This window comes from Actinokineospora iranica (assembly GCF_900101685.1).
Classification (GTDB): Bacteria; Actinomycetota; Actinomycetes; order Mycobacteriales; family Pseudonocardiaceae; genus Actinokineospora; species Actinokineospora iranica.
Window position 1 is genome coordinate 1 of record NZ_FMZZ01000004.1, and the last position, 55,884, is coordinate 55,884.

The 55,884-nt window shown below is 68.6% G+C and carries 59 protein-coding genes, 2 tRNA genes and 1 pseudogene (1 of these 62 only partly in view); 25 read left to right on the forward strand and 37 right to left on the reverse strand.

Annotated elements, in window-relative coordinates; translation table 11 throughout:
* The 3 genes from BLS56_RS32195 to BLS56_RS30535 form a co-directional block, all read right to left on the reverse strand.
* Positions 1–475, reverse strand: a 475-nt coding sequence (locus BLS56_RS32195) for a radical SAM protein (protein ID WP_228771522.1), incomplete at its 3' end; no start/stop codon positions are given.
* Positions 476–817: 342 nt separating this feature from the next.
* Positions 818–1,168, reverse strand: a complete 351-nt coding sequence (locus tag BLS56_RS09905) for a hypothetical protein (RefSeq protein WP_091449705.1) — start codon at positions 1,166–1,168, stop codon at positions 818–820.
* A 383-nt stretch (positions 1,169–1,551) separates the two neighbouring features.
* On the reverse strand, positions 1,552–1,902 hold the full coding sequence (locus BLS56_RS30535; protein ID WP_139190587.1) for a hypothetical protein: 351 nt from the start codon (positions 1,900–1,902) through the stop codon (positions 1,552–1,554).
* A 507-nt stretch (positions 1,903–2,409) separates the two neighbouring features.
* Here BLS56_RS30535 and BLS56_RS09910 point away from each other — a divergent pair.
* The 5 genes from BLS56_RS09910 (at position 2,410) to BLS56_RS32200 (ending at position 4,477) form a co-directional block, all read left to right on the forward strand.
* Entirely contained in the window at positions 2,410–3,249 is an 840-nt protein-coding gene (locus BLS56_RS09910) for a helix-turn-helix domain-containing protein (RefSeq protein WP_091449706.1), read from the forward strand.
* A 15-nt stretch (positions 3,250–3,264) separates the two neighbouring features.
* Positions 3,265–3,474, forward strand: a complete 210-nt coding sequence (locus tag BLS56_RS09915) for a DUF397 domain-containing protein (protein ID WP_091449707.1) — start codon at positions 3,265–3,267, stop codon at positions 3,472–3,474.
* Positions 3,475–3,518: 44 nt separating this feature from the next.
* A complete protein-coding gene (locus tag BLS56_RS33000) occupies positions 3,519–3,740 on the forward strand; it encodes a Scr1 family TA system antitoxin-like transcriptional regulator (RefSeq protein ID WP_407640505.1) in 222 nt (73 codons plus the stop codon).
* A 113-nt stretch (positions 3,741–3,853) separates the two neighbouring features.
* The gene (locus BLS56_RS09925; RefSeq protein ID WP_091449709.1) at positions 3,854–4,045 is read left to right on the forward strand and encodes a DUF397 domain-containing protein; all 192 of its coding nucleotides are present in this window, start codon (positions 3,854–3,856) and stop codon (positions 4,043–4,045) included.
* Between the two features lie 33 nt (positions 4,046–4,078).
* A complete protein-coding gene (locus BLS56_RS32200) occupies positions 4,079–4,477 on the forward strand; it encodes a DUF397 domain-containing protein (protein ID WP_228771523.1) in 399 nt (132 codons plus the stop codon).
* Between the two features lie 89 nt (positions 4,478–4,566).
* Here BLS56_RS32200 and BLS56_RS09940 read toward each other — a convergent pair whose 3' ends face one another.
* The gene (locus tag BLS56_RS09940; RefSeq protein WP_091449711.1) at positions 4,567–5,496 is read right to left on the reverse strand and encodes a tyrosine-type recombinase/integrase; all 930 of its coding nucleotides are present in this window, start codon (positions 5,494–5,496) and stop codon (positions 4,567–4,569) included.
* A 119-nt stretch (positions 5,497–5,615) separates the two neighbouring features.
* On the opposite strand from BLS56_RS09940, the gene BLS56_RS09945 reads away from it, so the two are divergent.
* Positions 5,616–5,702, forward strand: a tRNA-Ser gene (locus BLS56_RS09945).
* A 140-nt stretch (positions 5,703–5,842) separates the two neighbouring features.
* Here the strand turns inward: BLS56_RS09945 and BLS56_RS09950 are convergent.
* The 9 genes from BLS56_RS09950 to BLS56_RS09990 all read right to left on the reverse strand — a co-directional run bounded on the left by BLS56_RS09950 (position 5,843) and on the right by BLS56_RS09990 (position 15,234).
* Entirely contained in the window at positions 5,843–6,763 is a 921-nt protein-coding gene (locus tag BLS56_RS09950) for a peptidoglycan-binding domain-containing protein (protein ID WP_091449712.1), read from the reverse strand.
* Between the two features lie 1,384 nt (positions 6,764–8,147).
* Positions 8,148–9,290, reverse strand: a complete 1,143-nt coding sequence (locus tag BLS56_RS09955) for a DUF2786 domain-containing protein (protein WP_091449713.1) — start codon at positions 9,288–9,290, stop codon at positions 8,148–8,150.
* Between the two features lie 76 nt (positions 9,291–9,366).
* Entirely contained in the window at positions 9,367–9,507 is a 141-nt protein-coding gene (locus tag BLS56_RS31345) for a hypothetical protein (RefSeq protein WP_091449714.1), read from the reverse strand.
* A 38-nt stretch (positions 9,508–9,545) separates the two neighbouring features.
* Positions 9,546–10,961 (reverse strand): aminopeptidase P family protein, encoded by a 1,416-nt coding sequence (locus BLS56_RS09965; RefSeq protein ID WP_091449715.1) that lies wholly within the window; start codon positions 10,959–10,961, stop codon positions 9,546–9,548.
* A gap of 101 nt (positions 10,962–11,062) precedes the next feature.
* Entirely contained in the window at positions 11,063–13,483 is a 2,421-nt protein-coding gene (locus BLS56_RS09970) for a lamin tail domain-containing protein (protein ID WP_407640503.1), read from the reverse strand.
* A 176-nt stretch (positions 13,484–13,659) separates the two neighbouring features.
* A tRNA-Ser gene (locus BLS56_RS09975) sits at positions 13,660–13,749 on the reverse strand.
* A gap of 208 nt (positions 13,750–13,957) precedes the next feature.
* Positions 13,958–14,170, reverse strand: a complete 213-nt coding sequence (locus BLS56_RS09980; protein ID WP_091449717.1) for a CsbD family protein — start codon at positions 14,168–14,170, stop codon at positions 13,958–13,960.
* A gap of 85 nt (positions 14,171–14,255) precedes the next feature.
* Complete coding sequence (locus BLS56_RS09985) at positions 14,256–14,747, reverse strand: nucleoside deaminase (protein ID WP_228771524.1); 492 nt, start codon at positions 14,745–14,747, stop codon at positions 14,256–14,258.
* Position 14,748: 1 nt separating this feature from the next.
* Positions 14,749–15,234, reverse strand: coding sequence for a tRNA adenosine deaminase-associated protein (locus BLS56_RS09990; RefSeq protein WP_091450033.1), 486 nt, complete (start codon positions 15,232–15,234; stop codon positions 14,749–14,751).
* Positions 15,235–15,311: 77 nt separating this feature from the next.
* Here BLS56_RS09990 and BLS56_RS09995 point away from each other — a divergent pair, with 77 nt between their 5' ends.
* The 3 genes from BLS56_RS09995 (at position 15,312) to BLS56_RS10005 (ending at position 19,584) form a co-directional block, all read left to right on the forward strand.
* Positions 15,312–16,547 (forward strand): M20 metallopeptidase family protein, encoded by a 1,236-nt coding sequence (locus BLS56_RS09995; RefSeq protein WP_091449718.1) that lies wholly within the window; start codon positions 15,312–15,314, stop codon positions 16,545–16,547.
* A 31-nt stretch (positions 16,548–16,578) separates the two neighbouring features.
* Positions 16,579–17,550, forward strand: coding sequence for a prephenate dehydrogenase (locus tag BLS56_RS10000; protein ID WP_091449719.1), 972 nt, complete (start codon positions 16,579–16,581; stop codon positions 17,548–17,550).
* A 117-nt stretch (positions 17,551–17,667) separates the two neighbouring features.
* Positions 17,668–19,584, forward strand: a complete 1,917-nt coding sequence (locus BLS56_RS10005) for a fibronectin type III domain-containing protein (RefSeq protein WP_091449720.1) — start codon at positions 17,668–17,670, stop codon at positions 19,582–19,584.
* Positions 19,585–19,597: 13 nt separating this feature from the next.
* Here BLS56_RS10005 and BLS56_RS10010 read toward each other — a convergent pair whose 3' ends face one another.
* The 5 genes from BLS56_RS10010 to BLS56_RS10030 all read right to left on the reverse strand — a co-directional run bounded on the left by BLS56_RS10010 (position 19,598) and on the right by BLS56_RS10030 (position 26,801).
* A complete protein-coding gene (locus BLS56_RS10010; protein ID WP_091449721.1) occupies positions 19,598–20,197 on the reverse strand; it encodes a putative glycolipid-binding domain-containing protein in 600 nt (199 codons plus the stop codon).
* Entirely contained in the window at positions 20,194–20,397 is a 204-nt protein-coding gene (locus BLS56_RS10015; protein ID WP_091449722.1) for an antitoxin, read from the reverse strand. Before BLS56_RS10015 ends, BLS56_RS10010 begins: the two co-directional genes overlap by 4 nt.
* A 105-nt stretch (positions 20,398–20,502) precedes the next feature.
* Positions 20,503–22,443, reverse strand: a complete 1,941-nt coding sequence (locus BLS56_RS10020) for an FUSC family protein (protein WP_091449723.1) — start codon at positions 22,441–22,443, stop codon at positions 20,503–20,505.
* Positions 22,444–22,540: 97 nt separating this feature from the next.
* Positions 22,541–23,755 (reverse strand): thioester domain-containing protein, encoded by a 1,215-nt coding sequence (locus BLS56_RS10025; protein WP_091449724.1) that lies wholly within the window; start codon positions 23,753–23,755, stop codon positions 22,541–22,543.
* Positions 23,756–25,136: 1,381 nt separating this feature from the next.
* Positions 25,137–26,801, reverse strand: coding sequence for a DUF885 domain-containing protein (locus BLS56_RS10030; RefSeq protein WP_091449725.1), 1,665 nt, complete (start codon positions 26,799–26,801; stop codon positions 25,137–25,139).
* A 111-nt stretch (positions 26,802–26,912) separates the two neighbouring features.
* Between BLS56_RS10030 and BLS56_RS10035 the strand changes: the two genes are divergently transcribed.
* Positions 26,913–27,365: an SRPBCC family protein gene (locus tag BLS56_RS10035; RefSeq protein ID WP_091449726.1), complete on the forward strand. Its 453-nt coding sequence runs from the start codon at positions 26,913–26,915 to the stop codon at positions 27,363–27,365.
* On the opposite strand, the gene BLS56_RS10040 is transcribed toward BLS56_RS10035, so the two are convergent.
* Both BLS56_RS10040 and BLS56_RS10045 read right to left on the reverse strand, forming a co-directional pair.
* Positions 27,319–27,996 carry an SGNH/GDSL hydrolase family protein gene (locus BLS56_RS10040; RefSeq protein ID WP_228771525.1) on the reverse strand — a complete coding sequence of 226 codons (678 nt, stop codon included), beginning with the start codon at positions 27,994–27,996 and terminating at the stop codon, positions 27,319–27,321. The genes BLS56_RS10035 and BLS56_RS10040 overlap by 47 nt on opposite strands.
* A gap of 55 nt (positions 27,997–28,051) precedes the next feature.
* On the reverse strand, positions 28,052–28,525 hold the full coding sequence (locus tag BLS56_RS10045; protein WP_228771526.1) for a GbsR/MarR family transcriptional regulator: 474 nt from the start codon (positions 28,523–28,525) through the stop codon (positions 28,052–28,054).
* Between the two features lie 82 nt (positions 28,526–28,607).
* Here BLS56_RS10045 and BLS56_RS10050 point away from each other — a divergent pair, with 82 nt between their 5' ends.
* Positions 28,608–29,507, forward strand: a complete 900-nt coding sequence (locus tag BLS56_RS10050; protein ID WP_091449728.1) for an ABC transporter ATP-binding protein — start codon at positions 28,608–28,610, stop codon at positions 29,505–29,507.
* Positions 29,504–31,102 carry an ABC transporter permease gene (locus BLS56_RS10055; RefSeq protein ID WP_091449729.1) on the forward strand — a complete coding sequence of 533 codons (1,599 nt, stop codon included), beginning with the start codon at positions 29,504–29,506 and terminating at the stop codon, positions 31,100–31,102. The genes BLS56_RS10050 and BLS56_RS10055 overlap by 4 nt, the downstream gene beginning before the upstream one ends.
* Before the next feature lie 50 nt (positions 31,103–31,152).
* Here BLS56_RS10055 and BLS56_RS10060 read toward each other — a convergent pair whose 3' ends face one another.
* On the reverse strand, positions 31,153–31,344 hold the full coding sequence (locus tag BLS56_RS10060; RefSeq protein WP_091449730.1) for a hypothetical protein: 192 nt from the start codon (positions 31,342–31,344) through the stop codon (positions 31,153–31,155).
* 128 nt (positions 31,345–31,472) lie between these two features.
* On the opposite strand from BLS56_RS10060, the gene BLS56_RS10065 reads away from it, so the two are divergent.
* The 4 genes from BLS56_RS10065 (at position 31,473) to BLS56_RS10075 (ending at position 35,139) form a co-directional block, all read left to right on the forward strand.
* Complete coding sequence (locus BLS56_RS10065) at positions 31,473–32,750, forward strand: MFS transporter (protein ID WP_091449731.1); 1,278 nt, start codon at positions 31,473–31,475, stop codon at positions 32,748–32,750.
* 155 nt (positions 32,751–32,905) lie between these two features.
* Positions 32,906–33,097 (forward strand): hypothetical protein, encoded by a 192-nt coding sequence (locus BLS56_RS30540; RefSeq protein ID WP_139190588.1) that lies wholly within the window; start codon positions 32,906–32,908, stop codon positions 33,095–33,097.
* 52 nt (positions 33,098–33,149) lie between these two features.
* On the forward strand, positions 33,150–33,629 hold the full coding sequence (locus BLS56_RS10070; protein ID WP_091449732.1) for a hypothetical protein: 480 nt from the start codon (positions 33,150–33,152) through the stop codon (positions 33,627–33,629).
* Positions 33,630–34,350: 721 nt separating this feature from the next.
* Entirely contained in the window at positions 34,351–35,139 is a 789-nt protein-coding gene (locus BLS56_RS10075; RefSeq protein WP_324187508.1) for a transglutaminase-like domain-containing protein, read from the forward strand.
* 96 nt (positions 35,140–35,235) lie between these two features.
* On the opposite strand, the pseudogene BLS56_RS10080 reads toward BLS56_RS10075, so the two are convergent.
* Positions 35,236–35,514 (reverse strand): annotated as a pseudogene (locus tag BLS56_RS10080) (ABC transporter ATP-binding protein); the annotation flags it as partial.
* On the opposite strand from BLS56_RS10080, the gene BLS56_RS31350 reads away from it, so the two are divergent.
* Together BLS56_RS31350 and BLS56_RS10085 are read left to right on the forward strand one after the other, a co-directional pair.
* Entirely contained in the window at positions 35,408–35,686 is a 279-nt protein-coding gene (locus tag BLS56_RS31350) for a Scr1 family TA system antitoxin-like transcriptional regulator (RefSeq protein WP_175482757.1), read from the forward strand. The pseudogene BLS56_RS10080 and the gene BLS56_RS31350 overlap by 107 nt on opposite strands.
* A 19-nt stretch (positions 35,687–35,705) precedes the next feature.
* Positions 35,706–35,939: a DUF397 domain-containing protein gene (locus tag BLS56_RS10085; protein WP_091449733.1), complete on the forward strand. Its 234-nt coding sequence runs from the start codon at positions 35,706–35,708 to the stop codon at positions 35,937–35,939.
* Positions 35,940–36,121: 182 nt separating this feature from the next.
* Here BLS56_RS10085 and BLS56_RS10090 read toward each other — a convergent pair whose 3' ends face one another.
* The 5 genes from BLS56_RS10090 to BLS56_RS10110 form a co-directional block, all read right to left on the reverse strand.
* Positions 36,122–36,739, reverse strand: a complete 618-nt coding sequence (locus tag BLS56_RS10090) for a hypothetical protein (RefSeq protein ID WP_091449734.1) — start codon at positions 36,737–36,739, stop codon at positions 36,122–36,124.
* A complete protein-coding gene (locus BLS56_RS10095) occupies positions 36,736–37,473 on the reverse strand; it encodes a hypothetical protein (RefSeq protein WP_139190589.1) in 738 nt (245 codons plus the stop codon). The genes BLS56_RS10090 and BLS56_RS10095 overlap by 4 nt, the downstream gene beginning before the upstream one ends.
* 6 nt (positions 37,474–37,479) lie before the next feature.
* The gene (locus tag BLS56_RS10100) at positions 37,480–38,952 is read right to left on the reverse strand and encodes a WXG100 family type VII secretion target (RefSeq protein ID WP_228771527.1); all 1,473 of its coding nucleotides are present in this window, start codon (positions 38,950–38,952) and stop codon (positions 37,480–37,482) included.
* 22 nt (positions 38,953–38,974) lie between these two features.
* The gene (locus BLS56_RS10105; RefSeq protein WP_091449737.1) at positions 38,975–39,409 is read right to left on the reverse strand and encodes a YbaB/EbfC family nucleoid-associated protein; all 435 of its coding nucleotides are present in this window, start codon (positions 39,407–39,409) and stop codon (positions 38,975–38,977) included.
* Between the two features lie 215 nt (positions 39,410–39,624).
* Positions 39,625–39,852, reverse strand: coding sequence for a helix-turn-helix transcriptional regulator (locus BLS56_RS10110; RefSeq protein ID WP_091449738.1), 228 nt, complete (start codon positions 39,850–39,852; stop codon positions 39,625–39,627).
* Between BLS56_RS10110 and BLS56_RS10115 the strand changes: the two genes are divergently transcribed.
* From BLS56_RS10115 to BLS56_RS31355, 5 genes are all read left to right on the forward strand, one after another.
* A complete protein-coding gene (locus BLS56_RS10115; RefSeq protein WP_175482758.1) occupies positions 39,782–40,366 on the forward strand; it encodes a hypothetical protein in 585 nt (194 codons plus the stop codon). The two genes, BLS56_RS10110 and BLS56_RS10115, sit on opposite strands and share 71 nt — an antisense overlap.
* Before the next feature lie 127 nt (positions 40,367–40,493).
* A complete protein-coding gene (locus tag BLS56_RS10120) occupies positions 40,494–41,996 on the forward strand; it encodes a site-specific integrase (RefSeq protein WP_091449740.1) in 1,503 nt (500 codons plus the stop codon).
* 285 nt (positions 41,997–42,281) lie between these two features.
* On the forward strand, positions 42,282–42,626 hold the full coding sequence (locus BLS56_RS10125) for a hypothetical protein (RefSeq protein ID WP_091449741.1): 345 nt from the start codon (positions 42,282–42,284) through the stop codon (positions 42,624–42,626).
* Positions 42,623–43,246 (forward strand): helix-turn-helix domain-containing protein, encoded by a 624-nt coding sequence (locus BLS56_RS32205; protein WP_228771528.1) that lies wholly within the window; start codon positions 42,623–42,625, stop codon positions 43,244–43,246. The genes BLS56_RS10125 and BLS56_RS32205 overlap by 4 nt, the downstream gene beginning before the upstream one ends.
* 275 nt (positions 43,247–43,521) lie before the next feature.
* Positions 43,522–43,890 (forward strand): DUF2637 domain-containing protein, encoded by a 369-nt coding sequence (locus tag BLS56_RS31355; protein ID WP_175482760.1) that lies wholly within the window; start codon positions 43,522–43,524, stop codon positions 43,888–43,890.
* Between the two features lie 103 nt (positions 43,891–43,993).
* Here BLS56_RS31355 and BLS56_RS10135 read toward each other — a convergent pair whose 3' ends face one another.
* The 3 genes from BLS56_RS10135 to BLS56_RS10145 form a co-directional block, all read right to left on the reverse strand.
* On the reverse strand, positions 43,994–45,595 hold the full coding sequence (locus BLS56_RS10135; protein WP_139190591.1) for a relaxase/mobilization nuclease domain-containing protein: 1,602 nt from the start codon (positions 45,593–45,595) through the stop codon (positions 43,994–43,996).
* Complete coding sequence (locus BLS56_RS10140; RefSeq protein ID WP_091449744.1) at positions 45,592–45,912, reverse strand: hypothetical protein; 321 nt, start codon at positions 45,910–45,912, stop codon at positions 45,592–45,594. The genes BLS56_RS10135 and BLS56_RS10140 overlap by 4 nt, the downstream gene beginning before the upstream one ends.
* A 453-nt stretch (positions 45,913–46,365) precedes the next feature.
* Positions 46,366–47,115 (reverse strand): hypothetical protein, encoded by a 750-nt coding sequence (locus BLS56_RS10145; protein ID WP_091449745.1) that lies wholly within the window; start codon positions 47,113–47,115, stop codon positions 46,366–46,368.
* 368 nt (positions 47,116–47,483) lie between these two features.
* Here BLS56_RS10145 and BLS56_RS10150 point away from each other — a divergent pair, with 368 nt between their 5' ends.
* Both BLS56_RS10150 and BLS56_RS10155 read left to right on the forward strand, forming a co-directional pair.
* Complete coding sequence (locus tag BLS56_RS10150; RefSeq protein ID WP_139190592.1) at positions 47,484–47,915, forward strand: DDE-type integrase/transposase/recombinase; 432 nt, start codon at positions 47,484–47,486, stop codon at positions 47,913–47,915.
* A gap of 401 nt (positions 47,916–48,316) precedes the next feature.
* On the forward strand, positions 48,317–49,333 hold the full coding sequence (locus BLS56_RS10155; RefSeq protein ID WP_091450036.1) for a ParA family protein: 1,017 nt from the start codon (positions 48,317–48,319) through the stop codon (positions 49,331–49,333).
* A 1,174-nt stretch (positions 49,334–50,507) separates the two neighbouring features.
* Here the strand turns inward: BLS56_RS10155 and BLS56_RS10160 are convergent.
* From BLS56_RS10160 to BLS56_RS10190, 7 genes are all read right to left on the reverse strand, one after another.
* Entirely contained in the window at positions 50,508–51,773 is a 1,266-nt protein-coding gene (locus tag BLS56_RS10160) for a DNA sulfur modification protein DndB (protein ID WP_091449747.1), read from the reverse strand.
* 177 nt (positions 51,774–51,950) lie between these two features.
* Positions 51,951–52,214 carry a hypothetical protein gene (locus tag BLS56_RS10165; RefSeq protein WP_139190593.1) on the reverse strand — a complete coding sequence of 88 codons (264 nt, stop codon included), beginning with the start codon at positions 52,212–52,214 and terminating at the stop codon, positions 51,951–51,953.
* Positions 52,215–52,232: 18 nt separating this feature from the next.
* Positions 52,233–52,526, reverse strand: a complete 294-nt coding sequence (locus tag BLS56_RS10170; RefSeq protein WP_091449749.1) for a hypothetical protein — start codon at positions 52,524–52,526, stop codon at positions 52,233–52,235.
* A gap of 138 nt (positions 52,527–52,664) precedes the next feature.
* Positions 52,665–53,447: a hypothetical protein gene (locus tag BLS56_RS10175; RefSeq protein WP_091449750.1), complete on the reverse strand. Its 783-nt coding sequence runs from the start codon at positions 53,445–53,447 to the stop codon at positions 52,665–52,667.
* Positions 53,444–53,794, reverse strand: a complete 351-nt coding sequence (locus BLS56_RS10180) for a hypothetical protein (protein WP_139190594.1) — start codon at positions 53,792–53,794, stop codon at positions 53,444–53,446. Before BLS56_RS10180 ends, BLS56_RS10175 begins: the two co-directional genes overlap by 4 nt.
* Before the next feature lie 764 nt (positions 53,795–54,558).
* On the reverse strand, positions 54,559–55,146 hold the full coding sequence (shbA, locus tag BLS56_RS10185) for an RNA polymerase sigma factor ShbA (RefSeq protein ID WP_091450037.1): 588 nt from the start codon (positions 55,144–55,146) through the stop codon (positions 54,559–54,561).
* Positions 55,147–55,423: 277 nt separating this feature from the next.
* On the reverse strand, positions 55,424–55,884 hold the 3' portion of the coding sequence (locus BLS56_RS10190) for a sigma-70 family RNA polymerase sigma factor (protein ID WP_091449752.1). Its footprint extends 91 nt past the window's final position; the window shows 461 of its 552 coding nt (coding positions 92–552); the start codon falls outside the window, past its right edge — the gene reads right to left on this strand; the stop codon is at positions 55,424–55,426.

A 55,884-nucleotide genomic window follows, 5' to 3' on the forward strand; every position in this document is an offset into this window, starting at 1 on the left:
CGTAGATCGTGGGCGAGATGTTCGTGTACACGGTGTACGGAACGCCGAGGTTCTCGGCGAACGCGCGCATGGCGTCGAGTTCGTGCTCGTTGTGACTCGTGATCACCAGATTGAGGTTCACCGGCAGCCCGACCTCGACGGCCGCGGCGAGCCCGAGAGTGAACGACTTGAACGAACCGCGCCGCCGAGTCAGCGAGTCGTACGACTCCGCGGTCGCCCCGTACACGCTGACCGTGACCCGATACGGCCGCCGAGTGGTCAACAGCTCGAACATCGGACGGGTGTGCAGGCGCGACCCGTTGGTCGAGATCGTGACCATCATCCCCAGATCCCACGCCGTCGTGTAGACGTGCGGGAACAACTTGTCGATGGTCGGCTCGCCGCCGGTCAGTTGCAGCCACAGCACCCCGGCGTCGCGCATGATGTGCAGCACCCGCTCGCGATCGCGCCACTTGAGCCCCTCGAACCGCTTCAATCCAAGGTAGCAGTGCTCACAGTCGTAATTGCATCCGAGATTCAGCTCGTACGACGCTCGACCGAAGCCGCGACTCGACGGCCGACGAACGATCACCACCTCGGCCAGAGAGCGCCCAACGATGTCCATGCCCCACCGCTGACGAGCGGCATCGGCCAACCACGGCGGGCACGGCGCAACCGGATCGGCCGACGCGGTCAGCAACTCGCCGAACCGGCGTGACCCGATCCTGACCGCCTGCCGACTGTCCGGCCGTAAGACCAGGTGCTCACCCAAAAACGGACTCGCGATCAACTCGTGCATCCCAGCTCCCCATCTACGGTTTCCGATGATCAAGCAGCATCAAGCGGCGAAACTGAGCGAGCGCGACCCCTCGCTCTCTTTGCGCGCGACCAAGGTCCTTACCGCCGCGCTGCGGTAGCCGGCGCGGTCCAAGTACGGGCGCACGAGCGCAAGCGACCCCGGCAACTCAGGATCGAAAATCACCAGCGTCGGCGCGTCGTCATGCGGACAACCCCGCGCCCTGGCCGTGACCACCGGCGCACACGCCGCGCGCGCCGTCGCCACAGTGACCGCAGCGCCGTGCGGATTCACGTGCTGCCCGCGCGACGGGAACAAGTAGTAGAAAACCGCGAGGCCCAAAACAACACAACAGACCACGACGACCGCAGACAAATACCCGAAAAATGACATAGAAAACCTCTCCACCAAAATAGCCAAAGGGAATCGACCAGCCGAGTTATCGACCGGGAAACCACTCTCGCCCGACATTCCCAGGTGAGCCGTGACTTTGGACCCGACGCGACGGTGCCCCGGGTTCTCCAGGGTTCGGCACCTCGAACAATTCTGTGACGACCTCGACCAAGCCGCGACCGCAAGCGCTCCATACCACGTTCTCAAGCGCGAAGAGGTTCGGATTGCCCCCGTCAGCCGCTGAGCGAACCGCCGTGACGTCGTCCTCGGCCCGCACGTGGACGACGTCAATGAAAGGCTCTTCCCACGCGAACGTGAAGACAAGGGAATCGTCGCTTCTCAGGCAGCGAAACCCACGCGCTACCAGGGCGTTCAGAGCGTCATCACTGCTGCGCATGACGCCCCCTGGTGAACCAATCAGTCGCCGCCCCGCTACCAGGCTCGACGGACACGTCAGGCTCGCCCTGCTCCGAACACAGCAGTTCGTCGACGATGACAGCGAACGAGGCCGCGCTCGATGGCTGTCCGGTCGGCTCAAACGGATTCGACCAATCACGCGACAACGGCAGACAGGTGCTAAGCGCGTAATCGTCGCCCCACGCGCTGACTACCTCTAGCCGTCCCGACTTACGCCGCACGAAGAGTAAACCCGAATCGACCCCGTCGGCGTCGAGCGACGGGCTAACGAAAAATCCGGCTTTTCGCAAGCGCGCGGCGAGAGGATGCTCCGTCATTGGTACTCCTTCGGGCACTGCCGAGGCGAGCGCGCGAACTGCCACCACTCGCACAGGTGCCAAGCCAACTTGCCGACGGCCCCTAGTCCGACGGCAGCGGCAAACACGACTTGCCCAGCCATATGTGCGCCGACCTCCCGTACATCTCCGCGCCGCAATGCGGCGTCTAATTGCGGGATCGGTGCCGGTCATGGTGGCGACCAATCCCCTTAGTTCGAGGGGAGCGGCAGGTCTGCTGTCAGGTTCCTGGCCTGCCAGCCAGCAACCTGCCGCTCCCACCGGGTGGAGACGGCAAGCAGCCCCCGTCCGCACCCGGCATGACGTTCCGTGGCTGACGCCTAACCGGAACGACGATCTTGGTAAGTTACCTGCTCTCTGACTCATCCCCCAAGGATGTTAGCGGGTAAGTTACCAAGTCAGTTGCTACCGATTGGGTGAAGTGTGCTCGCTACCGACAGTCAAGAGGCAAGATGTAGCCGCGTACCCAAGGACACGGAGGATCACCGAATGGCGTCACCAGCAACGACGGCCTACCGCGTAGTGCTCGGCATCTTCCTGCGCAGCATCCGCGAGCGCGTCGGCTTGACGCCCACCGAGGTAGCCCACGGCTTCGGCTGGTACGGCGTCGGCAAGGTGAGCAAGATCGAAGCGGGCACCGTACGACTCGGTGAGGAAGAGCTGGACAGGTTGCTCACCCTCTACGAGGTCACTGGCCCGGAAGCCGACAAACTCCGCGAGTTCGGTACTGAGGCACGCAAGCGCACCAGCCCCGGACGGACACCGGCTTGGGGCGAGACCTACAAGGTGCTGGAGGCCCAAGCGGCCGAGATCAAGCACTACCGTGAGACGGTTCTACCGGGAACGGTTCAGACAGAGGACTACGCGCGGGCGCTGCTGTCAATGTCGCTCACCACGCCACCGGCCGAGGTGGGCCGGACCGCCCGCGAGCGCGCGAAGCGACAGGAGTTGCTCACCTCGGGTAACCCGCCCGGCTTCTGGTTGGTCGTCGCCGAGCCAGTCCTACTACGGCCAGTTGGCGGGACCGACGTGTTCCGCGCCCAACTTCTGCGGCTCCGCGAGCTGGTCGAGCTGCCGCACATCACCTTCCAAGTACTGCCGTTCGGCAAAGGCGAGCATCATGCGATCGGAACACCGTTCACCCTGCTACGGCTCGCGCTGCCGACGTTGAGCGTTGCCTACCTGGAGGGGCTGACGGACGCCAACTACCTCGACCATCCGAAGGCCGCCGAGGTCTATACGCTTGCCTTCGACAAGCTGCGTGTGACCGCCTTGGACGACAGGGAGTCAGCCAACTTGTTGGATCAACGCATCAACGAACTCAAGTAGCGAAAGGGGTAAGGCATGTCTGCCCCGGGTCAGTACCACTTCGATGGGCGCTGGCGTAAGGCTAGCTTCACCGAGGGTAACGAGAACTGTGTCGAGGTAGCCAACGTTCCTGGCGTGGCTGCCATCCGGGACACCAAGGACCGCTCAGGCCCTGCGCTGGTGGTCACCGAGGACGTGTTCACGCACCTCCTGTCCACCGTCAAGGCCCGCCGTTTCGATCAGTAGTCCCTGACACAGCGAGGGGCAGCCGTCCACACGGGTGCCCCTCGCTGCGTGTTCAGGATTTCGAGCCGCGGGACCGGGCTCGCGCGCTCCGCAGAGCGAGCCGCGAACAGCTCGAACGACTTCGTGCGCTGGCAGACCTCCCGCACGTGTCGTTCCGGGTGGTCAAGCTCGACAGCGGAGCACACGCCGCACTCGGCTACCCGTTCACTCTGCTGTACATCGAACGCGCCAAGGGCGACCATCGCGTATATCGAAACCCTCACTGACGCGGACTACATCAAGAAGTCCGCCACCTATATCCTCGCGTTTGAGCGGATCGAGCAGAAGGCTGCGAGCGCATAATCTGACCGGAATTAACGACTAGGACAGGACCACGAACATGGAGCAAGCACGGTGGAGGAAGTCAAGTCGCAGCGTGGGGAACCCCGAGCAATGCGTCGAGGTCGCATACCTTGACAGCGCTGTAGCCGTCCGCGACAGCAAGAACCCGACAGGCCCGGTCATGCTCGTTCCCTTCGCAAGGTTCGGCGACATCCTGTGCGGGCTCAAAAACGCAGGACGAGGCGTCTAACGGTCGCGTAAGCGAAGGGGGCATCCGCGCTGGGTGCCCCCTTCGCTTACGCGGCGTAAGAGCACGCGGAGCAGCGGCGGGTCCGCGAACTGCGTTGAGGCTGCACACCGGTTCTACATGGTGGCACTTCATAACAGCAAGAACTCGGATAGCCCCATAGTGATCGTTCCCCGTGCCCGTTCGGCGTCCTCCTGTGCAGCTCGAACACATGGCCTTCCGTCTCAGCGGGTGATGCCACGAGCGCGCGCTCGGGCGCTGCGCAGAGCGAGGCTGCGGAAGTGTGCCCGGCGTGCCGCTAGTGCTCGCTGCTCGCGTTCGTCAGCAGGTAGCGATCGCGTTGGGTCGACTTGGTCCTCGAACCGGACGAGGGCGGCGCGACGAGCGGGCGCCGTCCGCGCGCTGCGGTCGGTGGTGTTGGCCCACGACGCGTAAGCAGCCGCGGACGAGCGGAGGGCGCGCTGCGCCGGGGTGAGGTTGGTAGAGGCAGCCATACCCCAAGCACAGCGCGCCTATGTCACCCGTCAGGCGACCAGCGAGTCGGCAGGGGAAATCCGCTCATGCTCGGCGAGGGCACGCCGAGTCTTGGCTGCCTTGCCGTAGTGCCTGGGCATCTTGGTGGATGCCCAACCGGCGATTTCCATGAGCCCGGCCTCGCTGCCGCCGTTCGCCTGCCAGCGGTCCGAGAAGTCGTGTCGGAAGCGGTGCGGGTAGACCGAGCCCGGCACCTTGGCGCGCTTGCCGCGGTGGTGGAGCATGGACTGAATGCCGTGGATGGTCAGCGGCTTGGTCTTGCGGCTGGACAGCCAGAGGGCAGGCGAGTCGGCGAGCGGGTGCTTTTCCCTGACTTTAAGGTACCGCGCCAGCGCGAGCCCGGTCGAGTTGCCGAACCGAACCACCCGGATCTTTTTACCCTTGCCGACGATCATAAGCTGCTTGGTCTTGAGGTCGATCGCCTTTACTTGGATCGAGTGCAGCTCGGAGACACGCATCCCGGTGTCGACGAACAGCAGAATTATCGCCCGGTCACGCAGTGATAGAAAATCCTTGCCGGAACAGGTCAGCAGCAGGGCCGCGTGGTGCTCGTCGTCCAACAGGTCGGTGATCTTCTCGGGCACCTTGGGCGGCTCGGTCTCGTCGAACGGGTTGCCGGTCTTGATCTCCTTGCGCTTGACCAGCCAGGCGAAGAACACCCGCAAGTTGCGGTAGTGGTGTGCGGCGTTGGCCGCGGAGCTGCTGTCGATGATGTCGACGATGAAGTCGTCGACATGGTGGGCCTCGACGTCGTCGGGCTCGATGTCGTGGCCCTCCTGGTCGAGCCACTTCGCCCACCGGTGGGCCGTCGACAGGTAGCGCTGCTCGGTCTTGTCGGACAGGGCCGTGGCCCTGATCGTCTTGCGCCAGCGCTCGGCCAGCATGGCCCAGACCGCCGCCGAAGTCCCCGTGGTACCCATGTAACAGACGCTCCAATAGTGTTGGCACCGAGCCCTGTGCTAGCTCCATGCCAACCCCGCGCACCCCCTCTGACCCCCCGTTTTGGCAGGTCATGCCCCCATCCGGTACCCTCTCCGACGGAGGATTCGCATAGTGGCCTAGTGCGCACGATTGGAAATCGTGTTGGGTGTTAAAGCCCTCAGGGGTTCAAATCCCCTATCCTCCGCAGATAGCAGGCGGTCTGTGTTCCGGAAACGGGACACAGACCGCCTGTTTTGTCTTGGCGGGCTCGCTCACCCGGCGCCGCTGCTCCGCAGGTGGGGACAACGTTGGGGATGAATCGAACTCATGTTCGATATCGGGTGGTCAGCCGCCGAGGAGGCGGGGCCAGGTCGCGGGGCCGATGACGCCGTCGGCGGCGAGGCCGAAGGCGCGTTGGGCGTCCTTGACGCGGGCTTCGGTGGCGCGGCCGAAGTCGCCGTCGACGTTGAGTGGGGGGAGGTTGGGCAGCCGCGCGTTGAGGAGGTTTTGGGCCTCGCGGACCAGGTCGCCCTTGGCGCCTCGGCGGATGGTGGGGCGCGGCGCCGGGGCGGCGGCCGGGGGCGCGGCGAGCAGAGCGCCCCAGGTGTTCGGGCCGATGACGCCGTCCGCGGTGAGGCCGCGGGCGGACTGGAAGCGGCGGGTGGCCTCGCGGGTGCGGGGGCCGAACGCGCCGTCGGCGCGGCCCGGGTCGAAGCCGTGGGCGGCCAGGCGCTGCTGGGCCTCGCGGACGGCGTCGCCTCGGGAGCCCTGGCGGATCGTCGGCCTGCCACCGGGGTTGGGCGACGGCGGCGGCGGGGTCGGGCCGCCGCCACCGGCGATGCCCCATCCCTGCCCCGAGTCGTAGCCGCCCGCGGCCAGCGACACCGACACGTGCGTGTGCGACACGTGCGGGTTGCTGCCGGTGTAGGCGCGCCACGCCCACCCCGACTTGGGCGACGCGATGCGCCGGGCGGAGATCACATAGGAGCCGTTGCCGAGAGCGGGATGCCCGGCCCGGCCCAGGGTGCGCACGTGCTCGGCGACCCACAGGCCGATCTCGGTGTCGCCGCCGGGCCCCGAGTCGACGTCGAAGGCGCGCACCACACCCACCCCCGCACCGTCCTTGACCCACGGGTTGTGGTCGGAATTGCGCGTGGCGTGCGCGGCGTCGCCGATCCACCCGTCGGAGGCGTGGTCACGGTTCGGCCAGCGGGTGTTGACCTCGTCGCGGAAGACCGCGAGCGCACGAGCGAGTCTGTACGCCATCACCGCACCTCCTGATCGCTCATGTGCGCCTGCGGGTCCTCGTCCTCGGCCGCGGCGAAGTCGCTCACGTCCTCGGGAATGGGCGGCTCACTGTCGTCGAAAATCACGTCCGGAAACTGCTCGTCAATCACGAATCCCCCAGATGGCCATCGAAATGTGGACACGCGGCCAACAAAAGGCGCGCGCATCCGACCCCCGCTATGGGGGCTGCCCAGGTAAATAAAAGAAAAATCATGCGGTCATCGACGCAGCGAACCGTGGGCGACAGCGCGCCCCATTCGCGACGTCGGTGTGAATACGAACGCTTCGCCTACGGCGGACCCGTTCCCCCACTCGACACCACCGCACTCGGCGACGGAGCAAGCTTGGACGCCCTGTCGTCAGGCGGATACAACCAAGACCCAGCGCCCTCTGTGGAGCGCTGCGCGCCGATGCCCCCAGCACCGGCAATCACAACGTGCACGTCATGTACCCCCGACATCAGCCAGCGGGTATCAATCACGGCGCGATCGGCCAAGCGGATTGAAACCCCCTGCGTTCCTCCCAGTGCGACCCAGCGTACGCCGAGTTGGATCACTGTGGTAGCAAAAATCGATCATTCTCTTTATCAGAAGCGTGACTGGACGGAAAGCCGCCAATGGCAACGTCGTTCGCGGTCCCTGGTCTGAGCCTGCGGCTCATCGGCACCAGATCGCGGGGCGCGCCGAGGGTAACCGGGCTTCTCGGGGGCTGGCTGTCGTGGGGTTCGCTCGATGGGGTGGAGTGGTTTCTCCGGGACCCCTACGAAGGAAGATCGCCGTGTGAAAGACGGGTGGGAAGCCTTCGGCCGCACACGTGCGAAGCCAGCTTGGCGATCTTCCTTCACCCCCGAAGAAACCACTCCACCCCATCGAGCACCTCGCAGGGCGGGTCCGGCTGGCAGGAGGGCGGGTCCGCTGCTCCACCCGATCGAGCGCTGACGGGGGCGGTGTGGCCTGGCAGGGGTGCGGCTGAGGTGGGCGAGTGTGCTGGTCCACGCCGGTTGGGCCACAGGCCGCACCCAGCGTCAAGCGGGCAGAGGTGCCGCCTGTGTCGGGCTAGTGAGTGACGCGGGCGCGCGACGGCGGACAGCGCCCGCACGGCGGGGAGGGGCCTGATCGGCCCTGGGCGGCATTGAGAAGTTGACGTTGGTCGGGCCGCAGGCGTTTGGGCGCTCGGGGCAGGGCGGGTGCGGGGCAGGAGCGGGTGCGCGGGCAGGGCAGGTGCAGGCAGGGTGGTGCGGGGGCAGGGCGGGTGGCTGCAAGCAGGGGGGTGGTGCGGGGGCACGGCGGGCGCAAGCAAGCAGGGTGGGTGGACGGTGGGTGGGTGGGTGCGGGGCGCGTGCGAGCAGGTGTGTGGGGCGCGGTCAGCTGGCGACGCGGCGGTGGGGGTGGAGGTCGGCTTGGTCGGCGGCGGCTAGGCCCGCGCCCCACCCTGCGGCGTCGCTCACTGAGGAGCGGCGGACGCGGATGCCGGGGAACATGGCGTCGAACTTGATGTCGACGGCGTGTTTTCGGGCGGCTAAGACGGGGACCAGGCGGGTGTCGCCGCAGGTGGCGTCGTGGCCTGCGGTGTCGAGGCGTTGGCGGATGCGGTGGGCGTAGGCGACCAGGAAAGAGTGGCGGTAGGCCCTGGTCCGGGAGGGGGCACGGGTCATCGCCCGGGTGGCCTGGACGTGCAGGGAGGAGGCCAGGACTTCGACGATCTCCAGGTCGGTGTCGTGGCCGACGATGCCGACGCAGCCGAGTTTCGAGTAGAAGACGGCGCGGCAGCGGTTGGCGCTGGCGACGGCGTCGACCAGTTGGGCCTTGGGGCCCTGGTAGGGGGCGGTGAGCCACAGGCGGCGGGCGGACGCGTCCTGGGGGCGGCGGTCGTCGGCCTCCAGCACGGCCTGCTCGAAGGCGTAGCGGGCCATCAGCTCCTGCGCTTTGGCCGACAGCGCTTCCGCTTCCTCCGGGTACGGGGTGGACTCGGCTTTCGCCAGGAGACCCCGGACGCGGGCCAAGACCCTGCGGTCGACACCCGGGGCGCGGGGCTCGTCGGCCACTGGGCTGCCGGGCGCGGGCGCCAGGTGGGGCAGCTGTGGCAGTGCCATCAGCTCGGCGATCAGCTCGACGACCTTGGTGAGGGCGGGTGCCAACGCCGTGAAGCGCAGCGGGCGGGCGGGGCCGATCTCGGCGAGTTCGGCGCGCCAACGGGGGTGCAAACGGGACGCCGGATAGCGGGCGCACTCGTGGGCTATCGCGTCGGCCAAGAGCCGGGTGAGCGGGCGTGGGACCGCCGCTATCGCGTCGCCGGGAAGCCAGCCGCGCTGCCAGAGCAGTTCCAGCGCGCGCGACAGGGCCACAGCCGCGGCGGCGGACGCGACTTCCGGCCCGCGGGCCACGACGTCGCGGACATACGCGGGAGCCGACCGGGCGTCGCCGCGGCCGAGCACCGCGGCGGCCTCGGTCAGGCGGGCCGCCAGGACCGCGACCGATCCCCGGGTTTCTCGATCATATGTTCGCATGGGGCCATGATGCACCCCAGGGGCGACAAACGCAGACCACCCTGTGGATAACCTGCGTTTGCCCTGGTCGCAGGCCCTAGTCCTGATCGTCTGGCGCGGCGTGGTCCGGCTTGCCCGGATTCGGGTCGCGGGACAGGTCGATCAGCGGGTGCCGCTGCGCCCCCTCGGGCGCGGCGTGCCTGCCGTGGTGTTCAGTGCCCTCGTCGTGCTCGGTCACGACGCCTCCTTCTCCCCTGCTTGCACCAGGCGTCGAGGCTACCCCCGCCGGGCCCGCACCCACTCGGCTATCCCGTCCGCCGTGCTGGGCAGCGCGGCGGAGACCACCTCCGCGCCGGTGGCCGTCACGACCAGGTCGTCCTCGATGCGCACGCCGATCCCCCGCAGCTCAGGCGGCACGGTCAGGTCGTTGGGGTGGAAGTAGAGCCCCGGCTCGACGGTCAGCGCCATACCCGGTTCGAGCACGCCCTCGTGGTAGGCCTCGGCGCGCGCCTGGGCGCAGTCGTGCACGTCCATGCCGAGGAAGTGCCCGACGCCGCAGACGATGTAGCGCCGGTGGTGCTGGCCGTTGTCGTCCATCGCCTTGTCGACCGAGCCGGGCAGCAGCCCCCAGTCGTGCAGGCCCTGCGCGAGCACCCGCATCGCGGCCTCGTGGAACGCCTTGTACTCCGCGCCGGGCCGCACCCGCGCCATGCCCGCCAGGTGCGCTTCGTGGACCAGGTCGTACACCCGCCGCTGGGCGTCGCTGAACTCGCCGGACACCGGGAATGTGCGGGTGACGTCGGCGGTGTACAGGGTCGAGACCTCCACGCCCGCGTCGAGCAGCAGGAGGCCGTCTTCGGGGACGGGCCCGTCGCAGCGGGTCCAGTGCAGCACGGGGGCGTGCGCGCCCGCGGCGACGATCGAGGTGTACCCGGGGCCGTTGCCCGCGGTGCGGGCGCGCCGGTCGAAGGTGCCCTGCAGCCACCGCTCACCGCCGCCGCGGACAGCCTCGCCGAGTTCGCGGGCGACGTCGTCGAACCCGAGCACGGTGGCGTCGACAGCGGCGCGGAGCTGGGCGATCTCCCAGTCGTCCTTGATCCGGCGCAGCTCGGCGAGGGTGGTGCGCAGCGCGGCGCTGTGCGCGCCGACGATGGCGTCGAGCAGCGGGTCGACGCCCTTGGCCGCCAGCACCCCGGGGAGTTGTCCGCGCAGCGTGCGGGGCAGGTCTTCCAGCGGGCGGCACGCGATGCCCAGCGCGGCCGACCAGTCCGCCAGGCCGGGGACCGGGTCGTTCCACAGCTCGCCGTCGCGGGCGTTGGCGAAGAAGTCCGCCTCGGCGGGGCCCGCGGGTTCGCGCAGGTGCAGCACGGCGTCGTGGCCGCCGCCGGACGGGATCATGACCAGCACGGCGCCTTCGGAGTAGCAGCCGGTGAGCCAGGCGAAGTCGCTGTCGGCGCGGAACTCGTAGTCCGTGTCGTTGGATCGCACGGGCGCGCGACCCGCGGCTACCGCGATCCGCTTACCGGGGAACGCAGAAGACAGTCGGGCGCGGTGCGCGGCGGCCGCTTCTGCCGCGCCCGCCACCGTGCGCACAGTGCGGTCGGCGGGTCCCCAGCCGTCGCGGACGTGCTCGCGGAACCCCTCGGCTTCCACCAACTTCGACGGGTCGCGTCGGGCCGGGTGGTCGCTCATCTGGCACACCTCTCAACCTGGTCTGGCCTGTCTTGCCAGCCTATAGACACGGCGAAGGCCGCCATCGGACGTCCGACGGCGGCCTTCGCGCGGGGGTGGATCTACTTGGCGGGCCAGGGGATGCTGGTCGGCTGGAAGCGAACGACCTGCGGGTCGTGGTCGCTGGCCTGGTCGGCGAACTCGGCGTTGATGTGCACGACGTCGTAGTCCGGCCGCAGGATGAACGGGCTGGTCGTGATGTGGTCCAGCACCTGGGAGTTGCCCTCGAAGACGTAGCTGTAGCGCTCGGTCTCGGGCAGGGTGTCGATCAGGGTCCGCAGCGCGCCCCCGTCGGTCAGGCGGGCGATGGCTGGGGAGAACTGGAAGTCGTTGAAGTCGCCCAGTGCCACCACGTTCGCCAGCGGGTCGATCGCCAGGACCGACTTGACGAAGTCGTTGACCAGCGCCGCCTGCGCGAGCCGCTGGGTTTCCGAGCCGCGGGTCGGCGGCTGGTTGCGGCCGCTGAGCGGCTGGTCGCCGCCCTTGGAGTTGAAGTGGTTGGCGATGACGAACACCGGGCGCCCTCGGAAGGTGAACTCTCCGACCAACGGTTTGCGGCTCGCGTTCCATGCCTCGTTGGCGGGCTCTATGCGGCCGGGAGAGACCGACAGCTTCGCCTGGAACGGGAAACGGCCCCGCACCGCCTGGACGGCGGTGGTCGCGCCCCCGCCGGGGCGGTCCACAAAGGACACGCGATCCGGGTTGAACAGGAGCGCGACCCGGATGTTGCCGCCCGGCTGCCCACCGTCCTTACCGTCGACCGGATCGATCTGACGCCACTCGTAGCGCGGACCGCCCGCCGCCGAGATCGCGTCGGTGAACCGGCGCAGAGTCTGGTCTGCGGCGACGACACCGTCGTTGGTCGGGCCTGTGTTGTCCTGGATCTCCTCTAGCGACAAGATGTCCGGCGTCGCGAGGTTCTCCACGATCGCGGTAGCCAGGCGGTCGAACTTCGCCTGTGGGTCGGCGGCGGACAGGTTCTCGACGTTGTACGTGGCTACCGACAGCTCGTTAGCCCGCTCGGCTCGAGTCACCTCGGGCCGAAGACCACCCGAGACCAGCTCGCCCAGCTCGGTCGCCTGGACCACGTAGCCGCCGAACCGGCTGAAGTCGACCGGGCCCGCCGTCGCGCCCGCGAGGGTGTCGCCCACATTGGCCTGGGGGAAGGGCCGCTCGGCGAACGGGATCAGGGACAGGACCTGCAACCGGCCGCTGTTCTGCTGGTCGTACCCGGTGTAGACGGTGCCGCCGCGCGCCGACCGGTTCTGGTCGGGTTTGCTGGTGATCCACACCTCGTTGAAGTCGCTGGTGGCGCCGACGACGCGGGCGTCGTCCACCCGCACCAGCATGCCCTCGCGGGACTCGTAGAAGTCCAGCGCGTAGGCGGCCGGGTCCAGCGCCAGCGGCTCGATGCTGGCGCCGGGGCTGGGGGTGTACGCGGCGGGGACGGTGTCCGGGCCGAGCACCTCGGCGGCGGGGATCGGGTTGCCGCTGGAGGTGACCGTCCACGTCGCGCTGGTCAGCTCGGTCGTGGACTGCTGCACCGAGGTCGCGGGAGAGGCGTCCGGGTAGAACTCGTCAACGGTGCCGGTGACGCTTACCGCGTCGCCGACAGCGACCGCGGGAGTAGTCGAGCCGGTGAAGACGAACAGGCCCTCGCTGGTGGCCGGGTCGGCGTCCGGGGCGGTGTCCTGGAACCAGAAGCCGCGCGCCGAGCCGAACCGGCGGACGGCGGTCACGACGCCGGTCACGGCGGTGACCTTCTCGCCGTCGAGCGGGGAGAGGCGGGTGGTCCCCTGGATCTCGTGGATCTTGGCCGGAGTCGGGGCCGCCCCGCCGCCACCGGGGGTCTCGCCCGCCGCGTTGGTCGGCGTCGGGGCGCCAACGGCGAAGTCGGCCGCGTTGTTGTCGGTGTCGGTTAGCGCTACCCGCGCCGCCGAAGTGGTGTTGCTCGGGGCGGCCGTCGGCGCTACCTCGCGGACGACAGTGCTACCGCCGTAGCCCACCAGGTCACGCACACGCGTGTCCGCGCCGCAGTCAGCGGCGGTCTTGCAGGTCAACGGGGCGGTGGTGGTCACCAGCGCCACGGTTCCCCCGGTCGCGGACATCGGGATCGCCCCGGTGGCCTCCGGTGCGGGCAGCTCGACGGTCCCGCCCGCGCCCTTGGCCTCGGCGACCAGGTAGCGCCCGCCCGGGGCGACCGCCCCGGTCAGCGGCGTGACCTGCCAGGTGCTGGACGCGCTCGCCGACGCGGGCAGGTACTGCACGCTCCAGCCCGCCAGCTCGACCGGGGCGGCGCCCGCGTTGGCCAGCTCGACGAAGTCCGACATCAGCGTGGCGCCGGAGTTGCCGCCGCCGCCGTAGACCTCGGCCACCAGGACGTCCGGGCTGGGCGCCGCGACGGCGGCGGGCACGGTCAGCGCCGTCAGGCCGACGGATAACGCGCTGAGCAGCGCCACCCGTCTGCGTGCTGTTGAGCTCACGAGAGGTTCCTTCCCTCACTGGAACGGTGGGCGCATCTTTCACTGAGGGGGTGAACAGCAAAAGACCGCTGGGGAGACACTCTCGGCTAGTCGGAGCAGGTGCGGCACGCATTACCGGCGCGAAAGCGACAGCGCCGGTGACTCCGAAGAGTCACCGGCGCTGTCGTGATCGCTGTTGGCGGTGGCGGTGGGATTTGAACCCACGGACGGGGTGAACCGTCACGCGCTTTCGAGGCGCGCTCCTTCGGCCGCTCGGACACGCCACCGCGAAAGAGAGTACAGAAGGTGTTCACCCTGCCGGTAAGGACCCCCTGACGGCCACGAGCCCGCCGACCGGCTCGGGGCCGGTGGGCGGGCTCGTGGGGTGGGCAGCGCGGGCATCGACGTCAGGCGGAGCGGCTTGGGCCCTGCGCCGCACCCCGGGAGGTGCGGCACCACTCCGGCCGGTCGCGTCAGCAGCCCGTGAGGACTCGCTTAACCCCTGCCGTCAAGCTTGTCCTTGGCGTCTTGGAACGCGCCCGCTGCCTTGTCTCGGAGGTCGTGACCGGTCTCCTTGGCCTCACCGGAAAGCTGGTCAGCCTTGCCGGAGTCCGCCAGGTCTTCGTTGTCGGTGTGTTGACCGAGCTTCTCTTTAGCTTGGCCGATGACCTGCTCGGCCTTGTCCTTGGCCTTGTCGAACACACTCATCGGGCACTCCTCCCATCATGAGGCTCAATCCCTCATGACCGGGGTGTCCACTGCCCCGAGCCAACCCACCTGAATGTGACAGCTATCACATTCGATGGCTGGCGAAGAACTCCGCCAGCAGGGCCGCGCACTCGGTTTCCAGCACCCCGCCGACGACTTCGGGCCGGTGCGTCAGCCTGCGGTCGCGAACCACGTCCCACAGTGAGCCCGCCGCGCCGGTCTTGGGCTCCCAGGCGCCGAAGACGACCCGCTCGATTCTGGCCAGGACCAACGCGCCTGCGCACATGGTGCACGGTTCGACAGTCACGACCAACGTGCAGCCGGTGAGACGCCACCCGTCGCCGTGCCGCTTAGCCGCCTCTCGCAGCGCCAAGACCTCGGCGTGCGCCGTGGGATCGCCCAGCGCCTCGCGGGCGTTGCACGCGGCGGCCAACTCCGTGCCGTCCGGCCCCAGGACCAGCGCGCCGATCGGGATGTCCCCGGTCGCCTCGGCGCGGCGGGCCACCGCGAGCGCGGCGCGGACCAGGTCCTCGTCGCGGGTCACGTCGCCGAAGAGCACGTCGTCGCCCAAGAACACGTCACTGCAAGATCGTGTCGAGGTGCTTGGTGAACTCGGCCTCGAACCCGAGCCGCTGGGCGATCATCTGCAGCTGCTCGTCCGGGTACAGGTCGATCTCGTCGATGATCACCTGCATCTCCGGGGCGGGCAGCCCCAGGTCGGCCAGGATGTCGAGAGAGCCTTCCGGCCACACCTCGTCGTCGTCCTCCGGCGGGTCTACCCGCAGCAGGTCAAGAGCGTCTGCCGCGATGTCGTAGTCCAGGGCTGCCGCGCTGTCGGACAGCAGCAGCGAGACCCCGCCCGGACTCGGCCGCAGCAGCAGGAAGAACTCGTCATCGATGGCCAGCAACCCGAACACCGCGCCGGTGGACCGGATCTTGCGCAGCTCGGTGATGGCCGCGTCCAGCTCGCGCAGCGCCGAGCTGTCCATCGGATCGCACCGCCATTTGCCGTCCTCGCGAACGACCGCAACTCCGAAGCCCGGTACCGGCTCCTGCTCCGACATGCACATACCGTATTCCGCCAGGGGGTCACCCGGAAGAAGCAGTCCCCCGAAGCGGTCTGCGATGACACTATCGGGAGATGACGCCCCACGTTCCGGCCTCGTCCGCGCTCTCGGGCGATCCCCGATTCAGCGGTCTCGCCGAAGCCGCACGCGTCCTCCAGCCCAGGACGGTCGCGCTCCGCAGGCGCCTGCACCGGCAACCCGAACAGGGCCTCGCCGTGCCGAACACGCAGGCCGCCGTGCTCCGCGCGCTCGACGGGCTCGGGTTGAGCGTGCGCACCGGAACGGCCGTCGGGTCGGTTGTGGCGGTGTTGACGGGCGCCCGGCCGGGGCCGACAGTCCTGCTGCGCGGCGACATGGACGCGCTGCCGCTGCAAGAGGACACCGGTCTGCCGTACGCGTCCGAGATCCCTGGGTCGATGCACGCGTGCGGGCACGACACGCACGTCGCGATGCTGGCCTCGGCCGCCAGACTGCTCGCCGGTAGGCGCGAAGACCTCGCGGGCTCCGTGGTGTTCATGTTCCAACCGGGCGAAGAGGGCTACCACGGCGCCAAGCACATGCTCGACGAAGGCGTGCTAGAGGCGGCCGGTAAGCCGGCGGAGAGCGCGTTCGCCTTGCACATCACCTCCAAGGAGACCACCGGGGTGATCCGGTGCAGGCCGGGGCCGATCATGGCCAGCGCCGACGCGTTCACCGTGCGGGTGACCGGCCGGGGCGGGCACGCCTCGACGCCTGCTGACGCGGTCGACCCGGTGCCCGCGGCGGCGGCGATGGTCGGCGCGGTGCAGACCGTGCTCACGCGGCGGATCAGCGTGTTCGAGCCGACCGTGGTCACCGTCGCCCGGATAGCGGCGGGCACCACGTTCAACGTCATCCCGGAGACCGCCGAGTTGCAGGGCACGCTGCGGTCGCTGTCGGAGTCGTCCCGCGCGACGATGCTCGCCGAGCTGCCGAAGGTGTGCGAGCACGTCGCCGCCGCCCACGGCTGCTCGGTCGAGTTCATCCCGGAGCCGGGCTACCCGGTCACGGTCAATGACGCCGACGTCGCCGCCCGCGTCCAAGACCTCGCGGCGGCGGTGCTCGGCGCCAGGCACTCGCTGGTCATGCCCAACCCGCTCATGGGCGCGGAAGACTTCTCCTACGTGCTGCGACAGGTGCCCGGCGCGTTGGCCTTCCTCGGCGCGTGCCCGCCAGGGGTGAAGCCAGCGGACGCGGCGCCGAACCACTCGAACCGCGTGCTCTTCGACGAGTCCGCGATGGCGCACGGGGTCAGCGCGTACGCCGCGTTCGCCCTCGACGTGCTGCGCTGATCGGGTGATCGATAGGGCATTATCTGCCGTCATGCGAGCGGTGTGCGTTGTCGGCCTGGGTCTTATCGGGGGTTCGGTGCTGCGTGCGGCTGCCGCGGCGGGCCGGACGGTGTGGGGCGCGACCACCGCCGACGCCGACGCCGTCACCGCGGCCGGGTTCGACGTGCTCGACCTGGACAAGGCCCTCAAGCGCGCCCGCAAGGAAGACGCGGTGGTCGTGATCGCGGTGCCGCTGCCCTCGGTCGACGGCGTGCTGCGCAAGATCGGCGACTTCGCCCCGCGCTGCCTGCTTACCGACGTGGTGAGTGTGAAGGGCCCGGTGGTCGAGGGGGTGGCCCGGTTCGCGCCGGAGACGCGTTTCGCCGGTGGCCACCCGATGGCCGGTAAGTCCGCTTCCGGGTGGGCGGCAAGCGAGGCCACGTTGTTCACCGGGGCCGCGTGGGTGGTGACCGCGGACGAGGACACCGCGCTGGACGCCTGGCGCGAGGTGGCCGAACTGGCGATCGACTGCGGCGCTGGCGTCGTGCCCACCACCACCCAGGAGCACGACGCGGCGGTGGCCCGGATCTCGCACCTGCCGCACGTGCTGGCCGCCGTGTTGGCCGCGTGCGGCGCTGACGGCGGACCGTTAGCGCTGTCGTTGGCCGCCGGATCGTTTACCGACGGCACACGGGTCGCGTCGAGCAGGCCGGAGCTGGTGCTTGCCATGTGCGAGGGAAACCGGGCCGCCCTGCTGGAGGCCGTGGACGACGCGCTGGGCAAGCTTGGCGCCGCCCGGGGCGCGCTGGCGTCCACCGGCGCGCTGAGCGCGACGATCCGGGCCGGGCACGCCGGTCGCGTGGCCCTCGACGCTTACCGGGCGGCTGGTCAGGCGCAGGCGATGATCGACCTCACCGCGGGCGACCCGCTGGAGGAGTTGCGGCTCATCGGCGCGCAGGGCGGCCGGATCGTGGGCTTCGACGGCGACCTCGCGCTCGCGACGCTCCCCGTCTTGCCGGACTGAGGTCTCGGGTCGGCAACGAAGCTGTGATGAAAGTCTCGTCCCGCCTACGTTGATCCGGTGGATCGCCCTGTTCCCCATCAGGCGCCCACCCGACCACACCGGTTCCGCCGGATCGCGATGACCGCGGCGGGGCTGGTGGCGCTCGGCGGGGCGATCGTCGTGCTGCGCACCCCCGATGAGCCCGGCAGGCACGTGCCCCAGCCCGCGCCGCCGCCGCAGACGGCCGTCCGCGAGTTCGCGGGCGAGGACGTGGTCATCCCCGGCCCCGGCGCCAAACCCGCCCCGCCCGAGCGGGTCGCCGCGCTGCCCGGATCGCAGCGGCTGCGGCTGCGCTGGGCGCCACCCGCCGGGGGCGTGGCCGTGGCGGGGTACGAGGTCAAGTGGGGCCGCGCCAGCGCCATGGAGCACGTCCGGCTCGTGGCCGAGCCGGCGGCGCAGCTGAACGCGCTGACGGACAACATCCCCTACAGCGTGGAAATCCGGTCGGTCGACTCTTACGGCCAACGCTCGGCGCCCGCGACCGTCACGGCTGTCCCGGCGCAGGCCCCGGACGACCTGCCGTGGTCGTTCCAGGACCGGTTCGTCTCCCGGGTCGTGCCCGATCCGGTCGGCTGGCGGTTTTCCAGCACCACCGACTGCGCCCGCGCCACTCGCGGCGCGGCCGAGGACGGCGACCGGCTGGTCGTCAGCGGACAGTGCGCCGCCGAGCCGGTCGCCCTGCGCTCCCGGGTCCCGCTGCGGCTGCGTGCGACACCGGTGGACGGCGAACTCGGCCGGGTCGTGGTGTCGACCGACCATCCCGGACACGACGGGGAGTTGACGCTAACCTTCGTGCCCGGTCCCGTGGACCTGATCGGCGGCTCCCCCAGTGGCTCACCGTCGCCCGGTAAGCCGGGGCTCGCGCAAGACGACCCGTCGCTGCCGCCGGGGACCGTGCGAATGCGCGTCGTCGGGCGAGACGCCGCGGTGCGGGTGCTGGTGGCCCCGGGAACGCCCCGGCTGGGCCGCCCGGTCGCGGTCCAGCCCGTTCCGCGCGCGGAGATCGGCTTCTCCGTGCGGTGGGAGGTCGTTTTCCGCACCGACGGTATCCGTGTGCTGCGAGACGGCGTGCTGGTGGGCGCGGGCGACGTGGTGCCCGACTGGCGCGCGGCGACGGCCCTGCTCGGGTTCGTCGGCGGCGGCGTCGGGCTGCACGCGGCCGTCGACCTGGTCGGTTTCGTCGGCGCGCCCACGGTCCGGCCAGTGCTGGTCGTGCCGCCGAGGATCGATGCGGACCGGGTGGTCGCCGCCCCGGACACCCCGCTGGTGACGCCCGGCGCGGGGGCGCGGGTGGCGGGCGCGACCGGCGGGCAGCTTCGGGTCACCCTGGTCCCGCAGGCGCCCGGGGCGGACGCGTTCACGGTCGAGGCGGGTGGCCGGGAGTACCCGGCCCGACCCGCGGTGGCGGGCCAGCCGTTCACCCGAGGTGTGCGCTACCCGATCGTGGCGGACCTGCCGCCGGAGGCACTGGTGTTGGGACCTGACGGTAAGACGCTGCCGGTACGCGTGCGCGGACCAGTGCTCCGAGAGACAGGCCCGACCAGGGTGATCAGCGCGTCGATGGAGCTGACCGCGCCCGAGGGCGCGGTGTCACCCGCCGCGGGCACCGGTATCGAGACGCCACTCCCCCGGGTCAAGCCCGCGCCTGCCCGGCCCAGCGCGGCCTTCTTCGACGTCGCGGCCAAGCCCATCGCCGCGGACACCGAACTGCCCCGCGGCCGAGTGGTGCTGGAGGTGCGCGCCGACGGCCTGGCAGGCCAACGCCAAAGCGGCAGGCTGGCGGGCATGGCGGGCGTCGAGGTCCGCATCGATGGGCAGCGCGTCGCGGGCATCCCGACCGTCGCGGACGGCCCAGGCGTCGGCGGCAGGTGGCGGCTGGCTCTGACGACTAAGGAACTGGCGGCAGGCAGGCACACCGTCGAGGTGAAGGTGGTCGGGGTGGACCCGGGCACTGCCTTCGCCGTCGCCTACGCGCCGTTCCGGATCGGCGCGTAGGTCCTGTCCCGACCTAAACGCGACGAGCCACGCCCGGGTAGTCCACCACGATGCCGTCCGCGTCCACCGTCAGGTCGGCGCTGAACTCGCCCTGGGTGAAAGCGATGACCGAGAGCTTCTCGTCTGTAGAGACCGTCCGGTAAGTCTGGCGCACCAAGGTCACCTTGAGATCGGGCATGGAGACGAACACGACCGGGATCTCGAACTCGCCGGGTGTGCGGTGCAGGCCGAGACGGCGGATCGGCAGCGTGTTGAAGGTGACCGCGCCCGCGACGTCGACGGTGACCGACCCGTCGAACTCGTCGCGCTCGGACGTGTGGCCGTAGTCGACCAGCCAGACGCCGTCCTCGGTGCGGCTCAGCGAGATCTGCCGCTCCTGCTCGGCGGTCGTGGTGCGCAGCAGCAGCCTGCCAGCCACCTCGCCCTTGTCGACCGAGGCCTCGAAGGACGCGCTGAACGGCTCGGCCCCGGTGCCGAGGTTCGCCGCGGCGATGAGCCGCCCGGAGGCGCGCAGCCGGGTGTCGGCGACCAGCAGCCGGACCGACTCCAGGGTGACCGGCTCGGCCCCCTGCCAGGTGACGACGGTGGGTTTGCGCACGGCGGCGGAACTCACGCCTGGGTGCCCTTGGGGTCGCCGTGCTCGCCGGGGATGAGGTCCTGGATCTTGTCGACCACCAGGTCGACCTGCGCGTCGTGGCCGAACTTGTTCTTGGCGAACTCGCCCGCCTTCTCGACGCCCGCCTCGATCTTGTCCCCGTGCTGCTCGAGCAGGCCCTCGGCCTTGTTCCTCAGCTCGTTGAAGTCGATGCCCATCGCTGCTCCTTCGCACTCTGACAGGCCCGGGCGAGGACCCCGTCGAAGGGTACCCAACCGGCGCCGCCGTTCCCAATGCCCAAACTGTCGCGGACGCCAACCTACTCAGCCCGCGCGGCCGCGCGCCCGCCCACGCTGTCCGCGGCGCCGTTGGCCCAGGTCAGGCCCACGCAGCACGCCGTGCACCGCGACCAGCTCGGCGACGACCCGCTCCAACCGCTCGTCGTCGGGCAGCGTGCCGCGCTTGGGCGCACGCTCGCCTCTTACCGCCTTTGCCGCCTCCCGGACAGCGGCGGCAAGAACCTTGACGTCGTGTGTCTCGACCGGTGGCGCACCGCGTTCTATGGCTACCGCGACCCCGGTGATCGCGTCGGTGAGCCGCTCCAAGCCGACGATCACCGGCCACCACGCCGCGGCCTGCCGACCGGCCGGGGAGGGCTCGACCAGGGACTGCTGGAACGCGGTCCGCAGATCCGACAACGCCCGGTAGGCCTGCCTGCGCAAGGACGACCGTTCATCGGAGCCGCCGGAAAGAGCGTGCTCCAGGTACTCGGCGATGACGTCGAGCGCGTCGGCCAGGTCTTCGCCGACGCGGGGCCGTCGGCCGCCTGGCCAGAGCAGGTAGCCGAAGACGAGCACGATGGCGCACCCCAGTGCGGTGTCGAGCAGCCGGGCGGTCACCAGGTTCCAGTCGCCAGCGTCGGCCAGGTCGAGCTGCACGATCACCAGCGGCGTCACGAACGTGCTGAACATGCCGTAGTTGCGCACCTGCCCGACCGGCAGCGCCGCGGCCGCGCAGGTGACGAGCAGGACCAGCCCCCAGCCGGGTGGGTCGATGGCGAGCACGCCCGCGCCGAGCAGCACCCCGACAGCGGTGCCCAGCCCGCGCAGCACGGCCCGGCCGAACACCGAGCCGAAGTCGGGTTTGAGCACGATCGCGACCGTCAGGGCCACCCAGAACGAGTGCTCCAGCGGCAACAGGCGGCCCGCGGCGACCGCGAGGCCGACGCAGAGCATGAGCCGCAGGGCGAGCGGCCACGTCCGCCCGCCGAACGTGTCACGCCACCCTCTTAGCCGTTCGCGCACGGACGCGCGTTCCCCGGCGGGGCGGGCGTCGACGTCCGCTTCACCGCGCCGGAACTCGGCGACCGCGCGGAGGCCGGAGTGCAGGAGCGCCAGGGCGCGGGCGTCGGCAGGCGGGTTCGGCGGCTCGGGCAGTGGCTCACGCGCCCTGATCCGGTCGGCGGCGTCTTCGAGGTAAGCGACGAACTCTTGGGGCACTTTCCGCCGGGCGTTGACCAGTGCCACGGCCGCCTCTATGACCGGTGTGCTCTCGGTAAGCAGCACGAACAGTCTGCGGTAAGACCGATCGCGCCCCGCCAGCCGCGACCGCGCGTCGAGCAGAGCGTCGTAAGCGGCGTTAAGAGCGGCCGTGAGGTCGCGTCTGGCGACTCGGGCGGCCGGACTCCCGGACGCGGCAAGCATGACCGCGATCTGGTCGTACACGGCGGCCACCGCCGCCCGCTCCAGCGCCGCTCCCCGCACCGGCCACGCCGCGGACGACAGCGCCCACGCGAAGGCCGCCCCGACGACAAAGCACACCCAGGCCAGCCACGGGTCCGCGACTTGACCGGACCCGAGCACGGCGAACACCAGCAGCTGCAACCCGGCCATCGACGCGTTGCTGCCCGCCGCGCTCACCAAGGCCGACACGCCCGCGACCAGGACGAGAACCAGCGCGGCCAGCACCCCCTGCTCACCGACCAGATTTCCACAGAGGTAGCCGACCGACCCCGCTACCGCCGCCCCGCCTGTCCGCTGGGCGCGGTACCGGTATGGACCGTCGGAGTCGGCGAATGTCACGCACAGAGCGCCGATCGACACCAGGACCCCGAGGTCGATGCGGCCCGCCGCCATCCCCACCGCGATCGGCCCGGCGATCGCGACCGGAGCCCTGATCACCCGCTTCCACGGGACCGGGACCGGCTTCTGCCGCAGCAGCTGCCGCAGCCAGTGCGGGGCGGCGACCTCGTCCCTGGTGCTCACGGCGACGACGGTAATCCTCATCTCCGGGTCCGGCTCGGGTCCGGAAAAGACTGATCCCCCTCCCGGCGTCGCCGGGAGGGGGATCAGTGCGCTCAGGTCAGGCCGAGCGACGGTGCCGCAGGTAGAGCAGGGTGCCCGCGCCAGCGGCGAGGAGCACGAGGCCGATCAGGCCCGGCAGCAGGATCGACGCGCCGGTGTCCGGCAGGTCGCCGGTCGTGGCCTGGGCCGCCGGGGCGACGGCGGCGGACGACGCCGCGGGCGCCACCGCGGCGGAGGTGTTCGCCGGGGCGATCGCGGTCTGGGCAGGCGCGACGGTCTTAACGGGCTGCCACTCGGCGTGTCCCTGCGCGGTCAGCTTCACGGTCTCGGAGTCGGCGACGATCAGCGACTGCGCCTTGTGGTTGGCGTAGTCGTCACCGACGAACAGGCGGCCGATCTCGATGCGCGGGGAGTCCGCGGTGAGGTCGAACGAGCCTTCACCGGCCTCTGCGTCGGCCGGGACCTTGACGTAGACCTCGGTGCCGTTCTCGATGTCCCCGGCCTGGATCTCGTTGCCCTTGGCGTCGGTGAGCACAACGCCCTCGGGGAGGTCGGTCCGCAACTCGGTGATCTCACCGTTGGTGGTGACCTCGTACGGGCCGACGAGCTCGCCCGCCTCGCCGGACTGCTTCTCGGGGCTGATCTTCAGATCGCCGACGGTCTGCTCGCCGATGCCTTTGTTCGCATCCGAGATCAGGTAGTCGTAGAGGGCCAGGACATCCTGGTCGGCGTCTCGGTTTTCCTGGCCGGTCTCGACGTTCGCACCGCGCGCGACGGGCGTGTTGCGGTTGATGTCGTAGCCGTCGCTGAAGTGCCAGATCGCGGCCTGGGTGGCGGTGATGGCCTCTTCGACCTCCAGGCCTGCCTCGCCCCAGTTGAGGCCGAGCCCGTTGAGCTCCTCGATCGACTTGTTGGGGAATCCGTTGTGCAACACCCAGTTGATCTTGTCGCGGTTGGCGTTGAACGGCGACTTGTCGTCGGGGTAGGCGTCCCAGGGGACCTCGACCATGTCCTGGTCGTGGCTGGCGTCGACGTTGATCTCGACGCAGTACACCTTGAGCATCTTGCCGTCGGTGAGCTTCAAGTGCAGCAGCGACGCCTGCAGCACGTCCTGCTTGTTCTCGAAGCGGACGCCGAAGCCCTCGGTCTTCTCGTGCTGCAATCTGCCGCGCGCGGCTTCTTCGGCGGCGGCAGGCAGCGCGGCCACCGACGCCAGCACCGCCGCCGCGGCGAGGGTGGCGCCTACGCGCCCGAGCTTCCAACGACTGCCCATGATTCTCCTTCTGCGTTCCGAACGTCGATCCCCAAGACTTGGACGCGGCGCGGATTCATCAGCAGATCCGCCGCCCGCCGGGCGGAAAACGATCAGCTCACCCCCGAATGAGCGGATCGAACTGTCCAGCGTGGGCGGACTCTACTGACCCCGAGAATGGGGACTTCCGCGGGGGTTCCGCCACATACTGTTGCACTGTGAATCGTTCACCTATTAGTGCGAACGCGCTAGAGATCCGTCACCCGGAAAGACCACAGGCCGCCCGGATAGACGACGGATCCGCCTATCGTTTCGGTGTGCCGGACCGGCAGGACGAGATCGGACCGAACACCGGGGCTATTCCGAAGCACCAGCCGAACGGGCGGGTTTGACCGGCCATCCCGGCTTCCGCAGTGCTCAGTGTGATCACAGACCCGTCATCGACGGCACAGTGCGCACGATCGTGTTCCTCATTCGTGGCAACGCCCGGACCCCAGTGACCCTCCCGATCACCAGCACGTCCGTCCACTGTCGTCCCCGCCCCCGACGAGGCCGTCCAGCAACAGCACCCGCCCACGAACGGGCGACGCGGCACGGACGACAACCCCCGCCGCCCGCCTGCCCCCTCCACAAACGACAGTCGAGCAGGCGGTGATCAGCCCATCGTGATCGACGGCAAGAAGGCGGTGACAGCCACCGCCAAGGTGCGGCGGCCAGCCCATCCGCCGCCCGCCACCGTTGAGGAAATCCTGGCCCGCGCCCACATCCGTTAGTTCCCCCCATGCTATTCAACGATCTCGATGAAACTCGACGGGCCGCACCCTTTACGCCGCACAGTGATAACGCACCACACAGTGGTATCCGAATCGGGTGAATCCGCAACCGAGAGTGGCGGAAAGTGACTTCGCCGTCCAAGCAGGCGGACTCCCGCAAGGGCACACCGCTCGCGTCACCAGACCGACACGCCACTCCGGTTCAGCGAGCCACAACCGCTGCGGCAGCAGGCAAGCTCACCCGGCCGAATACGCGATCACGCCTACGGCGACCAGAGCGCCGACAGACCATGGCCACAAACCGAGGCCATAGCCGAGACCACTGCCGAGTCACCCACCCCACGTCACCGCACCCCCACCGACGCCAGCCCGTGCACCCCACCGAGTCAGACCCGTGCACCCCACCGACGTCGGGCGGTGCCTCCCCGCCGAAGTCAGGCCCGTGCGCGGGCCCCGGCGCACCCCGGACGAAGTCAGGACCGAGGGCAGGCGGCCGCTTCATGAGCTCAGGTCACGGTCCCCGATTCGCTGGCCCAGCCCGGAAACACGGTCCGCCTGCCGCGCGGCACCGAGCCCGGGCCTCGCCGTCGGGGCGCGGCCCGAGCGGCCGCGCCGTATTCACCTGGTGGTCAGTTCCCCCAAGCGGCCACCACCTCGTCCAGCACGGTCAGGGGCAGTGGGCCGCCGCCGAGGATGAGGTCGTGGAAGGCTCGGATGTCGAAGCGGTCGCCGAGGCGGGCCTGGGCGGCGGCGCGGATGCGCTGGATCTCCAGCCTGCCGACCATGTAGGACAACGCTTGGCCGGGGTAGGCGATGTAGCGGTCGATTTCGTTGCCGATCTCCAGCACCGACAGCGGAGTGTTCTCCCGCAGGTAGGCCACGGCCTGGTCGCGGCTCCAGCCCTTGGCGTGCAGGCCGGTGTCGACAACGAGCCGTCCGGCGCGCATGGAGTCCATGGCGAGCATGCCGAAGCGGGCCACGTCGTCGGAGTACAGGCCCATCTCCTCTGCGAGGCGTTCGGTGTAGAGGCCCCAGCCCTCGACGTAGGCGTTGACGTCGGCGAGCCTGCGCAGCAGCGGCAGTTCGGCGAGTTCCATGGCGAGGGTGAGCTGGAAATGGTGCCCTGGCACGGCTTCGTGGAACGCGGTGACCTCGGCGAGGAACCGGTCCCGTTCGTGCGCGCGGTCGGTGTTGGCGTAGTAGACGCCGGGGCGGAGGCCGTCGAGCGAGGGCGGCATGTAGTAGGCGGCGGGCGCTCCGGGAGCCTCGGCCGCGGGCACCGGCTCGACCCGGCAGCGCTGCCCCGGCAGTCGGCCGAACCAGCCGGGGGCGGCGGCCTCGGCGCGCTCGATGGCCGCGCGGGCGTGCTCGAGCAGTTCGTCGCCATCGCGCCAGCGCAGGTCGGGGTCGCTGATCAGGCGTTGGAAGATCTCCGTCTGGTCTTGGGTGCCGAACACGCGCGCGCCCAGTTCCGCGTACTCCTCGCGCAACGCGGCGATCAGGTCGAGCCCGGTCTGGTGCAACTCTTCCGGCGTCAGGTCGGTCGTGGTGTGCACCCGGGACAGGGCCGCGTAGGCGGCGTCCCCGCCGGGGAGCGCGCACAGGCCGGGTCGGTCGTCCGCGCGGCCGTGCGGGGCGATCTCGTCGGCGAGCGCGGCGCGGTACCGGGCGAACGCGGGCCGGACGATCTCGGAGACCACCCGTTCGCGTTCCGCGGCGAATCCGTTGTCCTCACCGACGAGTTTCTGCGCGAGCAGCGGGTCGGTCGCCACTGGCGAGGTGAGGTACCGGTCGAGGTGGGCGACCGCGGCGTCGACCAGCCTCCGCACCGGTGTCCGGCCCGCCGCGACGCCCGCGCGGTGCCGCTCGGCGACGCCGTCGAGGTGTTCGGGCACAGCCCGCAGCCTGGACAGGTAGGACTGGGCCCGCTCGACATCGGGCAGCGCGACCATGGGCAGGAACGTCAGCAGGGACGCGGCCGGTCCGACGAAGATGTCGGTGACCGTGTACTCGATCATGCGCGCGTCGATCCGGTCGATCATGGCCCGAGCCTGCTGCGCCACGACCTTCGCCGTCACCGGATCATGGTCGTGCGCGCCGACGGACGCCTCCGCCCGCTCCGCGATGTCCAGCGCGTGCGCGCGCAGGGCCTGCTCGGCGGACTCCGACGGATCGGCCAGCTTGTCGTCGTATCCGGGCACGCCGAGGAGCGTCGCGCCCAACGGCTCGGCCGCCAACTGCGCGGCCAGCAGTTCGTCGGCGAGCGCGAGCACGCCGCCGTCCCCTGTCGTCATCACGTCCCCAATCCGGCCGAATCCGATCACCTGTGCCCCGAGACTTCGAGGCTACGCCGGTGCGAGGATGCCGGGGCCGAGTTATCCACAGCCCCATTCGGGAGGTCGCCCATGGTCGAGCGCCAGCGCACATTCGCCGTCGAAGTCACCGCGAGCAGCAGCGCCGACGCGCCGGAGCTGTTCGCCTTGGTCGCGGACGCGAGGCGGTGGGCGCAGTGGGCGCGGCCGGTCGTGGCGCACGCCTTTGTCGAGCGTGAGGGCGATCCGGCTCCCGGGGGCGTCGGGTCAGTGCGCAAGCTCGGGCGCAAGCCGTTCCTGATCCGCGAAGAGACGGTCGAGTACGAGCAGGACCGCAGGCACGCCTACGAGCTGCGCACCCCCGTCCCGGTGAAGAACTACCGAGGAGAGGTCAGGTTGATCCCGCGTGACGGCGGTGGGACCGATCTCGTCTGGCGGTGCAGCTTTGTCGAGTGGATCCCGGGTACCGGTCCGGCGGTACGCGCGGGCGTGCGGTCCCTCATTCAGACGTTGAGCGGAAAGCTGGTGCGCGCGGCGGAGCGGTGACCGCGGGGGCGAGGTGCCGCGCCCAGTGCCGGTACCCCTCTTCGGAGGGGTGAAAGCGGTCTTCGCAGAAGAGGTCGCCGTCAAGCAGAACCTCGGGCATCGGTTCGTGGGCGACCCAGGACACCGCATCGGCGACGCGTCGCGCCGCGGCGTCGAGTTCGGCGGCGCGCAGGCCGAGCACTGTCCGCAGTGGACGGGGCAGCGCGGGAAAGGCGCCCATCGGCGGGACGCCCGCGAGGACGACCCCGCGGTGCCTCGTCCGCAGGTCGATGAGCAGCCGCAGCAGGTCGCGGGTCCAGTGCGCGGCGGAGCGGAACTCCAGCACGTCGTTGACGCCGAGGACGACGACCACCACATCCGCCGGGTCGAGCGCGGCCGCCAGGTCCGCGCGGGTGTCGCGGGCGTTGATCCCGATGCGGCTCGACACCTGCCACTCGACGGCGCGGCCGGTGCGCTCGGCCACCTCGACGGCGAGCCTGCCCGCGAGTCCGGCCTCGTGGGTCCGGGCGCCGACGCCCGCCGCCGTCGACTCGCCGAGCACGGCCAGCCGGAGCGGGTCGCCGGAGCCGACTGTGCCGCGCGTCGGCCCGGCAGCCCCGGGCAGACGTGGGATCGCTTTGCGCGCGCGCAAACCTTGAACAAGGAGAACCGGGAGTAAGAGGCTGGCGGTAAGGGTTGCGCGCACGTCAGCGGGCCGCTTCCTGGGCGCGCCACTTGTCCATCAGCAGAGCCATCTCCTTCTTCAAGAAGTCGAAGAAGCGCCGGGTCTCATCCATGCGCTGACCGGCAGGCGTGTCGGCGCCGAGCACCGCGACCCCCTCCGCCATGGCGGTCGACCAGCTTTCGAGCAGCTTGTCGCGGTTGGTGATCGCCTCGATCCACGTGTCGTTGGACACCGCGTAGTGGTCGCGGCGCTGGCCCGGCTCGCGGCCTTTGACGACCAGGCCGACTTGGTCGAGGTAGCGCACCGCGCCGGAGATGGCCGCCGGACTCACCTGCAACGCGTCAGCGAGCTCAGTGGCGGTGAGCCTGCCCGAGTCGGTCGCCAAGAGCCGGGTGAACACCCGGGCAGGCATCCTCGCCATGCCTGCCTCGGCCATGAGCAGCGCGAACCGCTCCACGAACCGTGCCACGGCCTCTTCCTGGTCTGCTTCGGTCACGCGTTCACCCTCTCGACGTCACCGCAAGATTAGCGCGTTCAGAAGATTCACAAACTTCTAAAACGAGAGTACGTTACGAGCCATGACAACGGCAATCTCGGTGTCCGGCCTGGTCAAGACCTTCGGCCAGACCCGCGCGCTCGACGGTCTCGACCTGACGGTGCGGACCGGGGAGGTGCACGGCTTCCTCGGCCCCAACGGGGCGGGCAAATCCACCGCCATCCGGGTGCTGCTCGGCTTGCTGCGCGCCGACTCCGGCACGACCACCCTGCTCGGCGGCGACCCGTGGCGCGACGCGACCGCCCTGCACCGACGCCTGGCGTACGTGCCCGGCGACGTCTCCCTGTGGCCCACGCTTTCCGGCGGCGAGGTAATCGACCTTCTCGGCAGACTGCGCGGGGGTCTCGACAAGAGGCGCCGAGCAGAGTTGCTGGAACGGTTCGACCTAGACCCGCGTAAGAAGGGTCGCACCTACTCGAAGGGCAACCGGCAGAAGGTCGCCCTCGTCGCCGCGCTCGCCTCCGACGTCGACCTGCTCATCCTCGACGAGCCGACCTCCGGCCTCGACCCGCTGATGGAGTCGGTGTTCCAGGAGTGCGTCGCGGAAGAGCGCGACAGAGGACGCACAGTGCTGCTATCCAGCCACATCTTGGCCGAGGTGGAGACTCTTTGCGACCGGGTGAGCATCATCCGCGCGGGCCGCACAGTGGAGACCGGAACGCTGGCGGAACTGCGCCACCTGACCAGGACGAGCATCACCGCCGACCTGGCCGGGCCGCCCAACGGCATCGCCGACCTGCCCGGCGTCCACGACCTGCGGGTCGAGGGCAACCGGGTTCGGTTCGACGTCGACACCCGGGAACTCGACGGCGCCCTGCGCGCGCTCAGCTCGTCCGGGGTGCGCTCGCTGACCAGCCAGCCGCCGACCCTGGAAGAGCTGTTTCTGCGGCACTACCAGGACGAATCGGCAGTGGCGCGATGAGCGGGCTGACCGGCACTGGGACACTTGTCCGGCTCGCGCTTCGCCGCGACCGGGTGATCCTGCCGATCTGGACCGTCCTGCTCGGCCTGATCCCGGCCAGCACGGTGTCGGCGTATGAACAGCTCTACCCGACCGCGGCAGACCGAGCGACGCTTACCGCGGGCACGGGAAGCAACCCTTCCGTCGCCGTGATCTACGGCCCCGCGTACGACCTGAGCACAGCAGGCGGGTTCACCGCGTGGCGGTATGGGTCCTTCCTGGCGCTCTTCGTGGCTCTTATGGCGATCTTCACCGTCACCCGGCACACCCGGGCGGAAGAGGACAGCGGAAGACTGGAACTACTCGGCTCCGCGGTAGTGGGCCGGTTCGCGGCTCTTACCGCGGGCGTGACAGTCGCGGCGGGGACAAGTGTGGTGATCGGGCTGGTCGCGGCGCTGGGCATGATCGGCGCGGGGCTGCCCGCGGCGGGCTCGGTCAGCCTCGCACTCGGGGTGGCGGGCGCGGGCTTGGTGTTCACCGCGATCGCGGGTGTGGCCGCACAGCTCACCGAGTACTCGCGCTCGGCCAACGGTCTGGCGACCGGCGCGCTGGGCGTGGCGTTCCTCCTGCGCGCCATCGGTGACTCGACACCGTCGGCGAACTGGGTGTCCTGGCTTTCGCCGCTCGCGTGGGGGCAACTGGGGAAGCCGTTCGTGGCCGAGAAATGGTGGGTGTTCCCGATGGCCGTGGTCGTCGCGATCGCCGTCGGCACGCTCGCTTACCGGCTCGTCCCGCTGCGCGACCTGGGCGCGGGCCTGTTTCCCGCCCGCCTGGGGCCTGCGGGCGCCCCACCGTCGCTGTCGAGCCCGTTGGGGCTGGCGTGGCGGCTGCAGCGCGGCGCGCTCATCGGCTGGACGATCGGCCTGGTCGTCGTCGGCGCCGTGTTCGGCTCGATCGCCAGCGGCATCACCGCCCTGATCGGCAACAGCGACCAGGTCCGGGAGATCTTCGCGAAGATGGGCGGCGCGCAAGGGCTTGTCGACGCTTACCTGGGCGCGATAGCCGGGGTCTTCGGGATGGTCGTGGCTGTCTACTCGGTGCAAGCGGCTCTCCGTATGCGGACAGAAGAGACCGCCGTACGCACGGAACCGGTACTCGCCACCGCGGTAAGCCGCTTTGGATGGCTCGCCAGTCACCTGGTCTTCGCGCTTCTCGGCCCGCTGGTACTCCTGACCGGCGCCGGGGTGGCCGCTGGAGCCGCCCACGGCCTGCGGGCAGGCGGACTGGCCACGCAGGTCGGACACGCGCTCGGCGGCACCCTCGCCCAACTGCCCGCCGTGTGGGTCGTCGCCAGCACCGCGACCCTGCTGTTCGGACTGCTGCCCCGGGTGTCGGTACCCGCGTCGTGGGCAGTGGTCGGCGTGGTCCTGGTGATCGCCCTGTTCGGGCCGGTCATCGGGCTCAGCCAGGTGATTCTCGACGTCTCGCCGTTCGCGCACGTGCCGAAGCTGCCGGGCGCGGTGTTCACGTGGACACCGCTGGTGTGGCTTACCGCGGTGGCGGTAGTCGGCGTCGGCGCCGGAGTCACCGCTTTCCGTCACCGCGATATCGGCTGACCTGCGGGAAGAGGGCCGGGTGGGGTGCGCCACCCGGCCCTCCTGCCTTGTCAGACGCGGCCGGAGTCAGCCTCCACGGGCAGCCCAGCCAGGTCGCGAACGATGCGCTGGGCCAACTCCAGACCTGCCGCCTGTCCCTCGCGGTGGGCCTCGTCGGCCGTCAGCTCCCGCGCCTCCCGCTCCGCCTCGGCGAGCTTGACCAGCAGCGGGATGACCTCGACGGTCTCAAGCGGTTCCGACATGGGCGTTCCTTCTCTCGGTGGGTGACGAGTGCGAAGTACCCCCATCGCCCTGTCGTGTCACGGAATACCTGATCGACGCCAGGCGTCCCTGTATTTCGCGACGCTAAACATTCTGGGGGAGGACGCGCGTGGTCACCGCTGTGCAGCGACAGGACACTCTGCCCCGGGAGGTGTGGGTGCTGGTGGCGGCGAACTTCGTGATCGCCGTCGGCTTCGGCCTGGTCGCACCCGCCCTGCCGAGCTTCGCCAGGAGCTTCGACGTCAGCGTCACCGCGGCGTCCATCGTGGTGAGCGCGTTCGCGATGGCCCGACTGCTGTTCGCACCGGCCAGCGGCAGACTCGTCACCCGACTCGGTGAACGCCGGGTCTACCTCGCCGGGCTGCTGATCGTCGCGGTGACGACCGGAGCCTGCGCGTTCGCGGGCGAGTACTGGCACCTCGTCGCGCTGCGGGCGCTGGCGGGCACCGGGTCGACGATGTTCACCGTGTCCGGCCTGGCGCTGCTGATCCACCTGACCCCCGCGCCGTTGCGCGGACGGGCGTCCGGCCTGTGGGGCACCAGTTTCCTGCTCGGCAACGTGGCAGGCCCGCTGGTGGGCGGCGGCCTGATCGCGATCTCGCTGCGGGCGCCGTTCCTGGTCTACGCCGTCTCCCTGGTGGTGGCGGTGGCGATCGTCTGGCTGTTCCTGCGGCGGTCCACCCTGATCACGCCGGTAGGCGAGAACAAGCTCCCCGTCTTCCCGCTACGCGCCGCCTTGCGCGTGAGCGGCTACCGGGCGGCTCTTGCGTCCAATTTCGTCAACGGTTGGGCGGTCTTCGGCGTCCGGATGTCGTTGGTGCCGCTGTTCGTCACCGAGGTCTTGCGTCGCGAAGACGCCTTCGCTGGCACCGCACTGGCCGTGTTCGCCGCGGGCAACGTGGTGATGCTGCTGGTGTCCGGGCGGCTGTCGGACCGCTGGGGACGCAAACCGCTGGTGCTGGCCGGGCTGCTGGTGTCGGCGGGCGCGACGGTCGGCGTCGGCTACACCGAGACGGTCACGCCGTTCCTGGTCATGACCGCGGTCGCGGGCCTGGGCACGGGCATGTTCACGCCCCCGCAGCAAGCCGCGGTCGCCGACGTCATCGGGGTGAACTCCCGCGGCGGACCGATGCTGGCGACCTACCAGATGGTCGCCGACGTCGGCGCGATCCTGGGTCCGTTCGCCGCGGGCATGTTGGCCGACCGGCTCTCATTCGGCATGGCTTTCCTGGTGACCGGTGGCCTTGCCGTCGTCGCGGCGATGGTGTGGCTGCCCGCCAAGGAAACCCTGACCCAGGATCACGCAGCGCCACCGGCGGGCTCCGACGGGGCGAATGGGGTGACCGCGGGCACGAGCGACACTGCCTCTTCGCGAACCGTCCGGTGAAACGGTCACTAAGCGTGGGACCATTGCTCCGTTGGAGCGTATTCCTGGCCGGTCGACGTCAAAGTCCGAGCTACGGGCTGCGCGACCGTGAATGAAATGGGAGCCTCTGGGGTATCCCGGCCAAGCGGGCGGCACGGCTGAGGCGGAGTGATCCGATGGCTACTGCACTGTGGACCGTGGCAGCGGCGGTTGCCGCGCTCCTGGTCATCTGGCGGTTGCGCCGCGCGAATCTCACGGTGTCCACGATCCTGCGCGAGGAACGCGCCCGTACTGAGGCGGAACCGGTGGACGAGAGGCACTACGAAGACGAGCCACACCGCGTGGGCCGCCACCGCAAGTCCCACTGACCCCTGTGGATAACTTTCTCGCCATGTCGCCCGATGGGCATAACGTGGCCCCATGGCATTCAACCTGGAATACACAAGCAAGCACCGCGACGTCACCTACGCCATGACGGTCGTGGCCGACGACGACGGCGAACTCGGCATCGAACTCCTCGGCGCGAACGACCGCGGCACGGTAGTGGCGGAAGGCGCCCTGCGCCTCCCGCCCGGAGGTGCGACCGAAACCGCCAAACTCCTCCGCGAAGCGCTCGGCGCCATCGCGGGCTTCGAGGGAAAACGAATCCGCCAGTCCGTGGGCAACGCGAACCAACGGTGGACAAGAGACCAGGACATCACCTTGCGCGAAGCCTGGCTATCCCATCCGCCGACAGCCCCGGCCACCGAAGTGATCCGCACCCTGGCCGCGGAACGAGAACGCACCCCCGCCGCCATCCGCGCCCGCTTGCCCCGGCTCGGCTGCGATCCGGACGTCACCGGCCGCGTGCTCACCGAGGAGACAGCCGCACTAGTCGGCCGGGACGCGATAGCGGGCTGACCACCACACCAAGGTTCCGCCGCCAACAGAAAGAGAGAACGCACGGGAAAAACTGGTGCCCTGAATCAGGGCGTCCTCGGTGTGCAGAGCCGGTGAGATCCCGGGACCACCGTCTCTCCGCACCCGCACGGCTCGCAACGGGATGCCTTCAAGCGCGCTGTCCTCACACCGTGATGGCCTCGCGACAACTGGAAGACATCCCAGCGCGATGCCCTCACAACGTGCTGCCCGCACACCAACGCGCTACTCACCAGTGCGGTGCCCTCACAGCGCGATGCCCTCGCGGTGGTTGCCCGCCATGGGTAGCTGATGGCCAGCTGCGGGTTCATGGGTCGGCCGGGCGGTGGGTTGGCCCGGCCGTGGGTTGGCCCGGCGGTGGGTTGGCGCAAGGGTGCGGCGCGGCCGATTTTGGCCGGAGCGGCGTGCTCTTTGGGCTCTGTGTGCCGGTGTCGGCCGGGCCTGCCGTTCTCGACCCAACCTGCCGCTGTTGACCCAGGCGTGCCGCTGTCGACTCGGGCGCGACGCTCTCGTCCCGGCCTGCCGCTGTCGACCCGGGCGCGACGCTCTCAGCCCGGGTGTGCCGTTCTCGACCCGGCGCGCCGCTGTCGGCTCCGGTGTGTCGCTGTCGGCTGGGTGGGTTTCTTCGCCTCCGTGAGAATTGTGGAAGGCGGCTTGGGGTGGGAGGTGGTCGTCGTCGGAGTGGGGACCCATGATGGGGGCCATGGTTGCCACCTGTCGGATAGAGGTCGGGCTGGGGTTGCGGTTGAGCGCGCCCGGGAATGTCACTGTGTCGGTCGCGGTGGCGGGTGAGGCGGAGGAAAGTCTCACCCTTGAGGGATCGCCGGGGACGTTGCGGGTCGTGCGGATGCCGCATGGGACGCGGTTGCATGTGGTGGACGCCAGTCCTGGAGACCTGGTCTTTCGCTACCGGGCCACGCACAAGTACGGGAGGCCGCCGAGTGAGGTCACGGCCGCCGAGCGCATCGAGTATCTGCGTCCTAGCCGGTACTGCCCCTCTGACCGGCTAGGCGGTTACGCGGCCCGGTTGTTCGGGCACCTTGCCGAGGATGCAGACCAAGTCCGGGCCGTGGTCGACCACGTCGCGGGCCATCTGTCCTATGTGGGCGGATCAAGTGGGCCCACCGACGACGCCATCGACACGCTGTTGGCAGGCGAGGGGGTCTGCCGCGACTACGCCCACCTCTGTGTGACCCTCTGCCGCTCGTTGGATATCCCGGCTCGGTTCACCAGTGTCTACGCCCCCGGACTGTCGCCAATGGACTTCCACGCCGTCTTCGAGGCCGCCCTGGGTGGACACTGGCACGTCTTCGACGCCACCCGGCTCGCTCCACGGCAGTCCCTGGTTCGCATCGCCACTGGGCGCGACGCCGCCGACACCGCGTTCCTCACCACTCCCAACGGCGCCGAACTGACGTCCACCACCATCACCGTCACCGCCGACCCCAGCCTGCCCGAAGACGACGGCGCTTCCCTGGTCGCCCTCTCCTGAAAGCTGTCCACAGGCCTGTGGATCACCCTGGGGATATCTCCGCCAATCCCAGACACGCGAACAAGCGAGCCTCCACAGCGGCAATAAACTCGCGGTTCAGCGATCGTCCGGTGGACCGCTTTCAACCAGGGCTCCCTCGAACAGACGCAGCCACCGGGTAACGCCGACATCGGACAGGAAGCGGTCGTCGTGGCTGACGACGACGAAAGCGCCCTGGTAGGCGTTGAGCGCGCTCGTCAACTGGTCGACGCTGGCCAGGTCCAGGTTGTTGGTCGGCTCGTCCAGCAGCACCAGGTGCGGCGCGGGTTCCGCGCACAGGACGCACAGCAGCGTCGCCCGCAGCCGCTCGCCGCCGGACAGCGCGCTGCCAGGCATCGCCAACCCGCTCGACTTCGTCTACGTCGAGCAGTACGACGACGCCCGCTACCTCGACGACCACGACCGCGTCGAGGCCTACGAACAGCTCTGGGGCTACCTGCAAGCAGCCGCGCTGGGCCCACTGGACTCCATCGAGTTCATCGGGACAGCGGCGGACCAGTACAGCTAGCACACCGGAAGGAATCCTCATGGCCCTACAGCACGACTACCTGCCCGCCGAGGCGTTCGCCGATGCCACCTGGCAGAAGGCCACCGCGAGCCAACCCAACCAGTCCTGCGTCGAGTTCGCCAAGATCGGTCGCGTCATCGGCGTCCGGGACAGCAAACTCGGCCCCGACAGCCCCATCCTCCAGTTCACCGAGCACGAGATCGCCGCCATGCTCACGGGCGCGAAGGACGGCGAGTTCGACCACTTGGCCTGATGATGGCCGTCAGCTGCCCCGCGCATTCAGCCAGCCGCGCGGAGCGGCCACCGCCAGACCACTCGGCCCCCGGCACCGCCGGGGGCCGAGTGGTCTCAAGCCCAGCCGTCCGGAAGCAATCAACGCCGTAGCCATTGTTCGAGGCTCGCGGCCAAAAAGGATCGGAACTGGGCGTGGGACGGTCAGCGACCTGAGCGGTGGTGGGCGCGGGTTACCAGGTTGGCGGCGTGTGGGGTGCGGAGGTGCAGTGTTGAATTGTCGGCGAAGCGGAGGCGGATGACGCGTGGCGTGGGGAGACTGTGTCCGGCGAAGGGCGCGTCGAGGCCGGTGAGGTGTCCGGTGGGGACTTCGGCATGGGTGGTGAACACGGTGGGCGGCTTGGGGTTGTCGGGGTGGAAGAGTTTCGTGGGGTAGACCACGGCGACCCGCTGGTCGCTCAGCGCGATGCGGGCCTCGCCGCCGCTGTGGGCGAAGTGGTCGCCGAGGCGCACGGCGATGGTGTCCTGGTGTGGGGCGCTGACCCAGTAGCCGAGGGTGGGGTCGTCCACCCAGTCGCTGTCCACATCGGGGCCGCAGACGGTGGCTTCGGCGGGCAGGGGCCAGCGCGGTCGGTCCAGGGTGAGATGGGGCATCGCGCCGATCGGCTCGTGGGGAACTCGGATCTGGTCGCCGATGTGGGCGCCGACATAGCCGGGAATCGGGGGACAGCCGAGCAGCAGCCGTTCGCCGGGGCGCAGCCAGAACTGGCCAAGCTCGTTCTCGACGATCTTGTCGTCGGCATCCAGCGGGGCGGCGCTCACCGGGTTCCGCCGGAGAGTTCCACGGCGTGATGCGCGCTGTCCTGATCGAGGATGAAGTCCACACCAGAACCGTCGATAAAGGACACGCGCAGACATGCGTCCCGTTTGCGGTTCACCACCTGGACCGAGGCGATCAACGCGCGCGGGAAGTCAGCGACCTGGACCAGATCGGGCACGGCCACGGGTTCCCCCTCGATGTTCGCGCCGTATTTGCGCCGGTTGTCGGTGACGATCTTGGCGATGTCCCGGCTGACGTCCAGCACCCCCTTGCCGAACCCCACCGCCTTCCCTAACAGCGACTTCGGCGCCTCCGGCTCCGGTTCCGGCACCGGGCGGGGCGCGGCGACCGCCAACCGGGCCGTGGTCAGCACCCACAGCCGGTTCATCCGCTTGCCCGGCTCGGCGCCGATCCCCGGAACCGCCTGATGCGCCAGGCAACCCGGCCCGGGACCGAACACCAGATGATCGGCGGCGGGCGGCTTGTCGTTGCCGCTCTCGTCACCACCGCCGAACAGCACCTCGCCAACCCCGGTGAGCACGAACTCCCCGACTCCCCGGCCGAACGCCAGCGCTCCCCGGCTCATCGCGTTCTTACGCGGAGCGCCGAGCGGGTCCAAGCCCTCGACGTCGAAGTAGAACACCTGACGGTAGCTGGCCCACAGCAGCCGCTCCCCCGGCCCGCACACCCGCAACCGCCCGACCAGCCCCGCTCCCAGCGGCGCGGAGTGGTCCATCACGGCCTACTCGTACTCGAAACCACGATCCATGGTCTCCTGCCGCTCGCCCTCCGATGAGGGGTCCTGTCCCTTGTTGTAGCCGTACTTGATGCCTTGCTCCAGCGCCACGCTGGGGGCGTTCTCCAGAACGCCTTTGGTGACGGCGGTGGGCACGTGCGTGGTGCCGCTCATCCCCGCCATCCGCAATCCGGCCTCGGTCAGGTTGGTGGTGAGCGCGTCCGACCCCTCGCCGTCGACCCCGAACCGCTTGGCGAAGGTGTTGCCCGTCTTGGACGCCATCGTCTCCGGATTCGCCTTGGTCACGATCTTGGCGAGCGGGTTGCCGTCGATCTTGCGACCCACCCACTGCTGGACCTTGCCGCCGTTGCGCAGTCCCTCAGCCCGCTCCACAAGCTGCTTCAACGGCCCCTTGCGCAGCGTCTGCAGGATGTCTTCGAGCTTGTCGATGAGGGGCTTGAGCTTGCCGAGCAACTGCTTGACCTTCATGCCCAGCCGCGCTCCGGTGCTCGCGACCTGCGCGGTGGTCATCGCTCCCGCCGCCCCCATCGACGCGCCCGCGGTGATCCACGAAGCGGCCAGCGCGGCGAGCCACTCGATGATCAGGCCCATGACCAGTTCCTGCAGGATGTCGACGCAGATCTCAACAAACGCGTCGAACAGGTCCGCTGCGATCTCCAGAATCTGCTGCAAGTTGCGAATCTCGTTGGCGAAAGCGGCGGCACCCTGGCCGAACTCGCCCATCTGCTTGCGGAAGGCGTCACCCGCCGCGCCCCGCCAGGGTTCCGCGGTGGCCTCGGCGCGGTTCTTCTCGTGTTCGCCTGTCCGGTCCAGCCAGTCGGCGACCTCCGACCAGCCCTTCGCCGTGCTGCGCATCTGTTCCGGGTCGCCGATCGCCGGTTCGAGCACGAGTTCCACGATCGGGCTGATCACGATGCCGATGAGGAATCCGAGCCCGTTGTCCACGAACGACTGCCCGGGGCTGGTGATCAGCTGAAGCTGCTCCATCCTGGCGTTCACCGCGGCGATCGCGATATCCGGAGGACTGCTGGCCCTGGCCACGTCGCCTGCTTGGCTCACCCAGGAGCTGCCGTAGGCTGCGTGCTGCTCAAGCTCGCTCTTGCGCTTGCTGTCGCCTGCGCTGTTGAGATCCCCCAGACTGCCCGGTCCGCTCCCACCGTCGCCGAGGGCACCGATAAGCCCGTCGAACATCGTCTGAAGCGCGTCGTCAACGTCCCGGTAATCCTGTGCGGTTTGCCGCAGGCGTTCGTTCACCCCGTCCATGAACGTCTTCGCCCGGTTGGCCAGATTCTGACACTCTTCGAGGCCGTCGAAGTACTTGTAGGCCATCAGCTCACCGAGCGGGCCGAAGCAATCGTCGCTGACCCGTGCCTGCTCCAACAGAGTAGCCAGTTGCCCGAAATTGCCTGCGGCTTCCTCCGACCCTTGGCTGTGCGCCAGCAACGCGGCGCCGCTCACCTCGTACCCGGTCATGTCCGTGTCACCTCAGGCTGAATCCGTCGAAGTCGTCGTCTTCTTCGACCATCGACGCGGCCCGCCGGTTCCCTCCAGAGGGCGCCGCCCCCGCACCCACCACGGTCGAATGCGCGTTGAAGGCCTCATTGAACTGCGCGGCGCGGTCACCGAGAACCGGCTCGACGGTGGCCTGGAGCGCCTCAGCGGCCTGCTGGGTCGCCCGGCGCAGGGTGTCCATGATCTCCTGCTGCAACTGGGTGTGGCTGTAGCGCATCGCCCCCGGCCCGAGCCGCAGGTCAAGCACCGCGCCGGAGGGCGCCACCGTCGCCTCCACCGCCCCGTCCCCATTCCGGGCCTGCCCACGCAGGTCCGCGAGCTTGTCCCTGAGCTCGGCGACCTTGACTGCCTGCTCCTGGAAAGCGCGGATATTCTCCTCCAGCCGCGCCCTGCGGTCCGACACCGGCAGCCCCCTTGCTCTCCATCCATCCGACAACGGACAACGTAGCAACTGGAGCTTGTGTAGGTACCGGGAACCAAGAGTGCAACGAATTCCCGAGCTTGAGCTGTAATCGTTGGTGCTTGGACGGCTCACCAAGCGACCCAATCGTCACCGCCACTGGAGCCAACCGAGCAAGCTCAACATGCCGCAGCAAACACAGCCAACCTCTCGCATCGCTACGACTCACTGAGGGCTCGAAGCACAGATGCCGTGACGACGCGGTACCGCTGTCCGACCTGGATGACCCGCGCGGGGAACTCACCCCGGTTGACGAGTTCGTACGCATGACTGCGGCTCAGGCCGAACGCGGCGGCCGCGATCGGTATCGAGACGGTGGCGGGCCAGGTCTCCTGGATCTCGCGCGGCGTGGGTGCGGCAGATTCTTGGTTCGCAAGTTCCCCCATGACCGATTTTCAGATCGCCTGGGTCTCCCCTGCGGAGCCCCGCGAACCCGTCAACTACGTGCGGACAGGCCCGGACACGGCCATGCCCATCCGGTTCAGGGCATCCATCGCGTTGGCCGTACCGGACGCCGCAGTCACGATCGAGGTGTTCACCGGTGCCGATATGCGGCCGCGCATCAACGAGTTGGTCATTCGTTCGAGCGTCCAGAAGCCGATCACCACATCTGTGCTCCGCCAGGTGCTCGTCGACCAGTTGCTCCGAGCCGCGGTGAAGGAGGCCGAGGTGCCTGTGGACAGCTTGTCCGCCGGGACAGTGCTGGGCACCCAACCCGTTCCGGCGACTGGCAAGGCCGACGAAGACGCGAGCATCGCCGCCCGCATCTACCGCGAAGCCGTCGCGTCCGGGAACCCGGCGCCCGCGATGGCAGTGGCTAGCTCGATGGGCCGGTCACGGGCGCAGGTCGCCCGCTACATCCGGAAAGCGCGTCAGATGGGCCTCCTGCCCGAACTGTGAACGCGGTCAAGGAGATGCTCGAACGCCAAACCAGCGGCCGACCAGGCTGCTGCCGAAAAGGAACAGGAAACTGAAGGCAGGAAGCACACGGCGGCGATGTCGCTGCCGTGACGAGAATGGGAAGGACTTGGGTGCGGGGTGCCCGAAGCTGTCCCAGCGCTCGCACGGCGCATGGCAGATTCGCCAGGAACTCGCCCCGACACCCGAGGGTCAGCGGCGCACCTTCCGGCGTCTCGGCTACCCCACGCAGACGGCCGCGCAGGCAGACCTCGACAAGGTCCGCGCCCTGCTGGCCCTTGGTGAGGACGAGGATGACGCCGAGGCTGTCTCAGCGATGCTGGACGCGCTCAGCAAGGACGACGCGCTACCGGACGTGGACACAATCCGTCGGAAGCTGCGAACGGGCCAGGCCCTCGCTAAGGGCATGACGGTCAGCGAGTGGCTGGACCGCTGGACCTCGCAGGAGGCGGGGACGCACCGCAAGGCCACCGACATCTCCTACGAGTCGCACATCCGTCTCTACCTCAAGCCCAAGGTCGGCGATGTGCGGATCGACCGCCTGACCGTCGGCCAGGTCAAGGAGATGTTCAACAAGATCTGCGACGACAACGACGCGATCGAGGCGAACAACGCCGACCGGCGGTCGCTGCTCAGCCAGGCGAAGCAGGCGCGCAGCCGGGCGGAGAAGCGGCGGCTGCGCGCAGCGGCAGCGGAGCTGCCGCCGTTCCGACGGACGGCCGGACCGTCCAGCCGCCGACGTATCCAAGCCACTTTGCGGGGCCGCGCTCAACGACGCGATCACCGAGCAGTTGATCACGTTCAACCCGGCCGAGCACGTCAGCATCCCTGCGAAGACGCCCAAGGCACTCCCGTGGACCGCGGAACGGGTGGCCGAGTGGCGGCGCACCGGTCAGCGGCCCGGTCCTGTGATGGTGTGGACCCCGGCGCAGACCGGCGCGTTTCTCGATTACGTTGCCGAGCACGACCCGGAGTTCGAGGCGTTGTGGCACGTGGCCGTGACCGCGGCCCACGCAGGGGCGAACTGGCGGGTTTGGGGTGGACCGAGGTCGACCTCGACGCGGAGTCGGTGCAGATCAACACCCAGCTCACCGAGGTCGCCTACGAGGTCGCCGAGGGCGCTCCGAAGTCCGAGGCCGGAGAGCGCACCATTCCCCTCGACGCCGAGGCAGTGCGGCTGCTGCAGGTGCACCGCGCCCGGCAGAACGAGGCACGGCTGCGACTTGGCCCGGCATGGGTGGGCTCGGGGCGGGTGTGGACACGTCCGGACGGTGCGGCGCTGCGGCCGAGCTGGCTCAGCGACCGGTTCGCCGCCTTGGTCGCTGCCGCGGGGCTGCCGCCGATCCGATTCCACGACCTGCGTCACGTGGCGGCGACGACCATGCTCGCGGCCAAAGTCGACCTCAAGGTCATCCAGGAAACGCTCGGCCATGAACGGCTCCAGACAACCAGCGACCTCTACACCTCGGTGCTGCCCGAACTGGCCCGCGACGCCGCCGAAGCGACCGTCGCGCTCATCCCAAGGGCACCCAGACAAACGCTCGGGCACCCTTCGGGCACCCAGGGGAACCCACAAGCTAGGGCAAGCGGCGACAGTGATGTCCATAGATAAATAAAACCGCAGCTAGACGAGGTCTCTCTGCGGTTTCATGTGGTGCGCCCGAAGGGATTCGAACCCCTAACCTTCTGATCCGTAGTACGAAGCGGATCATCCTGGGCGGCCCTCGCAGTCCGTTTGCGCTGGTCACCGTCCTGGTCAAGTCCAGGTCAGGGCCTCCTATCCGGCCCCGTCCACCCCGTCCGTGAGACAGGTGTGAGACCGGGCCCGAACGGAGCCCATGCCATGTCAACAGCACCTCGCGCTGTAGAGCGCCCCGACGACATCCCCTTCCAGTCGATGACCGAGCTGGTCGGGCAATGGCTCGCAGTCCGCCTGCGCACCTTCACGAGTGAGCGACCCGACCCGACCGATCTGCTCACCGAACTCGCCTTCGGTTCCCGGATAGCCAGGGAGGCCATGAGCGGTCGCTGGTGTGTCATCGCTGAACTGCTGTGCACAGGCGCGGCCACCTCATGGACACAGCTCGCCGCCGCCATGGGGGTCACACCGGCCGCCGCCCGCGACGGCTTCCACCAGTGGCTCACCAACCAACGCGACCTCCGGCGAGACACCGGCACGATCGGTCTCAGCGACGAGGCCGCCACCGAGCTCGACAGGCTCGCCGGGGCGGTGGCCTGGTGAGCATCGAAGCCATCAACTGGGTCCTCACCGCGGCCCCCATCCCCCGCGACCGACGGGACGCCTCCAGCCTCGCCGTCGTCCTGGTCGGCCTCGCCAACCACGCCGACCCGGACGGCCGAAACGCATTCCCCTCACTGGCTCGGCTGTCCCGCTACACCCGCCTGTCGGAACGCTCCGTCCGTTACGCCCTCCGGACCCTCGAAGACCTCAAGCTGATCCGTCCATCCGACCCGGTCATCGTCGCCGCTTACGTCAAACGAGCCGACCGCAGGCCAAACGGCTACGACCTAGCCCTCAACCGCACAGAGCCTGTGGACAACTCCCCGTACCAGGGGCAACCACTGCCGCCCGTCACCAGCCACGAGGGGCAATCTCGTCCAGAACGAGGGGCAAACAGCGTATCCACGAGGGGCAAAGCTTGCCCCCGAAACATCCTTAACCATCCAGAGAACCACCCGCCCCGCAGCGATTCACCGCTCCCACCACCTTGCGGCCAGTGCGACGCCCGCCCACATGACCCACCCGCCGCCCGCCTCATCTGGCCCAACGACGACTCCAACCCGATCCCCTGCCCCCGTTGCCATCCCAAGTCCATCGACCCGAACGGCCGTGCGCGATGACCGCCACCAACAGCCACCTGGTGGCTCAAGTCCGCGATGCCCTCGACACCGCCAAACGATCAGGTCAGCCAGTGCCCGGCAGGCCTACGCTGGTACGCCTCACCGGCGCCACCGATCACGCAATCCGCAAGGCCCTGGCGGAGCTGGCGAGCGAACCCACCAGCGCTGGCGAACCTGGTGAACCAGCTCCACCAGCACCGCACCAGCCGGTCGACACCCGACCATCGAAAGATGCCCGGCTTGTCGCGTGGGCAGGCTTCGTCTTCGGGTCGATCATGTCCATCGCCGCCAACGTTCTCCACACCTGGCTCCCGGCCACCAGCCAACCCGCGGACTGGTCACCAGGACTGGCCCCACAGATCGGCGCTGCGGTCTGGCCCATCGGCCTACTGCTGTCGGTCGAAGTCCTCTCCCGCGTCCCCTGGCCCAGCGGCTTCCAGTGGACCCTGGCCCGCTTCGGCGGAACCGGTGCCGTCGCCCTCGGCTCAGCCGTCATCTCCTACGGCCATCTCCGCGACCTGCTCCTGGCCTGGCACTACGGCCCGCTGGCGGCCGCTGTCGGCCCACTGGTGCTCGACGGCCTGATGGTCATCTCCGGCTTCGCCCTCCTGGCGATGAGCCGCACTGCACCTCAGCGGTGCTGACGGACTATGTGCTCATTCACTGAACCGGCTTGGGTTGGCCTATGACGTCCAGGGCGTTCTCGCGTACGCGGCGAAGGCGGCCGTGGTCCTGAGCACATGAAGGTCAGAGTCCTCGTCCCCGTCGCGCGGCCTGGTTCTGCCAGGTGCGCAGGTGGTGGGCTGGGCGCTGGTGTTGCGGCGGTTTGGCTGCCTGGGGCGGTGTCGGGCGATCCGGCATGGGACCGGCCAACGCGGCGAGGCCGCCCGCCGCGGTTCTCGCCGCTGCGGCTTGGTGAATCCGGCCGCGTGCATGGTGCGCGGCGGCGATCTCGGCGACAAGACCGGCCAACGCGAGTACGAGAGCCGCTGCCGCGAACTTCTCACGGCCCCGGCCGGATAGCACGCCCACAGCCGCGATGCGCCGGGACGCGTAGCGAAGTTCTCGGGCCACCGCGCCCACCTCACGGGGCAGCGCGTGCCGCGGGGTTCGAGCGGCGCGGTCGTAGCGCTCGGCTATCTCGCTGAGCGGTCCCGCGTCGTATCCCTCGCGGCCACGGGCGAAGACCGTCAGCACCTCGCCTGTCGCGTGAGCGATGCCGTCGACGTCCGCTCCGGTACGCACGAGCACCGTGGCACGCTCGACAAGCCCCGCGGTGTCGGCCAGAGATTCTCGGCGCTCGACCGGCGTCGTGCGGCCGTCCTCGGTGCGCTCGGTTTCCGTGGGCGGGGGAGTGCTCGACCAGCGAGCCGTCAACTTCGGCCAAGACAGGTCGGGAGCGAGCTTCGAGCCGGAGTACCGGATGGGTTCCCTGCTGGCAGCCCGGTCGTCGGGACGAAAGACGGTGTAGCCGAGCACCCGTCCTTCGCTGTCCACCGTCGCCTGCGGCATCACACCCTCCAGCCGAAGACTGGCGAAGAACTCGGCGCCGTCACGCGTCGCCGCCGCGGCCTGACTCACCACCCTCCGCAGGTGCTCCCGGGCGGTCATTCCCCGGCCTGCCCGCGCGGCCTTGCCATGCTCCTTGCGACTCGGCCGACACGGCGCGGTCTTGTCGGCCCCAGCGGTGGGCGTGAGGCCGAACTGGCGCTCCAGGGCCTGGCACTCTCGACGCAACGCTGGGTAGTCCCGGTACGGGTGGAACCGCTTGCCGGTGGTCTCCGAAACCAGGGTCGCCATCAGGTGGATGTGGTCGTCGGCGTGCCGCACCGCGATCCACGGACAGCCTGCTTGGTGGATGCCGGTCGCCTTCATCAGCCGCTCACCGATGTGCTCCCACTCCTCGTCGGTCAGAGTCCGATCACCCGGGTGCAAACGCACGGAGGTGTGCCACACGTACCCAGGCGACAGCACGACCGCCTTCTTCTTCGAGTCGTACTTGTAGTGCCGCACCCACGACGGAGCATCGACCGGAAGCCGCCCGCCCCGCCGAAGCGCCTCCACCCACTCGGGCGTAATCACCGGCGGGTTGCTCAACGGCAGTCCCGCCGCCTTCGCCAACTCCTGCATCGTGGCGGTGAGCGGCCCGAGGTCGAAGTCGAACTCACCGGGCTCAAGGATCTCCCCGTCCAACTCCACGCCCGCCAACTTCTCCGGCTGATGCAGCCACGGCGCCCCATCCCACGACGCGACCACCCGCGGATTCCTGTGCGACTCATACTCACCCGGCCCGAACAGATACCGCAGCAACCCGGCAGGCCGATACCCACGCACAACCTTCGCGATCACGGAAGCAACTCCGCCCGCACCCGGGCAACCAACTCATCCGAAGCCCGCACCACGTTTCGCACGACTCTCAGCAACCCCTGCGCCGCGGGCAAGTGCTCCACGCCGCCGGTCGAGTTGGCCACTTTGGCGAGCTGGTTGAGGCTCCCGCCGATGTTCGCCAACACGCGCCGCTGCTCACGCAACTCCGCGATCAACTCGTGGACCAGCCCCCGCTCGAACACCTCACCCCGCTGCCTCCGCAACGCCGCCTCATACGCGGCCTGCTGAGCCCACGCCCCCGGCTTCATCCCCTCCCGAGCCGCGACCATCACGATCACAGCCCACTCAAGATCCGTATAGCGAAGCGCTCCACGCCGTTCCCGACGCTGCCCACTCGCCTGCTCGCGGTATCCCAAGCGCAGTCGATTCCCACCATCCACCGTGTCCCCCGACATCGGCTCGGATGACGCCGACACCGACGCCATCACCACCAGCCGGGTGGGCCAACCTGGTGGTCTCCCAACAACTCCACAACCCGCCGACGACCGCACGCATGCCCGCCAGCACCACGCCGTGACGCAAGCCCACGCAGGTGCACACCCCAGCCGACACCTGCACGTCAATTCGGCCACGCGGCCCGAGCTGCCTTTCCCGCTCCGCCCGCTACACCAGCCTGCCACGGCTTGTGGCCTTCAACGGCGAAGAGGCACTCTTCGCCCTATCTTGCTCCGCCGATTGCCGGGGGTTCACGGACGGTGAAGGTCGTTCGGTGGGAACCCAGGGCGTTCTGATCACGAGGCGGCGAATCGCGTCGAGTTCGCTGTGAATCGCCTCGCGCAACGCGAGGCTTCGACGGGGGACAGGCTGCTGGAGTCAGTGATCCAGGCCCGAGGTGCGTCCTCGATGGGCTTGGCCATGAGGTCCCGCGCGACTGCGGCGTAGTCGATCGCTGTCTGGCTGCTCAGTCCGGAGGCGGCGGCCAGGTGCAGCGGGTCGGCGTTGACGGCGAGGCCTTCGTGCAGGACGCGGTCGGCACGTAGGCGTCCGAGCGGGACGTCTTGCATGGCCAGGTAGTAGGACAGGTAGTAGTCGCTGACCGGCGCGGTCCCGGCCGCCGAGTCGCGTGAGATCAGCACGTGTCGGTTGAGTGTGTGTGGCCAGCGGCAGCGGCGCTCGGTGAGCCACTCCCGGATGAGTCGGTGCACCAGCTCTGGCATCGGCTGAGCGGCGCCGTTAATGCGCAAGCGGCGGCGGGAGAGGTCTATGTCGTCGAGCGTGAGCCGACGGATAGTGCTTGCGCGAGCGGCGTGGACGACGACCAGGGCGACCACCAGTCGCTGCATCGGAGTGACCACGGCTCGGTTCACCGCGACGATCTGGTCGTCGATCATGGGCAGCGATGTGCGCTCGGGTGCGCGGCCGACGTGCAGTCGACGGGTCGGATCGGTGAACACGAGTCGGTGGCGGTGAGCGAACCGGAACAACGACTGTAGGGAGGTGAACGTGCCCGCCCGGAGGTGCCCGCGCTGGCTGTCGAGCACGTCGGCGACGTCCTGCTCGGTGACCTGCCTGAGGTGCTCGTAGGTCCGCGACCAGGTGGCCAGGTGCGGTTGGACGCGCCCGAAGTAGGCGTAGAGGGTGCTGCGCGCCCGGGCCTGGATCGCTCGCCGCCGGCGGCCAGCTCGACCAACCAGGCGCGAGTGTCGTCGCGGAATCCCGCTGGCAGATCCGCGGTCCTGCGGTCGATCCAGACTCGAATAGCGGGCGGGGTGTCCTCGTCGAGGGCATCGTGTTCCCGCAGCACCTCGGTGGCCAGGTTCGGCATCGCAGGTGCGCGGAGTGCGGCCATGACGCGCTGAGCGGGACCGCGCTGTCGCCCTGGTGTGTGGCCAGCACCTGGTTTAGCCCGGTGAGCAGTGTGCCGACCGCCCTGGCCGGCCAGCGTCCGGCCTCGGCGAGTTCGGCGGTCCGGGCGAGCACGCTGCGGTGCACTGGCGTGGTGTCGCGACTGCCCTATGAGCGGCTGCTCAACGTCGGCGCCCGAATGCGAGAGGCCGCCGCCCGGCCGGTGATCGTCCCCGAGCAGGTCGTGATCGACCACGGGAAGGTGTTCGTCTCCGACACGTTGACCCGCGCCTGCGAACGACTGGGCATCTCGATCCAGCCCGCACGCCAGGACACCCCGACCGACAAGGCCGTGGTCGAGGCCACGTTCACCGCGATCAAGACGCTGTTCGCGCAGCCCGTCGCCGGGTTCAAGGCCGCGAACACTCAGCTGCGCGGGCGCGACGTCGCGGCGACCTGGACGCTGGATCAGTTGCAGGACCTGCTCGACGAGTGATCTACCGGACCGGGTTGTCGAACAGGTTGTGCAGACGCTGGAAATCGGCCAAGTACACGGTGCTGGCCTTGACGACGGCGTGCCGTTCTCGATGAGGGCGTCGCGGGGTCAAGTGAAGTCGTGGTCGTGACCAGAGCGTAGCCGGGGTTATCGCAGCCGGTGCGGTCGTCGATCCACTTGCACCAGGTGCGGGTGTCGAGGTCGACGTGCGCGTTGACGTGAACTCCCGGATCGCCGCCTGGGAGCCCCATCTGCGTTTTGTTGCGGGGGCCATCCAGTCTTGAACGAGAGGGATGTTCGGACGAAAAGTTCACAGAGCCCGTACTTTACGTACGTCTCGTCAGTACTTGTGATACGGTCTAGGCATCCTGGATGTCCGACTAGGGAGTCGCGCCGTGCCCATGACCTACGCGTTCTGGAACAACAAGGGTGGCACTGGCAAGACCAGCCTGTGCTTCCAGTCCATGACCTTCTTCGCTCATCAGAACCCTGATATGCGGGTGCTGGCCATCGATGTCTGCCCTCAGGCGAACCTGTCCGAGTTGCTGTTCGGCGGCCTGACGGGCAAGGGCAGCGAAGTACTGCTGGCCCGCCAGAACGAGCCGACTCGCAGAACCATCGGCGGCTACTTTGAGCTGCGCCTCCCCAACGCATTCTCAGTTCCGGCTATCGACCCCGACGTTTACATCTCGCACCCAGCCGACTACAACTCCGCGATACCGGACAACCTCGACCTCATCGCCGGGGATCCGATCCTTGAGTTGCAGACCAACGCCGTGTCCACGCTAGCCAACACCCAACTCCCGAACACCCCCACATGGCTGCGGGTCATCGACTGGATCCGGGATCTAGTAGTCACTTTGGGGGACAGGTATGACATGATCTTTGTCGACGCAAACCCGTCGTTCTCCATGTACACCCAAATCGCCCTCGCAAGTGCCGACCGCTTTGTTCTGCCGGTGATGGCCGACGACTCGTCGCGTCGGGCAATCCAGAATGCGTTTTCATTGGTGTACGGACTCAAGTTGCCATCCGAGATCTACACCCAGTACGCCTTCGCGACGAAGTTGAGGGCGGAGGGGCGCGAGCTGCCGAAGGTCCACGTGATCGCGAAGAACAGGCTCACTCAGTACGTCGTGGCGGCGTCGGGATACTCCGCAGTGCTGAAGACCATCGACGCCGACGTTAAGACGTTGATGGCAGGCAACCCCGACATGTTCTCGGCAAGCGAAGCGAGGGACGTCATGGTTGAGATCCGGGACTTCCAGACCGCTGGGGTGGTCTCTTTCGCTCGCGGCTGCCCCTTCTACGCACAGAAGCCCGGCCGCATGGAGATCAACGGTAAGCGGGTTGGTGTGAAGAGCGAGTACCTGGAGAACTGCGTGAAATCCGTACAGGCGCTCGTTGACCAACTCTGAGTCGGATTGCAGAAATGGCCACGAGGTAGGCCGGGCACTACCTCAGCCAGTCACGCAACCTCAGCGGCGAAGGCCTGGTGACCGAACAACGAATTCGAGGCGTTCCTGGGTGGAGCTACGTCCGACGCTGCTGTCGTCGTACCGCAGTCCGGGTTAGAGGCGAAGCCTACGTCCTGGAACGCCAAGCTTATGGCACCGACCGTAACTGCCGGTCATCAGACTGCGAAACAGACTGTGGGTGCTCGTGCTGATCAACTCTCTCACGCGAGCCCGTCTTGCTGCCGACTTCGCCAAGTAGGTCCGGACACTCGGTCCGCCGTCTGTTCGGACCTACTTGGCGAACCGCAGGTCAGCAGCCCTTACTACCGCCAACTTCGAGCGGAACGGACAGTGGGAACCCAACGGGTTCTAGTTACCAACGTCAAAACGCTGTGGGTTCCGCGCGAACCCGGTCCTCGAACGCGAGCAAGGACGCCGACGGCTGGTCCGAAGCTGGTCAGCCTTCGGCGGCCGGGGCCTGGCTCTAGGCAGGCTGTTGGAGGAAAGCTCGGGCGATCTCGAAGTAGTCGATCGCGGTCTGGACCCTCAGGTTGAACGCCTGCGTGAGGTGTAGTGGATCGGCGTAGACGGCGACCGCTTCGTGCAGGACACGGTCGGCGCGAGGCGCTCCAGCGGGACGTCCTGCATGGCCAGGTGCTAGCTGAGGTAACAGTCGCTGACCGGCTCGGTCCCGGCCGCCGCACCAGTGCACATTGGTTCAGCATCCACAACTGTGGTGGCGATGCAATGCTGCACCACCGCACCCTCAACCCCGTCGTCATTCGCGACTGGTCACCGAAGATGGAGACGTTCGCGCTGGCCAGCGCTTGGCCAGTTGAACAAGGTGGGTCTGCTTAACCCGAACTAGTCACCAACTACCCAGGTGAGGTGCCAAGTCTCCTGGCCAAGGTGTCCGCGCTGGCCGAGGAACACGGTCTACTGCCGCTCAGCAGCCCTTGCCCATGAGCTCCAGTGACGGCTACCGAGACTGCAGATTCTTCGCAGTGTCGGTTGTTCAAGCCGGTTACGGGTTAGGTGTCGTATGCCGCTCGTACAGCCGCGCCTCGGCTTCAGAGTGTCTGAAGCCGAGGCGCGGCTGTTCTCAGCGATGTAGCGGATCACCGCGGCGCTCGGGTTACAGCGTGGCGGGCGCCTTCTTGTACCAGCTTGTGATCACACCGACCAGGTGGACGATGTTCTGCGTGCGCATGATCGGTGCGAAGGCATCAGGCTCGAAGTCCTTGTGGGCGTCGGTGGTGCGCCAGATGCTGGACTCCGTGACGGGGGCAGCCATGTGAGGGTCGAGCTTCTTGAAGAACGCGGCGATGTCGTCGAGTTCGGCGGGGTTGTCGCCCGCGCGCAGTTCCCGGAACACACCACCCAGCACGCGCAGCATGCCCACCGAGCCGAGCAGCGAGGTGCGCCTCAGCTTCTGCGACATGGTCAGTTCATCAGGCTTGCACTCGGCCTCCGGGTCGTCCTCCGTTACTGCGGCCAGGTCGCCGAAGGCGGTGGAGATGATGTCGAGGAAGTCCTTGACCTGCTCGATGACCTCACCGTCCGTCAGGCTCTGTTCGGCCTTCTTGCTGATCCTGCCGCCAGCTCCGGCGATGACGGCGCGGGTGATGTCCGCGACGTGCTTGGCGCCCATCAGGTTGGGGTTCTTCAGGGTCATGCGGTCCTGCTCCGCGTCGACCCGCCCCTTGAGCAGCGGGTGGTCGATGACGTCGGACAGGGTACGGTTGGCGACCTTGTAGTTGTCGAAGCGCGCGCGCACGGCACTGCTGATGCCCTTGGCGTTGTCGGCGACATCGACGAACATCTGCTGCGACTTGATTGGGTCGGGCTCGACGTAGATGTCCAGACCGACGTACTCCTCCTTGAGCCGAGTCATCTGCCCTACGAGCCGCTCGCGCTCGGCTTGGAGCTTCGCGGCCTTGTCGACGCTGACCTTGCGGGCCAGTTCGCGGTCGATCGCGGAGACGGCATCCGTGATGCGCTGCTTCTCGATAGAGACTCCCAGAATCCGGTGCTGGCCATCGATGGTGCGCAGCGTGGCGATGCCGCCGATCGCCCACGGAACGGTCAGATAGCCGACCCGTCCCTCCTCGTCGGCCTTCTGGAACGTGCAGCCGCCGCCGTCACGGGCAAGGAGCGCCGGTGCGACCCAGTCCTGCTTGGAATCGAGGTACTCACCGAACTGCTTGGCGTGCAGCCGGTCGACCTTGCGGTTGTCCTTGTCGACGTTGTTCGGGTCGGGGACCGGGAGGATCGTCGGGAGATCCAGGAGAGGAACGCGCGTCGAGTACACCGCGCGTCCTCCCTGCATCGTCTTGAGAGCCAAGTACGTGCTGGAGTCCTGCGGCCTCGACAGCAGTCGGGGGTCTACGTTGATGCTCATGGCTAACCTCCTACTCAGGGGCTCAGCCCCCTAATGGAGGGTGAGTGGAACTTACCGTATCGGATACCTATCTAAGCCTCAAGATTAAATCTTATTTAACCCAGCAAGGGCTAGTATGTGTAGTCGAAGTTGACTGACCAGCAGGCGCTGCTCGACAGAGCCGACCGGAGATGGGAGTCAAGCGTCAGAACTCGACTCCACAGCAGAACGAACCCGCCAAGTAGCGACCGACGCTTCAACCCGGGCGGGCTCACCCCCGCTCACGCGCCGCCACCACTGCCCCTCGACGTCGCGGAACGCGAACGTGATGTCTGCGGTCCCCCAGTTCAGCATCTCCAGGCTGACGCCATCGATACCCAGCCCGGGCAGCTCGACGTCTTCACGAGGCCCGAGAACATCAGCAGCCTTGAGCGGACCCGGCCGGGGCGTGGCGTTCCACACCACCGTGCTCCTCAAGGCTCAATCTGCGTGGCGGACGCCCTCATCGTCGGTGAAAACCATGTCCAAGACGACGACTTCTAGCACCGGCACCGACCCGTGGTTGCTGATGCTCACGCCTGGGAACATCGAATTTGAGTTTGGGCGCCTCATCGGCTTGAACTCGATCACGACCGTCGAGGCCTCGGCGAGTTGTCTCGCCCTTCGAGCCGCATCCGCTGCGTCCACCTGCTGGACCTGCTCCGCTCGGAGTTTCGTCATCACCTTGTTGTGCAACCGCCGGTCCCGAATCAGCACGACGACAGCGACCGCCACGGGACGTGGTGATCAAGTAAGTGACCAACTCCGCCACGAGGCCGCCGAGTGGTCGCGCACCTACCGAGGTCCAGAGGAACGACAAGGCCCTCCCCCGGATCTGTTCCGGGAAAGGGCCTTGATCGTGATATTCGCTGGTCAGCGGCGTGGTCGGAGCAGTCTCAGTACGGTCAGGGTCATTCCGGCAAACAGGAGGACCATGGCCGTGGCAGGGTATGCCTCGACACCATCGACCAGGAGCAGGGCGATGAAGGCGAACAGGATCATACTCAGAGCGCTGAGCAGGGCGACCGCGTTCAGCACCCACCTGTAGTTGTCCAACAGGTCACGCAGAAATGGCCTGCGACGGCGCTCACCGGATCGTTGGTTGGTTCCCTCCTGTGATGCGCCCTCGTCCTGTGTGGCGTTATCGGTTTGGGCGCCGGAGTGACTGTATCGGTGGTTGGTGATGTTGTGGTGGGTGTTGTAGGCGATGTTGATGTCGCCGTGCACGGCGACGCTGCCCATGCCACCGGTCAGCCGCTGCAGCACCGGCTCGTCACGGTGCTGCTCGTTCGGGCGGTGGTCGACGAGTTCGGCGTCGAGCACGAGTTCCTTGGGAGCGATGATTTCAAGCGCGGTAGACATCTCGCGCAGGTTCGCCCAGAGCATCATGACCTGCTCGACTTGCTCGGGTCTGAGCCTGCAGCCGCGGGCGAAGGCCCGAACTTGGTGGGCGTGTTTGGGCAACGTGGTGTTCTTCTCGGACACGAAGCGGTAGGCGGTGCTACGGGGCAGCTTGGCGTACATGGCGACCTGCCCGGCAGTGAGCCCGGAGTGGGCGAGCATGGCTCGCATCAGCGCCATGAAGCCCGTCTCGTCCGCCGCCGTGATCGTCAGGTCGCCGTCGGGCTCGGAGGCGACAGCAGGAGAGGTGCTCATCGTGGCCCCTGTCCGTCGTCCGCGAACGCCGTCAGTGCCCGCACGAGCCTGCGGCCGAGGCTGTTGCCCGACTTGGTGGGCACTACCAAGGGCACGATCACGGCGAGCAGACCGATGGGGACCAGCACGGCCGTGTGAACCTCCAGGCCTGTTCCCAGCAGCAGGTAAACGAACACGAAGGAGGACATCACCAGCGTCAGCACCAGTAGCACCGTTTGCCAGGTCCACGCGGGGCCAGCCGCCACGTCGGTGACACCCGGCGCGGGCTTGGTCGTCGCTGTGATGTCCTCGGACTCGCGGCCCGGGATGTACTGGGGACCGTCGTGGTCCCCGGGTCTTGTCGTCACGGGTTCCTCATCCTGGCCACTGGAGGGTGGCCGCGCGGGCGGGGTCCCGGTGGGCAGAACCGTCTGCTCGAGTCCGTAGGCGGAGGCGCCGTCGGTGCTCGACGCCATGTCGAGCACTGACGAGCCCACGCACACAGGTAAGAACTCGAGCGGCTCCGCTTGGAGGGGACACCGCGCTGGGGGATGCAGTCGAGGCTTGTTGCCTGGTCTCGAAGCCGTGATCGATTTGGCCCTCGATCACGGCCGCCCCGGACATCGGGACCGGGGACCGCAAAGTTGATGATCCTCAGGCGATACGCGGAAACCAAGCCGATGCGCCCTGCACCGAAAAACTTGTGTCCAGCGTCGGCTCGCCCTTCCACACCCGTGGCACCGAGACAGTGTCCAACAGCGGGTTCGTGTCTCTTCGACGGCTCAGCGGGTGTCCAACGCAGTGTCCAACGGTTGCCGTGATGTACAGCAACATCGTCCGCTGAACTCGCCGCGACCACTGCGCCGGGGATGTTATGGCTGATCAACGCCCCATCAGAAGCTGTTGGACAGCGCCAGTCCCCTATCGTTGCTCCTGCAGGTTCAGGATTGTCCGACGATCCTGCTGCCCCCGGACGCCCGCTAGTGGGATGCAGTCGAGCACTGGGGAGGTGGGACGGTCCGTTGGCCCGGATCCCCGCCATCACACGAAAGGCCCCGGAGGTTCTGCGAATCTCCGGGGCCTGACGCGTTTTCGTTCCACCGGACCGTGGTGACAGCAGGGGCACGGTGCCCTACAACCAATCGCCAGCCGAGAGCTCGCCGCGCAGCCGGGTGAGGGCGCGGTGCTGGGCGACGCGGACGGCGGTGGCGGTCAGGCCGATCGCGGTGGCGGTCTCCTGCGCGGAGAGGCCGACGACCAGGCGCAGCACCAGGATCTCGCGCTGGCGCGGGGCGAGGGTGTCCAGGAGCCTGACCAGCCGGGAGCGCATCTCGCCGCGCAGGGTGATCTGCTCGGGGCCCAGGTTGTGGTCGATGGTGTCCGGCACGTCGGCGACCGGCTCGGAGCGGTCGCGGCCGGAGCGGCGGTAGTAGTCGGCGACCTTGTGCGAGGCGATGCCGTAGACGAACGGCAAGAAGGACTCGCGGTCGTCGGAGTAGCGGGGCAGCGCGCCGAGGACGGCGAGCAGGATTTCCTGGGCCACGTCGTCGGCGTTGGAGAACGCCGAGCCGGTGCGGCCGATCCGGGCCCGGCAGTAGCGGATGATCGCCGGGTTGATCCAGGCGAACAGGGTGCCGATGGCCTCCTGGTCACCTTTGAGCGAGGCGTCCACGAGTTCGTGGAAGGCGGCGCTCTTCAACCGGGCGAAGACCGCGTCCACGCTCTGGGGCCGACGGGGACGCGACGCCGACGGCGTTGCGGAGGACGCCGCCTGCCCCGCCAGAGCCGGAGCCAGGGTGGTGACAGCCTCCGGACGCGGGACGTACTTGACCACCGCAGCGACCCCGCGTGGTTCCTTCCGCAGCGCCGACAAGGCCGAGAGCCGCGCGACCGCGGCGGCCTCCACACCCCGCAGAGTGCCTTCAACGTCGAGTTGGGCGGTGGTCGAGGCGACAAGTCCCCGCCCCGCGTCCCCCATCCAGGCTCCGATGTCGATCTCAGCGTCGTTGACCACGGGTGGGCACCTCCTCGATCTGCAGCAACGTCAGGAACTCGTCGAACTCACCTTGCACCTCGGCACGCAGCTCGCGTACGAAGCCGCTCAGCTGGATCTTGGCGTGGCGCCGATGGGAGCGGATGGTGCTTTCCTTGCTCGCGAGGATGTCGGCGATCTCGTAGGTCTCGAACCCCTGGTAGTAGAGCGCGATCACCTGCCTGCGCACCGGCGACAACCTCATCAGCAGGTCGAGAACGACCTCGTCGAGCTGCCCCGAGCCGATCTCGCTCACCTTCGGACGGTCGCGCCGCGCCGCGAGGGCCGCCTTCTGCCTCCCCAGCACGGCCCGCTGCGCGTTGCGGGAAGCGTCCCGGATGGCGATCTTCACCACCCAGGCCAGCGGACTCGTAATCTCGGCGGTGCTGGTGAGCAACGCGATCATCGCCTCCGAGGCCGAATCAG

Excerpts from the sequence above, each read along its gene's own strand:
- BLS56_RS09905 (WP_091449705.1), bottom strand. The coding sequence starts at position 1,168 with ATGTCATTTTTCGGGTATTTGTCTGCGGTCGTCGTGGTCTGTTGTGTT.
- BLS56_RS30535 (WP_139190587.1), bottom strand. The coding sequence starts at position 1,902 with ATGACGGAGCATCCTCTCGCCGCGCGCTTGCGAAAAGCCGGATTTTTC.
- BLS56_RS09910 (WP_091449706.1), top strand. The coding sequence starts at position 2,410 with ATGGCGTCACCAGCAACGACGGCCTACCGCGTAGTGCTCGGCATCTTC.
- BLS56_RS09915 (WP_091449707.1), top strand. The coding sequence starts at position 3,265 with ATGTCTGCCCCGGGTCAGTACCACTTCGATGGGCGCTGGCGTAAGGCT.
- BLS56_RS09925 (WP_091449709.1), top strand. The coding sequence starts at position 3,854 with ATGGAGCAAGCACGGTGGAGGAAGTCAAGTCGCAGCGTGGGGAACCCC.
- BLS56_RS09940 (WP_091449711.1), bottom strand. The coding sequence starts at position 5,496 with ATGGGTACCACGGGGACTTCGGCGGCGGTCTGGGCCATGCTGGCCGAG.
- BLS56_RS09950 (WP_091449712.1), bottom strand. The coding sequence starts at position 6,763 with ATGGCGTACAGACTCGCTCGTGCGCTCGCGGTCTTCCGCGACGAGGTC.
- BLS56_RS09955 (WP_091449713.1), bottom strand. The coding sequence starts at position 9,290 with ATGCGAACATATGATCGAGAAACCCGGGGATCGGTCGCGGTCCTGGCG.
- BLS56_RS09965 (WP_091449715.1), bottom strand. The coding sequence starts at position 10,961 with ATGAGCGACCACCCGGCCCGACGCGACCCGTCGAAGTTGGTGGAAGCC.
- BLS56_RS09980 (WP_091449717.1), bottom strand. The coding sequence starts at position 14,170 with ATGAGTGTGTTCGACAAGGCCAAGGACAAGGCCGAGCAGGTCATCGGC.
- BLS56_RS09990 (WP_091450033.1), bottom strand. The coding sequence starts at position 15,234 with ATGTCGGAGCAGGAGCCGGTACCGGGCTTCGGAGTTGCGGTCGTTCGC.
- BLS56_RS09995 (WP_091449718.1), top strand. The coding sequence starts at position 15,312 with ATGACGCCCCACGTTCCGGCCTCGTCCGCGCTCTCGGGCGATCCCCGA.
- BLS56_RS10000 (WP_091449719.1), top strand. The coding sequence starts at position 16,579 with ATGCGAGCGGTGTGCGTTGTCGGCCTGGGTCTTATCGGGGGTTCGGTG.
- BLS56_RS10005 (WP_091449720.1), top strand. The coding sequence starts at position 17,668 with ATGACCGCGGCGGGGCTGGTGGCGCTCGGCGGGGCGATCGTCGTGCTG.
- BLS56_RS10015 (WP_091449722.1), bottom strand. The coding sequence starts at position 20,397 with ATGGGCATCGACTTCAACGAGCTGAGGAACAAGGCCGAGGGCCTGCTC.
- BLS56_RS10025 (WP_091449724.1), bottom strand. The coding sequence starts at position 23,755 with ATGGGCAGTCGTTGGAAGCTCGGGCGCGTAGGCGCCACCCTCGCCGCG.
- BLS56_RS10030 (WP_091449725.1), bottom strand. The coding sequence starts at position 26,801 with ATGACGACAGGGGACGGCGGCGTGCTCGCGCTCGCCGACGAACTGCTG.
- BLS56_RS10035 (WP_091449726.1), top strand. The coding sequence starts at position 26,913 with ATGGTCGAGCGCCAGCGCACATTCGCCGTCGAAGTCACCGCGAGCAGC.
- BLS56_RS10050 (WP_091449728.1), top strand. The coding sequence starts at position 28,608 with ATGACAACGGCAATCTCGGTGTCCGGCCTGGTCAAGACCTTCGGCCAG.
- BLS56_RS10055 (WP_091449729.1), top strand. The coding sequence starts at position 29,504 with ATGAGCGGGCTGACCGGCACTGGGACACTTGTCCGGCTCGCGCTTCGC.
- BLS56_RS10060 (WP_091449730.1), bottom strand. The coding sequence starts at position 31,344 with ATGTCGGAACCGCTTGAGACCGTCGAGGTCATCCCGCTGCTGGTCAAG.
- BLS56_RS30540 (WP_139190588.1), top strand. The coding sequence starts at position 32,906 with ATGGCTACTGCACTGTGGACCGTGGCAGCGGCGGTTGCCGCGCTCCTG.
- BLS56_RS10070 (WP_091449732.1), top strand. The coding sequence starts at position 33,150 with ATGGCATTCAACCTGGAATACACAAGCAAGCACCGCGACGTCACCTAC.
- BLS56_RS10075 (WP_324187508.1), top strand. The coding sequence starts at position 34,351 with ATGGTTGCCACCTGTCGGATAGAGGTCGGGCTGGGGTTGCGGTTGAGC.
- BLS56_RS10085 (WP_091449733.1), top strand. The coding sequence starts at position 35,706 with ATGGCCCTACAGCACGACTACCTGCCCGCCGAGGCGTTCGCCGATGCC.
- BLS56_RS10095 (WP_139190589.1), bottom strand. The coding sequence starts at position 37,473 with ATGGACCACTCCGCGCCGCTGGGAGCGGGGCTGGTCGGGCGGTTGCGG.
- BLS56_RS10110 (WP_091449738.1), bottom strand. The coding sequence starts at position 39,852 with ATGGGGGAACTTGCGAACCAAGAATCTGCCGCACCCACGCCGCGCGAG.
- BLS56_RS10125 (WP_091449741.1), top strand. The coding sequence starts at position 42,282 with ATGACCGAGCTGGTCGGGCAATGGCTCGCAGTCCGCCTGCGCACCTTC.
- BLS56_RS31355 (WP_175482760.1), top strand. The coding sequence starts at position 43,522 with ATGTCCATCGCCGCCAACGTTCTCCACACCTGGCTCCCGGCCACCAGC.
- BLS56_RS10155 (WP_091450036.1), top strand. The coding sequence starts at position 48,317 with ATGACCTACGCGTTCTGGAACAACAAGGGTGGCACTGGCAAGACCAGC.
- BLS56_RS10160 (WP_091449747.1), bottom strand. The coding sequence starts at position 51,773 with ATGAGCATCAACGTAGACCCCCGACTGCTGTCGAGGCCGCAGGACTCC.
- BLS56_RS10175 (WP_091449750.1), bottom strand. The coding sequence starts at position 53,447 with ATGAGCACCTCTCCTGCTGTCGCCTCCGAGCCCGACGGCGACCTGACG.